We start from the raw sequence: 57671 nt of genomic DNA on the forward strand, positions 1-57671 counted from the left end.
TCCCCAGGTTGGACTCGAACCAACGACCTACGGATTAACAGTCCGCCGCTCTAACCGGCTGAGCTACTGAGGAACTGTGTCTGCAACGGGGCGCCATACTAATGCGCCTATTTAAGGCTGTCAACAGTTAAACCAGCACAAATCTTTGATTCTGATTCACTTGCCGATTGTTTAGCCAAAGTGTCGAAAAAGTAACAAATGCCGCTGTTTTTTTGCTGTTTTTGTAGTGATCCAATAGCAGCAAAGATCTGATCTGGCGCCAGCCTATAGCTGGTAAGGGCTGGCGCAGGTTACTCACAGAATCTGTGGATATCTTTGTGGATGACTGGTGTCACTCCTGTGTGAAGCCAGCAATAATGCGGCTTAGCGCCAGATCAATATCTAAATTAAAAAATATATATCTTTTAAAAAACAATAACTTATTAAAAATGCTTTTTTATGGCGCGGCAAAGTGCTGCTTTTTCTGCTGCAGATGTCGGCAATATGGCAATTGTGAACTGTTTTTGTGCGATAGCCGGCTAAATTCTGCCCTTTTGATGTTTTGTTCCGGGATCTATGCCAGCTTTTATGCTGGATCCGCGCTCTGTTGAAGGCAGGGCTGCTGCTAAAGTTCAGGTGGTGGTGTTCTGCACCTGATCAAGCGTTTTATGGCTTTATCAACACAACAGATAAAAGTTGTGGCTGTTGATGGAGCTCGCTGCAACTTTTCACTACAATAGCGCACCCTTGCCTCAAGACTCCGCCTATGAGCAACACAGCTTTAAAAAAAACCGATATGACTCAGGGTGATATCCGAAGCACTTTAACCAACATGACGGTGCCTATGCTGTTTGGCATGATCACCTTAATGTCTTTTAATCTGGTCGACACTTTTTTTATCAGTATGCTGGGCACCAAAGAGCTGGCGGCAGTTAGTTTTACCTTTCCGGTGACTTTTACTGTGATTAGCCTGGCAATAGGTTTAAGTATCGGCACCTCGGCCCTGATAGCCAAAGCCCATGGCAGTGGCGATAGTTCTGCTGCGAAGGCCGATGGTCTGGCGGCGCTGTGGTTGTCTGCTTATCTGGTCGCGGCTTTATCTTTGGTCGGTTATCTCTGTATGGATCCGTTGTTTCGTCTTTTGGGGGCTAAAGACGATACCCTGCCTTTTATTCATGATTATATGAGCTGGTGGTTTGCCGGCGCGGTGTTGTTAATCACACCGATGATCGGCAATGCCGTGTTGCGTGCCGCCGGTGATACCAAAACGCCGAGTTTAATGATGGCCTGCTCTGGTCTGGTGAATGCGGTGCTGGATCCGATACTGATTTTTGGTTTTGGGCCAGTTCCTGCAATGGGCGTTGAAGGTGCGGCCATTGCCAGTTTGATTTCCTGGCTGGTGAGTTTCAGCCTGATTTTGTATCTGATCATTTACCGTCGCGGCCTGATTAACAGTGGCCATCAGCCGCTTGCTGAGTTTCTGGCGATTAGTAAACGTATTTTACATATAGGATTACCGGCAGCGGGCGCCAATATGCTGACACCGCTGGCGATGGCGATATTAACTGCTGTGATGGCAAGTTACGGCGCCCATGCAGTGGCCGCTTATGGTGTCGGCGCCCGGCTTGAAAGTATCGCCTGCTTAGTGGTGCTGGCGCTGTCGATGACTTTGCCACCTTTTGTCAGTCAGAATCTGGGAGCCGGAAAACTGGAAAGAGTGAAAACCGGTTATCAGCTTTGTATCCGTTTTGTGCTGGGCTGGCAGTTTGCGGTTTATTTGTTATTGGCTGCCGGCGCCTGGTGGATAGCGCTGTGGTTTTCTGATGATCCACAAGTGATTTCGCTGATCCGCAGTTTTATCTGGATCTTGCCTTTGGGTTACGGTTTACAAGGCATAGTGATTTTAACCAACTCCTCTTTTAATGCGCTGCATTTGCCGATGCGGGCGCTTGGCCTCAGTGTGGTGCGGCTTTTTGTGTTTTATGTGCCTATGGCCTGGCTTGGTGGCAAACTTTTTGGTGTGCTGGGCGTCTATAGTGGCGCTTTGCTGGCAAACTTTATCATTGCTGCCATTGCTTATTATTGGTTTCACAGCACCCTGGCCAATTTACAAAGGGCAAAAACGCTGTAGCAGTGCGAAGAATCCAAGGCCGTCCGGCCTTTGTGATTCAAGATATCAGGCTGGTTGCTTTTGCGTTTTTTACAGGGAAAGCTTATGTCACGCGATTTTAAACTTCATTCACCTTATCAGCCATCCGGCGATCAGCCCACCGCTATTGCGGCACTGGTAGATGGTTTAGAGGCGGGTCTGGCCCATCAGACTTTGCTTGGTGTTACCGGATCCGGCAAAACTTTTACCATGGCCAATGTGATTGCCAGGGTAAACCGGCCGACGCTCATTATGGCGCACAACAAAACGCTGGCAGCGCAACTTTATGGGGAAATGAAAGAGTTTTTCCCCGATAACGCCGTCGAATATTTTGTGTCTTATTACGACTATTACCAGCCGGAAGCTTATGTACCGGCCAGTGATACCTTTATCGAAAAAGATGCCTCCATTAACGAGCACATTGAGCAGATGCGACTGTCGGCCACCAAAGCGCTGATGGAGCGCCGTGACGTGGTGATTATCGCTTCAGTGTCCGCCATTTATGGTTTGGGTGACCCGGAATCTTATATGAAGATGCTGTTGCATCTGAAAGTGGGCGACATTGTTGATCAGCGTTTTATTCTGCGAAGGCTGGCGGAGCTGCAGTATCAGCGCAATGACATGGCGTTTGAACGTGCCACTTACCGGGTGCGTGGTGATGTGATTGATATTTTTCCGGCCGAGTCGGATGAGCTGGCGGTGCGGCTGGAACTGTTTGATGAAGAAATTGAACGTATCAGCCTGTTTGACCCATTAACAGGCGCAGTGGAAAAAGTCGTAGCGCGTTACACTATTTATCCAAAAACCCACTATGTGACGCCCAGGGAGAAGATCCTCGAAGCTGTCGACCGCATTAAAGTTGAACTGGCGGCACGGCGCGCTCAGCTGCTGGCGGAAAATAAGCTGATTGAAGAGCAGCGTATTGGCCAGCGCACCTTGTTTGATTTGGAAATGATGGTGGAGCTGGGGTACTGCTCGGGCATTGAAAACTATTCACGCTATTTATCCGGCCGCGCCGAAGGTGAACCCCCACCAACTTTGCTGGATTATTTCCCGGCCGATGGCTTGATGTTTATTGACGAATCCCATGTCACTATTTCACAAATCGGCGCCATGTATAAAGGGGATCGTTCCCGTAAAGAAAATCTGGTGAATTATGGTTTTCGCCTGCCGTCGGCACTGGATAACAGGCCGCTGAAATTTGATGAATTTGAAGCCATAGCACCACAACGTATTTATGTGTCGGCCACACCTGCAGCTTATGAGCTGGAAAAATCAGCCGGTGAAGTGGTGGAGCAGGTGGTGCGGCCAACAGGTCTGATTGACCCTGTGATTGAGATCCGTCCTGTGGCCACTCAGGTGGATGATTTATTATCTGAAGCTTATCGCTGCGCCAAACTGGGTGAGCGTATTCTGGTCACCACTTTAACCAAAAAAATGGCGGAAGATTTAACCGATTACCTGCACGAGCATAATGTCAAAGTACGTTACCTGCATTCGGATATCGACACTGTGGAGCGGGTGGAAATTATCCGCGATTTACGCCTTGGCGTTTTTGATGTGTTGGTAGGCATTAACCTGCTCCGGGAAGGTCTGGATATTCCGGAAGTGTCCCTGGTGGCTATTCTGGATGCCGATAAAGAAGGTTTTTTACGTTCTGAGCGTTCGCTTATTCAGACCATAGGCCGGGCGGCAAGGAATGTAAAAGGCAAAGCCATTTTGTATGCTGACCGCATGACGGGTTCGATGCAAAAAGCCATTGATGAAACCGAGCGGCGCCGTGCCAAACAAATGGCTTATAACGAGCAGCATGGCATTACGCCAACACAAATTTCGAAAAAAATCGGCGATGTGATGGACTTGGGCCAGGATGCAAAAAATAACCAGCCACAACAAAAAGTGGCGGAGCATCTGCAACTGGTGAAAGGCAAAACACCTTATCAGGTGCAGGCTGAGATTAAAAAATTGGAAGCGCAGATGCTGCAACATGCGAAAAATCTGGAGTTTGAACAGGCTGCAGTGCTACGTGATCAAGTTCATGCCTTAAAAGCAGGATTGCTGGAGATTTAGTAAGCTTTATTTTAGCTGAATCTGATGTTCAGCTTGTTTTTAACATAGATAAATGCAAGATATAAATTGTAAGTGGATGAATTTTAATTGTAATAAATTATATTTTGCATTTATCGGCATTATTTATTAAAAATTTTCTCTATTCAGTTTTAATTAATTTTTCTTTTGGTAAGCTTGCCCCCGTTATCTACAGCCGGAGGGCATTTTATGAAATCTTATCTTTTCCCTGTTCTTGTTCCTGCTTTGTTATCTTTGGCGTCTGCAACTGCTGTAGCCGGTTCTTATCAGTCACAAACTGATGTGAACTACGGCTGGGCCGATATCGAAGGTGCAGACTTATCTTCATGGAACCTGAAACAACGTTTTTATTTAGCACCGGTACAAACTGAAGGCGCAGTGCCTTTGGCTGAGGCGGCTTTTATGCAGCGTCAGGCCAGCCTGCACGGTACTTTCAGCCGCGACAGCGTTGAATATGGTGCTTTTGAAGCCAACAACAACAGCTGGTCTGTCGGTGGCGAGTATATGGACAGCCGTCACGACTTTTATGCATCTTTTGACTGGCGTTTTATTAACAACAGCAAAGAATATGAAGCCACCACCAAACTGGGCTTTTTTGTGCAAAACGACTGGTTAGTGACCGGTGATATTTACCATGTGAAAGATGTTGATGGCAGCACTTATCTGGAATACGGCGCCAGCACAAAAAAATTACTGGATTTAGATACCGGCGACTTTATCGCGATTACCGCCGGTATGCGTAATTTCCACCACTCAACCTGGACCGGCTACAACGTGGCTGCCGACTACTACTTTGGCAAAAACCTGTCGGTTGGCTTAGGTTATGAGTGGGATTCCAAAGGCATTTTCCAAACCGAAGCAGATGCTTATGAAGTCCGCAGTCAGTGGTTTGCCCTGCCAAACTTGGCGCTGAATGCGTCATTAAAACGTGTTGACTATCTGGATGATGAAGACGAAACCCTGTATCAGGTTGGCGCCAGCTACCGTTTCTGAGTCAGTGTGAAAAGCTTAGGTACCACAGCTCTGAGGGGAGTGGTGGTATCTGGCTGAGCTGAATGCAGACACTGCATCAAGCTAAGTGACCAATGTAGTTCCTTGCTGATTGCCCTGCTTTTGCAGGGCTTTTTTATGTAGAAGACAATGCAGCTGCAATTGCCGGTGATGTCCAGGGCAAGCGGACTGCAGAGCGCTTGATATACCGCTTAGCTGTGAACCTGCTGTTGTGATGTCCATTGTTGCCATAAAAAGTCGGCCACAGGGCCGAGCAACTGATCACGGTGTTTCACCAGATGCACTTCCCCCCGGATTGGCCCTGGCATCTCTTTGGTATAAAGCGGTAGCAGGCTGCCGTTTTCCAGCTCGGTCAGTACCTGATGCCGCGCCAGCATGCCCCAGCCTAAATCAGCCAGCAGTGCCTGTTTCATACTCTGACTGTTATTAATTTTCAGCCGCTGACTACTTTGCAGCGGCAGCAATTTACCACTGTCAAAATCAAGGGCGTTAGAGTCTGCCACCAGCTGCGGCAGCACATGCAGCTGCTGAATGCTCTGCAATGGTTCCTGCAGTCTGGCCAATAACCCCGGGCTTGCCACACATAACAGATCAAATTCGCCAATAGCCACAGGTTCAAACTGCCCCAGACTGATAAAAACCGGAAACCAGGGGCTGATAGCCAAATCGGTTTGCTGATGTTTCAGTTTTTCCAATGCCTGCAGCCGGTAATCAAAACTAATCGACAGTTCAGTCTGAGGAAATAGTTGCTGCGCCTGCAAAATAGCGGGCATTAAGGCCGAAGGTTCCACCGCTTCGTCAAAGGAAATGCGCAAACTGGCTTCAGCACCCCGGCTTAAATGTTTGGCCAGAGATTTGAGCTGTGCATGCTGATGCAGCAGCTGCTGTGCCTGCTGGTAAAAACGCTGGCCGGCTTCGGTGAGCCTTAAGCGATAGTGATTACGGTCGACTATAGTAAAGCCGCATTGCTGCTCGAGTTTTTTTAGCGCCATGCTAAGTGCAGGCTGGGTTTTGTGCAGTTGCAGTGCCGCCTGTTGCAGGCTGTCACTCTGGCTGATGGCTTGCAAAATCTGTAGGCTGGTCAGGTTCATAAGTTAATCTTATAAAGATGTGCAATAAATATAAATTTAATCTGGATGTGTTGGCTTGTATAGTGCCAGACCGAATTTGGCTGATGTTTTGATGGAGCAACCTTGCATGGGCAAAAACTTAAAGATCACCGCCTTTTTATTGGCATTGCCGTTATTGGGCTGCCAGAAAGCTGAGCAGCAACAAAGTTCAGAAGTGATCCGGCCGGTAAAATTACATCAGGTCAGTGATCTGCAGGCGCAGGCAATCCGGCAGTTTCCTGCTTTGGTGGAGCCCACCGAAAATGCCCGTCTGACCTTCAGAGTCAGCGGTAAACTAACCGAGCTTAAAGTACGGCCGGGCCAGCAGGTGAAAAAAGGTGAGTTGCTGGCAAGACTCGATGCCACTGATTTTAAATTAAAAGTTGAACAGGCGCAGGCGCGTTATCAATTATCCAAAGCGCAGTTTGACCGGGCCAATTCGTTGATTAGCCAGAAACTGGTGTCACAGGCTATGTTTGATGAAGCTAAAGCCCAGCTACAGGTGGCCGATGCTGACCTCAAAACCAGCCAGACCAATTTAAGTTACACCGAAATGTTGGCGCCTTTTAGCGGCACAGTGTCACGATCCTTAGTGGAAAACCATGAAAACGTGCAGGCACAACAGCCGGTGCTGGAGCTGCAACTGCGCGATATGGTGGATGTGGTCATTCAGGTACCGGAAGACGTGATAGCCCTGGTGAAAAAAGACGTTTCTTATCAGCCGGTGGTGGTGTTTGACTCTTACCCGGCCCATCAATACCGCGCCAGCATTAAAGAGTGGGATACCAGAGCCGACCCTGCCACCAACAGCTTTAAAGTGGTGTTCAGCATGCCAACGCCAAAAGAATTTAATGTGCTGTCTGGCATGACAGCCAATGTCATTGCTGATTTAAGCCAGTTAACCCATCAGCCGGATGCGGCGCTGTTGGTGCCGGCCACTGCGGTATTTGCCGCCAATGATGTGGCGCTTAAAGACAATCAGCGTTTTGTCTGGGTTTATCGGCCAGAAAGTCAGCAGGTAGAGCGCCGTGCTGTCACCACAGGTGAACTCACGGCCGAAGGTATTCAAATCCGCTCAGGCCTCTCTGTGGGTGAGCAAGTGGTGACTGCCGGTACCCAGCAGTTGCAGCAAGGACAAAAAGTGCGGCCATGGCAGCGTGAGCGGGGGCTGTAACAGATGGATGCTGCACATTATTTTATAAAAAATACCACCTCTTCCTGGCTGGTGGCGCTGATTTTATTAATTGGCGGCAGCTTAAGTTATCTCGGGCTTGGCCAGCTGGAGGACCCACAATTTACGCTGAAACAAGCCATGGTGATCACAAGTTACCCTGGCGCTTCGCCGCAGCAGGTGGAAGAAGAAGTCAGTTATCCGCTGGAAAATGCCATTCAGCAGTTGCCTTATGTTGACCATGTCACTTCGATTTCCACTGCCGGCACTTCACAAATTATGGTGGAGATGAAGGGCATTTACCGCAGCAAAGAGCTGAAGCAGATCTGGGATGAATTACGCCGTAAAGTGCATGATTTAACCCCACAATTGCCACCAGGCGTCAAACCGCCGATGGTCAATGATGACTTTGGTGACGTGTACGGCATGTTGTATGCCATCAGCGGCGATGGTTACAGCGATGATGAGCTGCGTGATTATGTGGACATTCTGCGCCGTGAGCTGGTGCTGGTGGACGGGGTTGGCAAAGTTTCAGTCGGTGGTGTACAGCAGGAGCAGGTGATTGTTGAAATTTCCCGCTCGCGGCTGGCGTCTTTAGGCATTCCACCGGCACAAATTGCCAGTTTATTGCAAACGCAGAATGTGGTGTCCAATGCCGGTTCGCTCAGAGTCGGGCCTGACAGTGTGCGGATTTACCCCAGTGGTGAGTTTCAGTCCGTCAAAGAGCTGGAGCAGCTGATTATCAGTAATCCGGCGGCCAAAGAGCTGATTTATCTGGGTGATGTGGCCAAAGTGTATCGCGCCAGTCAGGAAGTGCCGTCACACATAGTACGATTTGGCGGCAAACCGGCGTTAACGCTGGGCGTGTCATTCAGCAGTGGTGTCAATGTGGTGGATGTAGGACAGGCCGTAACGGCCCGTCTGGCTGAACTTGAGTACACCCGGCCTGTTGGCATGGACGTCAGCACTGTGTACAACCAGCCCTCAGAAGTGCAGGTGTCGGTCGATGGTTTTATCCTGAATCTGGTAGAAGCCGTGGTGATAGTGATCCTGGTGCTGCTGGTGTTTATGGGGCTCAAAAGTGGCTTTTTAATCGGCCTTATTTTGCTGCTGACTGTGCTGGGTACCTTTATTTTTATGCAGCAAATGCAGATTGAGCTGCAGCGTGTATCGCTGGGTGCGCTGATTATTGCGCTGGGTATGCTGGTCGATAACGCCATTGTGATTGTTGAAGGTATTCTGATTGGCATGCAAAAACGGCTGCCGCTGAGATCGGCCGCATCACAGATAGTGCGGCAAACCCAGTGGCCTTTGTTGGGCGCTACTGTGATTGCCGTGACTGCTTTTGCACCTATCGGGCTTTCCAGTGACGCCACGGGCGAATTTGCCGGCAGCTTGTTCTGGGTGTTATTAATCAGTCTGTTATTAAGCTGGGTCACTGCTATTACCCTGACGCCGTTTTTTGCCAGTTTATTGTTTAAACAGCCGCAAAGTGTCGACAGTCATACGCAGGAAGACGCTTTATACCGTGGCCTGATTTTCGACCTTTACCGGCGGTTATTAAGCCTGGTGCTGCGTTACAGAGTGGCCAGTTACGGCGTCATGTTATTGTTGTTGGTGTTGGCGATACTGGGCTTTGCCAAAGTAAAACAGGTGTTTTTCCCGGCCTCCAATACACCGATGTTTATGGTGGATTTATGGCAACCTGCCGGTACTGATATCCGCCAGTCGCTGGAAGATAACCAGCTGGTATCGGCCTTTTTACAGCAACAGCCGGAAGTGACAGCTGTGACTGCAACCATAGGCCGGGGCGCTGATCGTTTTATGCTGACCTACCAGCCGGAAAAAATTTACCCATCTTACAGCCAGCTGATAGTGCGGGTACAGGATAAAAGCCAGTTAGAGCCTGTGATGCTGAAGCTGCGTGACTTTATTTTGCAGCAGCACCCGAGGTTACAGCAAAAATTAAAACGGCTGGAAGTGGGGCCTTCAACAGCGGCCAAACTTGAAGCGAGATTCAGCGGGCCGGACCCGGATGTGCTGCGTGCGCTTGGTGAAGAAGCCAAAGCTGTGATGCAAAAAGACGCTGGCGCCACCAATATCCGTGATGACTGGCGTGAGCGGGTGAAGGTCATTCGGCCTGTGTTTAACGAAGCTGTGGCGCGCCGTGCCGGTATTACCAAGCAGGATATCGATGATGTGCTACTGACCCACGTCAGCGGCAAAACTGTGGGTATTTACCGCGACGGTACCCATTTATTGCCTATTATCAGCCGGCCACCGCTCAATGAACGCAGCAGTGTCGACAGCTTAAAAGATTTACAGATCTACAGCCCGAAAATTGGCCGTTATATTCCTATCAGTCAGGTAGTCAGCAGTTTTGAGTTGGTGTGGGAAGACCCACAAATTATGCGCCGGGATCGCAAACGCACCCTGACGCTGATGGCTGATCACGATATTTTAAGCAACGACACTGCAGCCAACTTATTAAAAAGGGTGAAACCACAGATTGAAGCCATTCCGTTGCCGACCGGCTACAGCTTAAGTTGGGGCGGCGAGCTGGAAGCCCAGACCAAAGCGCAAAAGGCCTTGTTTGGCTCTTTACCGCTGGGGTATCTGGTGATGTTTGTGATCACTGTGCTGCTGTTTAATTCCAGCCGCGATGCCCTGGTGATCTGGGCTTGTGTGCCGCTGGCCATTATTGGTGTAACCCTTGGTTTGTTGCTGATTGGTGTACCTTTTGGTTTTATGGCGCTGCTGGGCTTTTTAAGTTTATCCGGCATGCTGGTGAAAAACGGCATAGTGCTGGTGGATCAGATCCGGCTTGAGCTCAGTGAAGGCAGGGCAGCATTTGACGCAGTGTTCCATTCCGCTGTAAGCAGGGTGCGACCTGTGGCCATGGCGGCTATTACCACCATACTGGGTATGATCCCGTTGGTGGGCGATGACTTTTTTGCCAGTATGGCGGTGGTGATTATGTTTGGTTTGGGTTTTGCCACCATCTTAACTTTGTTGTTCTTACCGCTGTTGTATTGCTCTGTGTACCGCATCAAAACGCCGGCCTGAGTGCATACGATGGCGTGAGTGCAAACGTCGGCGTGAGTGCATACGATGGCGTGAGTGCAGCAAGATTGAGTCATTTGACCCGCTGATGCGCTGACATGAACAAGAGCCTGATCTCAGGCTCTTTTTTTACCTGATGTTTCAAAGACTGCGGGCTCATGTTGCCGGATAAAGCAGCAGACACTTTGCTAAATCAGTCTGTTTCCCAAAGGCGGCTATACATTTTTGTCGCCTTGCCTTAGGCTGAACATCCTGTCGTTCGATCGGTGAGCCTGATGAAGTTGTTGTCTTTGCCTTTTTGGCTGATCCCATTAGCAGTACTCTGGCTGCAGAGTGCTGCGGCTTCTGAGCAACCACTTACATTGGTGGTTGATAGTTATCCACCTTATATTGACGAGCTTGCAGAGCCACAAGGCGTGCTGACACATTTGGTGCAGCAGGCTTTTCAAAGCAGTGGTGTTGCCACCAAAGTACAATTTATGCCTTGGCAGAATGTACCAATAGCAGCGCAGCAGCCCAATACCGCTTCTTTTTTATGGTTTAAAACCAATCAACTGGAACAGGACTGGTTATTTTCCGATGCCCTGGTAGACATTAAACAACAACTGATAGGGCGGGTGGAGCAGGATTTTAGCCCTGAACGCTGGGATGAACTGCGCCCCTATCGTCTGGGGGTAACTGCCAACTATTTTTATGGGGCTGAATTTGATGCCATCAGAGGTGAAATAACGCTGGAAACTGCGGTGTCTGATTACATCAGTCTGCAGAATTTGTTGTCAGGCAAAGTGGATTTTGTGCTGATGGATCCGGTGGTGGCGCATCAACTGTTACAGCAGATGCCAACACCAACAGCAAAAGTTAGGTATCTGTCGAAACCAGCCTTGACAGTGCAGCGCGCTTATCTGGTATGTTCACGCAACTATTTGCCTTGCAGTGACATTATCCGCAAATTTAACCAGGGCCTTGCCAGACAGCGTAAGGCCGGTCTTGATCAAAAACTACTTGGTGCCGGAGTGACCTTTTCCCGATGAAAACTTTGTATTTAGCTGTGTTGGCGGCACTGGCATTGCCTGTGTTTGCTGACAACCATTTGCCACCTGTTGCCGCCTGGCAAGGAGCTTCAGAAAGTCTGATCCAGCCGGCTCATCCCTGGGTGACTCCGGCTGAACTGACGGGCCTGACCGACAGCCCGGATTATCAAAGCACCATGACTTATCTGAAAAAACTGGTGGAAAGCGCGCCTTCACTGCGCCTCGAAGTTCTGGGTCAAAGCCCGCAGGGGCGCGATATAGTGCTGGTCAAAGCCAGCCAGCAACCGGATTTAATTGGCCGCTCCGGCCGGCCTACCTTATTGGTGCAGGCCGGTATTCACAGCGGTGAAATTGACGGCAAAGACGCTGGCCTGATGTTGCTGCGGGACATAGTCCATGGTGACAAAGCGGCACTTTTAAACAACGTTGACTTGTTGTTTATTCCGATTTTGTCGGTGGATGCCCATGAAAGGCGTGGCAGTTTTAACCGGATGAATCAGCGTGGGCCTGCCATTCAGGGCTGGCGCAGTACAGCACAGAATCTGAATATCAACCGCGATTATGCCAAAATTGACAGCCCTGAAGTGCGGGCTGTACTCAAGGCCATTAATCAGTATCAGCCTGATTTATATCTGGATATTCATGTCACCGACGGTGAGGATTATCAATACGACATCACTTATGGTTTTAATGAACCTTTTGCCAGTTTAAGCCCGAACGGAGCCAGTTGGCTATCGCAGGTGTACCGCCCGGCTATTGATAAAGCGTTAAGCCGCCAGGGCCATATTCCCGGGCCTCTGGTGTTTGGTCTGGACCCGCAGGATTTCAGCAAGGGCCTATCCGGCTCGACTTCAACACCAAGGTTCTCCAATGGTTATGGTGATGTACGGCATTTGCCGACAGTGTTGGTGGAAAACCATAGTTTAAAACCCTATAAACAGCGGGTGCTGGGCACCTATGTGATGCTGGAACAAACGCTGAAGTTATTGCAGGAACAAGGCAAAGTTTTACAACTGGCGAAAAAAGCCGATGAAAATGCGCGGCCACAACAACAGGTGCTGGCATTTAAAGCAGCTGAGCAGCCTGATCTTATCCAGTTTAAAGGCATTCGTTATGAGCTGGTGCAAAGTGACATTCTCAAAGGCCCTTATGTAAAATGGACAGGAGAGCCTAAAGAATACAAAGACTTACCTGTATATTGGGAAAAAGTGCCGGCGCAGGAAGTGGAAGTGCCCAAAGCTTATTGGATCCCGCCGCAATATCAGGATGTGATAGAGCGCCTGGCGCTGCATGGCGTGAAAATGAGTAAAATCAGCAGTGCCAAAACGCTGGAGTTGCAGCAGCTGGTCGCTTCTGAACCCAGGTTTGCCGAAAAACCTTTTGAAGGCCGTTTTGGCGTCAGCGCCAGTTTCGACACACGCTGGCAGAATGTCAGTTTGCCGGCAGGTTCTGTGCGCGTCAGCACCGATCAGCCGTTAGGTGCACTGGCGGTGGCATTATTACAACCCCAGGCGCCAGACTCTTTTTTCAGCTGGGGTTTTTTCCACGGTATGTTTGAACGCACCGAATATTTTGAAACTTATGCTTTAATTCCGTGGATTGAACAGCAGTTAAAAACCGACACCAAGCTCAAACAAGCTTTTGCTGAGGCGGAAAAACAGGATGACAAACTGAAAAAAGATGGCCGGGCCAGACTGAACTGGTTTTATCAGCGTTCACCTTTTTATGATCAGAGTTACCTGAAATACCCGGTGCTGTTGGAGCGTTAAGCCAAAGCCGTATTTGTGGAATAGCCCGTAAAAAAGCCGCTTTTTAAAGCGGCTTTTTCTTTGTGTTTTTGCAGCGAAATAGAAATCCGGGCAGGCTTCTTTGCTGGCTTAAGGGGGCGGTGGCGAGTCGCGGCTCACCAGTTCCACCCGCTGGCCATTATTCAGCCCTTGCTGACCACGGACCACCAGCTGATCACCGGGCTTAATATCTGACTGAATAATATAATAATTGTCGGTACTACCCAGCACATCTACATCCAGCCTTTCAACAGTGCCGTTTTCTTTGACCCGCCAGCTGTGGTAAGTAATGCCTTCGAGTTCAATAGCATCAGACGGCACCTTGGCAATATTATTGGCCTTCACTGCCATGGTGATTTCCTGACGATAACCCACCAGTATGTCTCTTTTATCTTTGGCCGGATGGTCAAAATATAAAATCAGGTTATCTGAGGTGGCGTCCAGCTGCTGACTGACTTCCCGCAATTTTAAAGGTTTGCCATTAAAGTCGAATCTGTGGCCTTTCAGTGCCACCACATTCTGATAAGCCATCACTGGCAATTTACATTCCAGCTGTTTGTTCTGTGTCGACATCAGCTGCAAAATGGGCTGGCCTTCCGCCAGCTGAGCGCCGGGTTCTGAATTGACCGCAACCACCTGAGCGTCAAAAGGCGCATAGTGTTTAAGTCTTTTATGCCTTGCTTCGGCCAGTTTCAGCTCCAGCTCCAGCCGCTGCATTTTCAGGCTGGCGCTGTCCAGTTGTAATTTAAACTTGTTCATTTCCGCCGAAGATGCCAGGCCTTTTTTGCCCAGCATAGCGGCGCGGTTAAATTCGTCGGCGGCAAAAGCCTTTGCCACCCGCGCCGATTCAATGTCGGTGCGGATAAGCTCTATTTGTTGATTGAGATAAATATCGTCCTGGCGCGCCACCAGCTGGCCCTTTTTCACCGAAGTGCCCACCGGCAACAATTCCAGCAATTCAGCACTGGCGTGGCTGGCAATACGGTGGGTGACAGGGGCAGCCACCACACAAGGCAAAGTATGGGTCACGTCGCTGTTATGGTGTAAAGCCGGTTCAATCGATACTTTTTTGACCGTAGCCAACACCGCAAAACTCGGGCTGAGCCCAGAGGCCAACAAGGCGCATACAACAGCAGCTTTGGGCATTTTTAACAACATCCGGCAACTCCATAACGTCAGCAGCGCCCGGGCGCTGCTGCAAAAGTGGCCATTTTAACCGCTAATCAGGCTTTCGTCAGGCGGTTTTATCGCCTGACAAGGGGGTTCTGCCCTTTAAGCTGAAATGATTCAGCCCTGGGTTGCCGCTTTCATCGCTGCGACAAAACCGGCAAGCTCAGCCAGCAGAACTGCGGGCTCGCCCTGATGCTGCTCGATGATTTGCACTATGGCAGAGCCTGAGATAGCACCGGCGGCGCCAGCGGCCAGGGCGGCTTTCACATGCTCCGGTTTGGAAATACCAAATCCAAGCAAAGTGGGGGCTGCGTTAACGTCTTTGAGCTGTTGCACCAACTGTGCCGCCGGCATAGCTGCAGCCGTTTCAGTACCTGTAACACCAGCGCGGCTTAACAAATAGGTGTAACCACGGCCATAGCTTGCCAGTTCATTCAAACCGTCTCTGTCGATGTTCGGCGGTGCGATAAAAATCTGGGCTATATCATGTTGCTGCGCTGCCTTTCTGAACATCTGACTTTCATGCAGCGGCACGTCGGCAATCAATATTGAATCCACACCTGCTGTTTTGGCTTGCTGGTAAAAATGCTCTATACCACGGGCCATCACCAGGTTGCTGTACAGCAATAAACCAATAGGAATATCGGCATCATAAGCGCGGATTTTGGCAATGAGATCAAAACATTGTGCTGGCGTCACCCCGGCCGCCAAAGCACGGATATTGGCGTTTTGAATGGTCGGGCCATCTGCAATAGGGTCGGAAAACGGAATGCCCAGCTCTAAAGCGTCAGCGCCGTTGTCAATCAGCGTTTTGATAATGGCAAAAGACAATTCCAGCGAAGGGTCGCCGATAGTGACAAAAGGCACAAAAGCACCCTGACGGGCTTCTTTTAAACGTTTGAACATCAAATCATAACGTAACATATTCAATCCTTTCTTTATTTGCTCTGATGCAGGCGCTGTTATTTGCTCTGATGCTGACGCTTTTATTTGCTCTGATGCTGGCGCACAGCGGCCTGCTCATCCAGTTGTCTTTGGGCAATATCTGCCGCCTGATGCTCAGCCAGCACTGCCATCACATGGCCTAAATCTTTATCCCCCCGGCCGGATAAATTCACTAACAGCACAGTAGGCTCTGTGGCAGCTTCGGCCATTTTTAAGGCATGGGCCAAAGCGTGTGAGCTTTCCAGTGCCGGAATAATACCTTCTGTTTTAGCCAGCAACTGAAAGGCCGCCAAAGCTTCATCATCATTAATGGCAACATACTGGGCACGGCCAATAGAGGCTAAATAGGTATGTTGTGGGCCAACAGCCGGGTAATCTAAACCCGCTGAAATGGAATAAGACTCTTCAATCTGGCCGTCTGGAGTTTGCATAATCGCGGTATAGGCGCCGTGCAAAATACCAAAACTACCGGTTGAAAGTGCAGCACCATGCTGATGGGTGTTGATGCCCATGCCACCCGGCTCTACACCAATCAGTTTGACTTCTTCGTGCGGAATAAAATCGGCAAACATGCCGATAGCGTTGGAGCCACCACCAACACAAGCTAGCACTGCATCCGGCAATTTGCCTTCAGCTCGCAGAATTTGTTGTTTGGCTTCTTCGCCAATCATCTTCTGAAATTCGCGCACTATGGTCGGGAATGGATGCGGGCCGGCCGCGGTGCCGAGCAGATAATGGCTGGTGGCATAACTGGCCGACCAGTCGCGCATGGCTTCGTTTACTGCATCTTTTAATGTGCCTGAGCCAGCGGTAACCGGAATCACAGTGGCGCCCATCAGTTTCATCCGGAACACATTGGGTGCCTGACGTTCAATATCTTTGGCGCCCATATAAATTTTGCAGTTAAGGCCTAACAAGGCGCAGGCTAAAGCAGTGGCCACACCATGCTGACCTGCGCCGGTTTCGGCGATGATGTCTTTTTTGCCCATGCGTTTTGCCAAAAGCGCCTGACCCAGCACCTGATTGGTTTTATGCGCGCCGCCATGTAATAAATCTTCGCGTTTTAAATAAATTTTCACCAGCGGATTGGGACTGATATTGCGGCATAAAGTCAGCGGTGTCGGCCGGCCGGCGTAATGGGTTAGCAAATGCTGGAATTCAGCTAAAAATGCCGGATCCTTTTGCGCATCAACAAAAGCCTGCTCCAGCTGACGCAGCGCCGGTACCAATAATTGCGGTACAAACATACCGCCGTATTCACCAAAATAAGGGTTTAATAAAGGCTTAGTCATAACTGAATTCTCTGATCTGTTGAAAAGCAATGGCAATTTTGGCCGGATCTTTGACGCCAGGGGCGCTCTCCAGGCCTGAGTTCATATCAAGGCCGGCAACCGGCAAGGGCAGGGCTTCTGCCACATTGTCCGGGCTTAAACCACCGGCCAGCAGCAGTTTGTTGTCAAAATCCTGTGCGAACTGCTGTTGCAGCAGCGCCCAGTCAAAACGAACCCCGGTGCCACCTGGTAATCCCTGCTGGTAACTGTCCAGCACTATTTTGTCGGCAAGCTGGCTAAACACCGGCAGTTTGTCTTTTACTCTATAGGCTTTCCAGATGGCGGTGTGCGCCGGTAATAAAGTGCGAAGCGCGCGCAGGTAATCGTCATCTTCATCACCATGCAGTTGCACCGCGCTTAACTGCAGCTCTTTGGCAATCAGCGCCACTTGTTCGATGCTTTCAGTGACAAAAACACCAACAAAATTCAGTGGCGCCGCCGCAACTATAGCGGCCGCCTGTGCCAGAGTTACAGCACGGGGCGAGGCCGGATAAAAAATCAGTCCGCCATAATAAGCACCGGCCTGATATGCAGTTTTTGCCTGTTGTGCATTGGTTAAACCACAGACTTTGTGCGTGCCAAGCACCAAAGCACGCACCGCGTTTTCCAGGTCCGGCTCAGCCATTAAGGCGCTGCCGACCAAAAAGGCTTTGGCCACTTTACGCAGCTTTCGCACCTGAGGATTAAAATAAATACCGGATTCAGATACGACAGGGGTACCGGGCGGGATCAGCCTGGCAAGGCGGAAACTGGTGTCTAAGTTGGTGGTTAAAGTGCGTAAGTCGCGGTTATTAATGCCAATGAGCTCAGCTTTGAGTGCCACAGCACGCAAGGTTTCTTCTTCATTACTGACTTCCGTCAGCACCGTCATGCCAAGCTCGTGCGCAACTTTGGCCAGGCTCTGGTATTCCTCGTCTGATAACACCGACAACATCAGCAGCACTGCATCGGCACCATAAAACCGGCCTAAATAAATCTGATACGGGTCGATAATAAAATCTTTGTGCAAAAGCGGCTGGCTGACTTTTTGCCGCATGCTGGCAAAATAGCTGTAACTGCCCTGAAAAAACTTTTCGTCGGTCAGTACCGAAATACAATCCGCGTATTTGCCATACACAGCGGCAATTTCGTCTAAATCAAAATTGGCACGAATTAAACCTTTGGAAGGTGAGGCTTTTTTACATTCCAGAATAAAACGGGCTCCTGGCTGTAACAGCGCCTGTAAAAAGCTGCGGGATGTTGGTTTTACCTCGCTCATAAAAGTCGCAAGCGGCTGACTGATTTTGCGCTCACTGACTTCTAACCTTTTGTGGGCAATAATATTTTTTAACACGTTAGCCATAACTGGCCTCCTGTAACAACGCTAGGGGTCGCATGGCTGCGTCTGTTTGTAAAAGTGCTAAAACTTGCTGGCAATTGGCGGCTAAATCTTCGCCCCGGCCACAAATTTTCAGCATTGCGGCCACATTGGCGGCAATAGCGGCCTGATGCGCCTCTGGTGCTGAACCCTGTAAAATGGCCAGGCTGGCCGCAGCGTTATGGCTTGGGTCACCGCCTTTGAGTGCACTGAGTGGTTGTGGCGCCAGGCCAAAATCTGCTGCTGTTAAGCTAAATTCAAAAAGCTCGCCATCACGCACTTCACACACCTGAGTCACACCATGCAAAGCAATTTCATCACAACCGGCGCCATGCACCACCCAGGCGCGTTTAACGCCCAGCTGTTTAAGCGCTTGTGCCATCACTTTGCACAGTTTGGCGTCGTACACGCCAAGCAGCTGAAAATCCGGTGCGGCAGGGTTTAGTAAAGGCCCCAGCAGGTTAAATAAAGTGCGGGTTTTAAGGGCTGTGCGTACCGGCATGGCATGGCGGATGCCCGGGTGATACAAGGGTGCAAATAAAAAGCTGACACCGGCTTTATCCAAAGCAGTGGCTGCTTGCTGCGGGCTCATCTGAATATTCACGCCAAGTTTTTCAAATAAATCGGCCGAACCACTTTGCGATGACACACTGCGGTTGCCGTGTTTGCTGACGACAAGGCCCATAGCAGCAGCGACAATAGCGGCTGTGGTAGAGATATTAATAGTGTTGCTACCATCACCGCCTGTGCCGCAGCAGTCAATACTCTGGGTGTTAGTCAGCGGCAAGGCGGTTGCAGCGGCTCGAAAGGCCAGAGCTGCACCAGCAATTTCGTCGGCCGTTTCGCCTTTGAGTTTAAGCGCTACCAGCACTGCCGATAACAGTACAGGCTCCACTAAACCAGCGGCTACTGCAGCAAAAAAGGCTTCACTTTGGGCTTGTGTCAGCGCTTCGCCAGCCAGCAGCTGGTGCAAAAAGGGCTGGGCGTTAAAGTTGTTTTCCACTGCTGTAGCCTGAGTCTGGGCTGGCGCTTGAGTGATCGCTGTCATTCGCCACCTCCCAGATAAGCCAGGCTTTGCGCCAATAAAGGTTTACCCATAGTCGTTAAAATCGACTCCGGATGAAACTGAAACCCCAGTACCTTGTGCTCTGCATGGAAAATGGCCATCGGAATATGCTGATAGCGTGCAATCACCTGCAGGCTGTCTGGGACCTGAGTGGCCATTAATGAGTGATAACGTGCCACCGCAAAAGGCCTTGGCAGGTTATCAAACACCGGGTGTTCGTTAAGCTCAATCAGGGAGGTTTTACCATGTACAGTTTCACCGGCACGCCCAACGGTGCCACCATAATGCTCCACCAGCGCCTGATGACCCAGGCAAATGCCAAGCATCGGGAACACACCGGCGCAAAGCTGAATCAGCTCTGGCATAGAACCGGCTTCGGACGGCGCGCCTGGGCCAGGGGACAATAACAACAGTACTTTGTTGGTTTTGGCGTCTTGCTGCATTTTGGCAAAAATAAACTCAGCCGGTACCGTATTACGGTACAGCTTTAATTCACAATGAAGCTGCGCCAGTTCATCCACCAGGTTGTAGGTAAAAGAGTCTTTGTTATCCAGCAGATAGACGATGGTTTTGCTGGCCATTGTTGCTGTACTCATTGTGCACCTCCGGCAGCCAGAATTGCGGTCACGACCGCCTGGGCTTTACTGCGGGTTTCGTCGGCTTCGGCTTTGGCGATGGAGTCGTAAACCACACCGGCGCCGGCCTGAATATAAGCGGTGCCCGCTTCAACGTAGGCACTGCGAATCACAATACAGCTGTCAAAATCGCCGTTACCGGATAAATAACCTACAGCACCGCCATAACTGCCACGGCGTTTGCCTTCTACTTGCCGGATAAGCTCCGCCGCCCGCACTTTGGGCGCTCCCACTAAAGTACCCATATTCATACAGGCCTGATAAGCGTGCAGTGCATCCAGCTGTGGTTTTAAAGTGCCTACTACTCTGGACACCAAATGCATCACATAAGAATAACGGTCGACTTTCAATAGCTCTTTGACATAACGGCTGCCTGGTACACTGATCCGCGCCACGTCGTTACGGGCTAAATCCACCAGCATTAAATGTTCAGCTTTTTCTTTATCGTCTTGCCTGAGCTCCAGCTCAATGCGGCTGTCTAAATCGCGGTCAATCTGGCCTTGTGCATTAAAACCACGGCGTCTGGTGCCGGCGATAGGGTAAATTTCCACCTGACGGCTTTGGGCATCAAATTTCAGCGCAGACTCTGGCGAGGCACCAAAGAGGATAAATTCGCGGTCACGCAGGAAAAACATATAAGGGCTGGGATTTTGTTGTTTCAGTTTGGCGTAAGCGGCAAGCGGATTAGCACAAGGCAAGCTAAAACAGCGGCTTGGCACCACCTGAAACACATCACCTGCAACGATGTTTTCTTTCAGGTTTTCTACCTGAGCAATAAAAGCGGCATCGTCGATATCCACTTTGACCGCCGAAGTTTGTTGTAACTGGTGCTGCAACAGGTCCGGGGTTTTGTTTTGTGCTGCGGCAGTGTTTTGCTCTGTCAGCATCTGGCTCAGTTGCTCCAGCCTGTTACCCACCACAAAACAATTGGCCATGGCGCCTTCACCACAAAAAATATTGCCAATTAAGCGGCTTTGTTGTGCCTGATGGTCCAGCACTAACAAGGTTTCAGCCACATAAAATAAATAATCCGGGCAGCGGTTATCACCTGTTGGCACTTCGGGCAGCTGCTCCACAGTGGCCACCATGTCATAACCAATGACACCGCCTAAAAAGATGGCAAAAGGCTCATTGCTGTGGCTAAACAGTTCGTGCTGCAAAACCCGCAAAACATCAAAAGGGTTAGCAGCGATGAGTTTGCTGTCTTCATCCAGCAACGGGTCAGGGCGGTTAAACTGGCAAATCAGCGCAGAAGCATCGTCGGCCAGACGTAAGCTGGCTTTGCCTTGTAACTTGTGGTGTAAAAAGGGCAGCAGCAGTTTGCCGTTGTCGGTAATGGCCTCAACTGTCACTTGCCCGCCGTTACATTCAATACGCAGCGCGGCATCCAGTAACATCAGGCTTTTAAGATTGTCTTTGCTGTCAATTTCGGCAGATTCAAGCAGCAATGAATATCGGCTTTGCCCTGCTAAATGCTGGTAACAGGCCAGCGGGTCGGCCTGATAAGGCACTGTCTGGCTAATGCTGGCCACCTGGCCGGCTTGTTGGGTGATATGGCTGAAAATCATGGTCTTTCCTTACAAAACCCGCTGTGGCGGGCTGATCCGCGGCTGGTACCGCAAGGATCAATGGCTGTTAATTACAATAGTCCAAAGCAGGGCCTGTGCCCCCAACTGAAAATTGCCACCATCGCCAGGAAATTAACGCTACTAAGCTCATGTTTTTAATCCTAATTTATTTCGTTTATCGTTTTAACATCAAAAAAAAAGCCCGTTTGCTGAAAACGGGCTCTTGGGGTTTATTCAGGGTAAACAACACCAACACACGCCCGTTAAGGAGTATGCCACCACCAGTTGGTTAAGGTTGTTTGTAACATCATACTGAAGTACACCCTGTAAAAGTCTGCCCCTATCAAACCGCATAAGCTTAGGTTTCGTCAAGCTGGATTTGGCATAAAAACAAAATAAAACGTATAAAAGTCTGGACGGCTCTGCTTTGCGGCTTATCCGGCAACAACTGCGGGGGGCACTTGATGTTGCCAACAAACTGATGATGCTTGCTGAGGTACTATTTATGACGCTGTTCAGGCTGCTTTTGTGGCACAATGGCGGCCGTTTTAATCGAGACTCAATATGAAAATAGATTTACACAGCCACACTTTTTGCTCCGACGGCATTTTAAGCCCACAAGATTTAGTGGAGCGCGCTGTTGCGCAAAAAATAAATGTGCTGGCCATTACCGATCATGACACTGTGGCTGGCCTGGCGACAGCTGCTGCACATATTGCTTCGCAGCAACTGCCGCTGCAGCTGATTGATGGTGTGGAAATCTCCACCTCATGGTACGAATTTGAAATTCATATTGTCGGTTTGCACATCAACCCAAATGACAGCGAATTGTTGCTTAGGTTACAAAGCCAGCAACAACTCCGGCTGGAGCGCGCCACTGAAATGGCCAGGCGTTTAACCAAATTTCAGGTGCCGGATTGTCTACCAGCCGTGCTGGAGCTCGCCAATGGCGCAGCATTGACCCGCACCCATTTTGCCCGCCATCTGGTGAATATTGGCAAAGCCAGTTCAATGAATAATGTGTTTAAAAAATATCTGGCGCGTGGCAAAGCTGGTTATGTGCCGAATAACTGGGTGGATTTAGCCACAGCAGTAAAGTGGATCCACGACGCCGGTGGCGTGGCAGTGCTGGCGCATCCTTTAAAATACAATCTCAATGGCAAGTGGCTGACAAAACTGATGCGCGAATTTGCTTTGGCTGGCGGTGATGCTGCTGAAGTGGCGTCGCCGCAGCAAACGCCGGTGCAAAAACGCGAAATTTGGCGGCTTTGCCAGTTGTTTGAACTCAAAGCTTCAGTCGGCTCAGATTTCCATCAGCCAACGCAGTGGAATGAACTGGGTCGGGGTTTATATATGACCGACGATATTATTCCCATCTGGCAAGACTGGCAGTTGAAAACCTTGGGTCATGCCCTGGCCGATGCTGAGCTTGCAACTGACATCAATATCGATGAAACCGCTGAAGAATTTTTGCCTTTGCCGCAATAACAGCTGGCTTGAATATTAGCTAAATCCTTGCTATTGCTAATAAAACCGAAAAAAGTCCAGCGTGACGAACATTTAAAACAGCAACATTCACAACTTTTGGATGGTGCTGACAGGGAGTTTTATGAGTCAGTTTTTTTATGTGCATCCGGAAACACCCCAACAACGTTTAATTAAACAAGCAGTGCATATTATTAAACAGGGTGGGGTTGTGGTGTACCCAACCGACAGCGGTTATGCACTGGGTTGTCATATTGGTGATAAAGCGGCGATGGAGCGTATTTTACAAATCCGCCAGATCAGTGGTGACCATCATTTAACCCTGATGTGCCGCGATTTATCCGAATTGTCTATTTATGCCAAAGTGGAAAACACAGCCTTCCGGCTGATTAAAAACAACACCCCTGGCGCTTATACTTTTATTTTGCGCGGCACCAAAGAAGTGCCAAAACGTTTATTAAACGAAAAGAAAAAAACCGTCGGTTTGCGCATTCCTGATCACAAAATAGCGCTGGCATTGCTGGAAGAATTGGGTGAGCCGTTAATGTCGAGCAGTTTAATTCTGCCGGGCCAGGAATTTACCGAGTCTGATCCTGAGGATTTACGCGATCAGCTCGAGCGGCAGGTTGATTTAATTATGCACGGTGGTGTATTGCCTGGTAATCCAACCACAGTGGTGGATTTATCCGACGATGTAGCTGTGATAGTGCGTGAGGGCGCAGGCCCTGTTGCGCCTTTTTTATAATCTGCTGAGCACAACAAGTGGCTGATGTAACAGAACCACAACCAGAGCCAGCCGAATCAGCCGCTTTGCCACCGGCTGAATTAACGCCTTTAACCATTCAGCCACCGCTGCCTTTGGCATTTGTGCGTGGCGAAGCTGTGCTGGAGCGTCCGGAAGATTTATATATTCCGCCTGATGCACTGGAGGTGCTGCTGGAGGCTTTTGAAGGCCCGCTGGATTTTCTGTTGTATCTCATTCGCAAGAACAAGTTTGATATTGTTGATTTGCCGGTTAATGAAATTACGCAGCAATATATTGAATATATTGAACTAATGCAGGGCATGAATTTTGAGCTGGCGGCTGAATATCTGGTGATGGCGGCTATGCTGGCGGAAATAAAATCACGTTTGTTATTGCCGGTGCATGCCCATCAGAACGCAGAGGAAGCTGACCCCAGGGCAGAGCTGATTCGCCGTCTGCAGGAATACGAGCAGTTTAAACAGGCCGCTACAGATTTAGATGCACTACCGCGGGAAGAGCGCGACTTTTTTAAAGTGCAGGCTGAACTTGCCGATAATTTCGCCCCTTTAGTGATTTTGCCCGAAGTGTCGCTGGCCGACTTAGTGTCGGCTTTGGCCGATGTGGCGAAAAGAGTAAAAGATTTTCAGCATCATCATATTGCCAAAGAAAAATTATCCACCCGCGAGCGCATGAGTCAGATTTTACAGCTGCTCAAAGAAAAACAAGGTTATTTGCTGTTTGAGCAGTGTTTTCAATTAGAAGAAGGCAGAGCCGGGGTGGTGGTGAGTTTTTTAGCCATTTTAGAGCTCACCAAAGAAAAACTGGTGCAACTGACACAGGTGCAAGCCTATGGTCAGATCCATCTGAAATTGGCATAATGGCGGCGTTTTCCCGCCCGATCACTCCCACAGGATGTTCTATTGGCCAGCAAAATTAATGACAGTCAATTATTGCAATTACTGGAAGCAACTTTGTTTGCCAGCGAAAGGCCATTAACCACGGAAGATTTAACTGCCACTGTGCTGGCCGATTTTCAGCTGTCAAAAAAACGGCTGGCGGATGCATTAAAGCAGTTGCAACAGGATTATCAGGGCCGTGGTATTGAACTGGTGGAAACGGCAACAGGCTATCGTTTTCAGACCAAAAGTGAATGGAGCGACTATCTTGCCAGACTCTGGCCTGAACGGTCACCCCGTTATTCCCGTGCTGTACTGGAAACTCTGGCGCTGATTGCCTATCGTCAACCTATCACCCGAGGTGAAATTGAAGCAGTGCGTGGTGTGACTGTGAGTAGTCAGATCATCCGTACCTTGCTCGACCGCGGTTGGGTGAAAGTGGTGGGGCATAAAGACGTGCCGGGACGACCCGGTTTATATGCCACCACAGCGGAATTTTTAAACTACTTTGGCTTAAAGTCGCTTGCTGCATTGCCGGCTTTAACTGAATTTTCTGCACAGGCAGCTATGACGCTCGACAGCGCTGCTTTATTAAACACAGTCGCGATGACTGAGGAGACATCATGAGTGAAAAGTTACAAAAAGTGCTGGCCCGTTCCGGTGTAGGTTCACGCCGCGAAATGGAAAGCTGGATAAGCGCAGGCCGTGTCACTATCGATGGCAAGGTGGCGCAGCTCGGTGACAGGGTGATCCCAACGCAAATAGTGCGGGTAGATGGTCATCCGGTCAAACTGGCCGCTGAAGCCGAACAAATCTGCCGTGTTATTGCCTACCATAAACCTGAAGGTGAAATTTGTTCGCGCACTGACCCTGAAGGACGGCCAACGGTATTTGACCGTCTGCCAAAAATCCGCGGTTCCCGCTGGGTTGCGATAGGCCGTCTCGATATCAATACCTCAGGTTTGTTGTTGTTTACCACGGACGGCGAACTGGCCAACCGCTTAATGCACCCGAAATTTGAAGTTGAGCGTGAATACGCGGTGCGGGTGTTTGGTGAAGTAACAGATGCGATGATCCAAAAACTGCGCACCGGTGTTGAGCTCGAAGACGGTAAAGCCGCTTTTAAAAAGATTAAAGCCAGTGGTGGCGAAGGCATTAACAAGTGGTTTAACGTGACCCTGACCGAAGGCCGCAACCGTGAAGTGCGCCGGATGTGGGAATCACAGGGCGCTGTGGTCAACCGGTTAATTCGGGTGCGTTATGGCGATTTGTTATTACCAAAACATCTTCCGGCCGGTGGTTACACTGAATATGCGCTGGAAGAGGTGAACTACCTGCGTAAGCTGGTGCATATGGATTATGAAACTGAGTCTTTGGCCAAACCTGAAGACAAAGACGAGCGCCGCCGTCGTATGGCATCTATTAAAAGGGCAGTGCGTAAACATCAGATTGCACTGAAAAACCCGGAAAAAGCGCCAAAAGCAGAGAAAAAGCCACAGGCAGACAAACCGGCCCGTCCGGCCAAACCTGCGTTTAAAGGCAAAAAGCGAACCCGGGTGTAACGGGCTGCTTTGCTTCAGCATAAAAAAACGCCTGCAACTGCAGGCGTTTTTTTATGGTGGATGTGTACATTAATAATAAATATCAGTGGTTTGATGAATTTGAGGTTCGTCCTGCAGCTCTTCAAAACTCACTGCAAAATGTTTGTTGTTGTCGTGTAAATCAGATAAATACACAGCTCTGTCCTGCGCGTCTATCCAGCTGACCACACCCACACCTTTTTTGCTTTGACACAACATGCCGAGTTTCAGATCCTGTACGTTCATCAGCGCACCTCATTCAGTTGATATTCAATTAAGACTTATCAGGTTAGACGAAGAAAAACGCTTTGCAGATCTCCGACCAGTGGAAATGGTGGCTAAGTCGCCAATCTGACAGTAAATTTATTTTTCGAACAGCAGGTGGGTGTAATTAAAATCGGGATTAAAAGTGAGGCTGTGACAACAGCGACGCACAGCTGATGTCAGTACATCAGGTTTTGAGATCAATACGTTCGTGAATGTTTTCCCAATGCTCCGGAAATTTCCCCTGCAGTACATAAGAAAAAGCAATCAGCTCCGCAATCAATAAATACAGCTCCTTTGGAATTTGGTCGCCCAGCTCCATTTGTTTGAGCAGCTTGGTCAGCTCTTCATCTTCATGCACTAAAATGCCGTGTTCTTTGGCGAGCTGAATAATTTCATCGGCTAAATCACCATGGCCTTTGGCAATAATGGTTGGCGCTTTGCCCGGCGTTTTACCGTCGTAGTGCAGCGCAATGGCCGCTTTGTCCTGATTGGTTTTGCTCATGGCTACACCTTGTTTTCGCTACACTTTTCTCTTTCTACACCTTTACGGCCAATAAACTATTGCTGCGCTGATACAGCTGCGGCGGAATTTTCCCCAGTTGACACTGAGCTTCACTGACACTGAGCCCCTGTAGTTTCAGCCGGTCTTTAAACAGCGGCAAAAACTGCTGGGCTGTATTTACGACTTTTTCCTGCTCAGCATAAAACTGCAGGCTAACGTCCTGACCCGTTAACCTTACCTGCACCAACAAGGGGCCAAGTTCGGCCAGATCAAATTTCATCGTCAGTTGCCATTGCCTGGTTTTACCGCCGCCGTTTTTTCCATCAGCTTCGCGCTCACTGATGGCAAGTTCGGCAAAACGGCTGTCACCCGCCTGTTGTAGCGGCAGCTGAATAAAAAGTTGCTGGTGCTGCTGCGGTTGTTGCTGCTGCTCTACCGATGCCAGTTGTGATCCCTGCAGTGTGCTGGCATGGCTCGATAGCTGCCTGAGCAAATTACTGCTTTGTGTGTTATCAAGCTGGCCTATCAGCTGCTGCAGCTTGGCCGCCACCGGGGTTTTGGGCTCTGTGGTGCTCGCGCCTGCCAGCCTTCCCAATAACAGTTGCAGTGCAACGGCCAGGGTGCCGGCACTGCTGCTGGCCAGATTGGCAGGCGTTGGCTGTAGCGGGTTAAATTGCAGCGCTGCTGTTAACTGTGTCAGCAACTGGCTGCTTTGTACCGGCTTGGCTGCATCCAGGCTTTGTGCTTTAAGCTCGGTAAATACAGCGCTGAGCGCCGCCGGCAACTCCGGCAACACCCGCAGTGGATCGGCTTTGGCACTGGACAGTGGCAGCCATTGCCGCCACAGCTGGTTTATATCGACCGGTGTTTTCTGCGGGCTATCGGCAGGTGCAGCCTGCCAAATCAGTGGCCGGTTCAGCTGTTGTGGGCCAAGCTCCAGCACTGCGCCTTTTTGTGGTGTTGGGTTCACCTGTAATTGCCATTGTTGCGGCGCGGCTTTTTGGCTGGACGGGCTTAACTGCCAGTCGGCGCCTTGTTGCAACTGAGTGGGGATTTGTCTGGCCGTGGTCTGTTGTGCTGCGCTTAACTGATTGTTTAGCCATTGTTGTAATGCTTTGTTGTCTGAAGCTGCTTTGTTGTCGGATGCAAGCAGCGCAGGTTGCAGTGCTTTGGCAAGTAACGGCATTAGTTCACGGCTCTGCGCCTTGCTCAGGGTGACTGTTTTATCGCTAAAAGCTGCGGCTGGCAAAGTGTTGGTTGCTGGTGCATTTTCAAATTTTGTTGCTGTTCTGCCTTCATATACACCCTGTATTGTGCCGGTGCCAGTACCGGTCTGGGTTTTGGTCTGAGTTGTGCTGCTGTTTTGTTCGGCAGTTTTTGCCGCTTCCGCAGCTGAGTTTTTCAGCGGGGCAGCTAAAGCGGCGTCGGGTTTTAGTTTGATCTGTAGCTGCGCAGTGCTGGCGTCTAGCACCAGCAAGGCTTTGGTTTGAAATTGCTGTGGCCATTGATTGCTTTGTGGCAAAAAACTCAAGGGCAATTGCAGCTGGCGCTGATTTGGCAGTTGTAACAACAATTTTTCGCCGCTGCGGCTTAACTGCACTTCCAATTGCAATTGATTGCTGTGCTCTGGTGCGCCTAGTAGTTTGACCAGCGCAGCGCTACTGAAGCTGACGGCCGCCGGCGGATTGGCGCTGGTCTGTACCTGCAGCTGCAGCTGGCCCGATGGCAGCTGCTTAAGCGCCAGCTCAAGATTGATGGTGCCTGATGGCTGGCCTGGCTGCCGTGGATGAGCGCTTGTCTGAGTCTGAGCTGTAATAGCAGTGTTTGCTAAAGTTGTGGCGCTTGTTTGTTGTAAGCCTGATTGCAACAAGCGGGTTTGCTCCGGACTTAACTTAATCTGCACCGGGCCTTGTGCTGTGCTCATTTGTAATTGACTGCTGCCATCACGGCCAATATTCAGCAACCCCTGATACAGAGTGTCCGGGCTTAACTTCAGCGGTGCCAGCGCAGCAGTGCTTGTGGTTGATGGCTGGCTGCTGCCGATGTGCAACAGAGAATCAAGATTGATCTGGTTCATAATTTTGGCTGTTTAAGCGGCTATCAAGGTTATAGCGCATGCGTATTCTAACGCCAATATGTTAAGATGCGCGCTGTTTTTTTTGATGGCTGTTTCTCTGGTGTCGACAAACTTATTAACTGCTTTCGCCCTCTGTTGTGTCCGGCAAGACCGGGTGCTGTTTGATGCTGTTGACCTTGAGCTCGCAGCCGGCGAGTTATTGCATATCAGCGGTAAAAACGGCGCCGGTAAAAGCAGTTTGTTGCGAATTCTGGCGGGTTTAGCCACGCCTGATGAAGGGCAGGTGTTGTGGTGTGGCAAGCCGTTATCTGACCCTTCGTCAAACAGCACGTCACAAAGCGACTTTGCCAGTTCCTTGTGTTATATCGGCCATTTAAGTGGAGTGCAGCCCCAGCTCACCGCTCTGGAAAACCTGGAATTCTGGCAGGCGGCATTTGCGCTGAAAAACACCGATTATTATGCAGTGCTGGCAACCCTTGGTTTGGCTGGCCTTGAAGATATTCCCTGCCAGATGATGTCGGCAGGCCAGCAGCGTCGTGTGTCTTTAGCGCGTTTGTGGTTAACCCAGGCCAAACTCTGGATTTTAGACGAGCCTTTTACCGCGCTGGACCAAGGTGCCATCAAACTTTTGCAACAACGGTTTAAACAACATCTTGAGCAAGGCGGCGCTATTATTCTGACCACTCACCAGGCCATGGAACAACAATTCCCACAAAGCCGCACTCTGGAGCTGGTTTACCGATGGTAATGTTTAAAGCAGCTTTTGTGCGTGAATGGCGCTTACTCGCAAGACAAAAGGCCGACTGGCTGAATCCATTGATGTTTTTTGTCATAGTCCTCACCTTATTTCCGCTGGGTGTGGGCGCTAAACCTAATTTGCTGGCCGAAATTGCGCCCGGTATTGTCTGGATAGCAGCACTTTTGAGTGTGCTTTTGGGCGCTGAACGCTTGTTTAAAGAAGATTTTCGCCAGGGCACGCTGGAGCAGCTGGTGGCGGCAAGAGACCCGTTATTTCCTTATGTGCTGGCCAAAATCAGCAGCAGCTGGTGCAGCACCGCCTTACCGCTGTTATTGATATCACCGCTGATTGCCTTATTGCTTGGCCTGAGTACTGCAGCCTGGCAGGCGATAGTGCTGAGTTTGCTGCTGGGCACACCGTTATTAAATTTGCTGGCGGCACTTGGCGCAGCCCTTACTTTATCTGCCGATAAAGGCGGAATTCTGCTGGCCTTACTGATTTTACCTTTGTATATTCCGCTGCTGATTTTTGCCAGTGCCGCTGTGGACAATGCCACGCTGGGACTGGACTATTCGGCACAATTGGCCGTATTAGCGGCCATGTTGTGTCTGGCGGCAGCGCTGGTGCCGCTTGCGGTATTAAAAGCTTTAAGATTAAACGTGGGGTGATATGTTTAAGTGGCTTGATCCATATGCCAAACCTGAAACTTTATACCGCATTTGCGGCTTGTGGTTTCCATGGTTAATGACGCTGGCCGTGTTGACCTTGCTGCTGAGCACTGTCTGGGGCCTTGGTTTTACCCCGGCTGATTACCAGCAAGGTGACAGTTACCGCATTATTCATATTCATGTGCCAGCGGCGATTTGGTCGATGGGCGCATACAGCAGCATGGCTATTGCCGCTTTTATTGCACTGGTGTGGCAAATTAAAGTGGCACAGTGGGCTGTTGGCGCCATTGCGCCTATTGGCGCTGTGTATACGCTGATAGCACTCTTGACCGGCATGGCCTGGGGCAAACCTATGTGGGGCACCTGGTGGGTGTGGGATGCCAGACTCACTTCTGAACTGATTTTATTGTTTTTGTATTTAGGTGTGATTGCACTGTCCGGCGCTTTTGCCGATCGTCAGCTTGGCGCCAAAGCCTCAGCTTTATTGGCGGTGGTTGGGGTGGTGAATCTGCCGATTATTCACTTTTCTGTAGAATGGTGGAACACCCTGCATCAGGGCGCCACTATCACTAAATTTGCCAAACCTTCGATTGACCCTTCGATGCTGTGGCCTTTGTTGCTGGGGATTTTGGGTTTTGCCTTATTGCTGGCGGCGCTGACCTGTTTGCGCCTTCGCACCGCTATTTTGCTCAATGAACAGCACAGACCCTGGGTTCGCGCTTTGGCGCAGCAGTCTGTGCACAAAGGTAGCGTGCCGCAAACTAACGCAGGGCGGGGTGTCTGATGCCGGAATTTTATTTTGAGTCGTTAAGTGCCTTTTGGCAGATGGGCGGTTATGCGCTTTTTGTCTGGTTGTCTTTTGGCAGTACCTATGGGTTACTGGCCGCGCTCTGGTGGTTCAGCCAGCGCAGTCAGAGCCGGATTTTGCAGGACTTAGCCAAAAAACAACAGCGTGAACACAGAGTGCGTGCGCAGCAACAACTTGAGGAAGAAAACAATGAACCCAAGACGTAAACAGCGGCTGATGGCCGTCAGCGCCATTTTGTTGTTATTAAGTGGTGCTGTAGGCGCCATGTTGTATGCGCTGAATGAAAACGTTGATTTGTTTTATACCCCAAGTCAGTTGCTGAATGGTTTAGGCGAAGACAAAGTCAAACCTGTACCAGGCCAGCGTTTGCGTATTGGTGGTATGGTTGTGCCAGGTTCAGTGAAACGGGACGACAGCAGTTTAAAAGTCAGTTTTGCTTTAGCCGACACAGGCCCCACAGTGACAGTGCATTATGACGGTATACTGCCGGATTTATTCCGTGAAGGGCAGGGCATAGTGGCGCAAGGCACTTTAATCGACGCCACCAATATTCAGGCAACAGAAGTGCTGGCTAAACATGATGAAGAATATATGCCGCCGGAAGTGGCAGAGGCGGTGAAGGGCATCAAACATGTGGCGCCTAAATATACCTATCCGGCCGCTGCAGATGCTTCAGCCACCTCTGGTGCAGCCACAACTGAAACAAAACAAGCAGATAAACCAGCCACGGCAACAGAGGGCGGTAGCCAATAATGATTCCTGAAATTGGTCAGCTGTCGCTGATATTTGCTTTTGCTTTATCTTGTTTACTGGCGCTGGTGCCTATGTATGGCAGTTACAGCGGCAGTGTGCGGGCGTTATTGCTGGCCAAACCCCTGGCGATTGGCCTGTTTTTATTCAGCGGCACCGCCATGGCCTGCCTGATGTACGCTTTTTATCACAGCGACTTTACCGTGATTAACGTGGCCAGCAATTCGTCCAGCATGCTGCCCTGGTATTTTCAGCTGACCGCAAGTTTCGGCTCCCATGAAGGCTCGATGCTGCTTTGGGTGACCATTCTGGCGCTCTGGACTGCTTTGGTGGCGCTCTTTTCCAACTCTTTGCCGCTGTTGATGCAAGGCCGCATTTTGGGCGTGATGGGCTTTATCTGTGTTGGTTTTATTGCCTTTTCGCTGTTTATGTCCAACCCCTTCGAGCGCAGCCTGCCGTTTTTTCCGGTGGAAGGCCGTGATTTAAACCCGCTGCTGCAAGACTTTGGCATGATAGTGCACCCGCCGCTGTTGTATGTGGGTTATGTCGGTTTTGCTGTTTCTTTTGCTTTTGCCATTGCTGCTTTAATTGGCGGTAAGTTTGACAGTACCTGGGCACGCTGGGCGCGGCCATGGACCTTAGCTGCCTGGTTGTTTTTAACTCTGGGCATTATGCTCGGCAGCTGGTGGGCTTATAACGAACTGGGCTGGGGCGGCTGGTGGTTCTGGGATCCGGTTGAAAACGCGTCTTTTATGCCTTGGCTGGTTGGCACCGCATTGTTGCATTCGCTGGCGGTCACTGAAAAACGCGGCACCTTTAAATCCTGGACTGTGCTGCTGGCCATAGCGGCATTTTCGTTAAGTTTAATGGGCGCCTTTTTAGTGCGATCCGGCGTACTGGTGTCGGTGCACTCCTTTGCTTCTGATCCAAGCCGCGGTTTGTATTTACTGGCGTTTTTACTGCTGGTCGTGGGTGGATCGTTATTTTTGTATGCGCTGCGGATGAACGCTGTGCGCTCGCAGGCCCGTTATCAGCTGTTTAGCCGTGAAGTGTTGCTGTGGGGCAATAATGTATTTTTACTGACCGCCACTCTGGTGGTGTTTTTAGGCACTTTATACCCACTGTTTCACAAAGAATTAGGCTTAGGCTCTATTTCTATCGGCGAGCCGTTTTTTAATCAGCTGTTTTATTATCTGGTGATCCCTTTTAGTTTACTGCTGGGGCTTGGCCCCTGGGTACGCTGGAAACAGCAGCAGCTGCCGCCTTTATTAAAACCCTTAACCCTGGTTGCGCTGTTGGCGCTGACTTTAGCCATTGGTTATCTGGCGGCGACACAGTCGCTGGCGGCCAATCTGGCGTTATTGGGTTGTTTGCTCGGCGCCTGGGTTGGCATGTCGGCTATTGGCGAGGTGTATCAGCGTGCACAGCAGCTGGGTGGTTTCAGTCTTGGTTTCACTCGCTTGCAGGCCAGTCACTGGGGCATGACGCTGGCGCATATTGGTTTTGCCGTGCTGGTTGTCGGTGTGGCCATGACCAAAACCCTGAGTGTGGAAAAAGACGTGCGGATGAAAATTGGCGACACAGTGGAGCTGAACGGTTATCACTTTACGCTGACGGACGTGTATGCGCTAAATGGCCCGAACTATGGTGGTCAGGCGGCTGAGCTGGAAGTGTTCAGCAACGGTGAAAAAGTCACGCATCTGCACGCGGAAAAACGTTTTTATCCACTGCAAAAAACCGTGATGACCGAAGCCGCAGTACATGCCCGCTTAAGCCGCGATTTATACGTAGCTTTGGGTGAAGAGCTGAGCGGCCCGTCCTGGGCGATGCGGGTGTATGTCAAACCTTTTGTGCGCTGGATTTGGCTTGGTGGTGTATTGATGGCATTAGGTGCTTTGCTGGCACTGTTAGATAAACGTTATCGTCGTGCCCCTGCCCATGTTGATGTAAAAGTGCGTGAAACCACAGCTGCATTTAACGGAGCTGAGCATGCGTAAGTCATTATTTTTCATTCCTTTTGTGCTTTTTATTGCGCTGGCGGCTTTTTTATTCAGCGGTTTGTTTTCCGATCCGCGCCAGCATGGCTCGGCGCTTGTGAGTAAACCATTGCCGGCGTTTTTATTGCCGGATCTGATGGCTCCACAGCGGATGCTGAGTGCCGATGACCTCAAAGGCAAAGTCTATCTACTCAATGTGTGGGGTCTGTGGTGTCCAACCTGTAATGCCGAGCTTGGTTTTTTAACCGAACTGCGTCAGCAGGGCATTGAGATTGTGGGTTTGTATTATGTGCAGCCGCAAGACAGCGCTTTTGGTGAGACTTTTGATTTAGCAGCATTACAAAAGGATGTAGCAAAAAAACTGGCCGAGCAGGGCAATCCTTATCAGCTGAATATTCTGGATGAAAAACGCAGCCTGATTTTTGATTTGGGTGTCACAGGTGCGCCTGAAACCTTTTTAATTGACGCCCAGGGGCAAATCCGCGCCCACCATGTTGGCGATATTAACCCGCAAAACTGGCCAGCCTTAGCAGCGCAATATCAGGCGGTACTGCAGGAAGCCCAGGCTGCAGCAGCTTTGACACAACAAAGCATAGGAGCCACTAATGCGCCCTAAAATGCAGTTGTTTTCCAGAGCTTTTGCCCGCTTATTGCTGGCGCTTTGTTTATGTCCGGCTTTTGCCACTACTGCCGCAGAAGAACTGCTGCCGTTTAAAGATGCACAGCAACAAGCGCTGTACCGTGAGCTGACGGCTGAGCTGCGCTGCCCAAAGTGTCAGAACCAGAATATTGCCGATTCTAACGCTGTGGTGGCGGTGGATATGCGCGAAAAAACCTACCAGCTGGTGCAGCAAGGGCAAAACAAAGAGCAAGTCATTGATTATATGAAACAAAGATATGGTGACTTTGTTCATTACCAGCCGCCTGTGCAGTGGAGCACAATTTGGTTGTGGCTGGCTCCTTTGTTGTTATTGGCCGGTTTATTCTGGGTGATGCTGCAAAAACAACAAAAAGTGCAGCAACTGCAACAAACGGACGCTGTTGACCCTGAGCTTGAACAAAAACTGCAGGCGATGATTGAACAGGCCATGGCAGAAAAATCATCAAAGGAGCCGGATTAATGTTGATGCAATTAAGTGTAGCGGCGCTGTTGATGCTGGCTGTGGTGGTGCTGTTATTGTGGTGGCCGCGTAAAGCCGGCAGCGCCGAACAAACCCAGACCGAACTTTTTGCCGAGCGTCTGCATGCCCTGACCCAGGCCAGAGACAATGGCGAATTGGCGCCGGAAGATTTTTTAAGTGCAGCCAATGAGTTAAAAAGCCAGTTTATCGGACAGCGTCAGGCGGCCCTTGCAGGTAACAACACGCCCTGGCTGGCACCGCTGTCGCTGGTATTGGTGCTGCTGGTGGTCGGCATTGCCTATGGCCTCAGTGGTCATTACCGTGAACTCAGCGACTGGGAGCTGGCGCAGCAAAATTTGCCATCGTATGGTGAGCGGGCGCTGCTGAATAAAGGCGAGCCGTTAAGTGAAAAAGAAATCAGTTTATTTGCCTTAGCACTTCGCACCAAATTGGCCAATGAGGGGGATGACGCTGTGGCCTGGTATGTGCTTGGCCGCATCTGGTTTTCGCAAGGGCTGGTAGAGGATGCCATTGAAGCTTTTGAAAAAGCGCTGAAACTGACGCCGGAGCGCGCCAATGTGCTGCTTAGCTATGCTCAGGCGCTGCTGGTGACCGACAACGCCGACAATCTGCAAAAAGCAGCACAAAGCCTGGGGCTGGTGCTGAGTAAAGATCCAATGAATAAGGATGCCTTGTCGATGCTGGCGCTGATAGCACAGGAGCGGGGTGATTTGGTTGAGGCAAAGGCGGCCTGGGAAATGTTGTTGTCACAACTGGATAAAAATGACCCACGTTACAGCATGATTGAGCAGCAACTGGCCAAAGTTTCACAAGGTGCTGCCGGTGTTGCTGTTGCCGATACTAAAACAGAAGCTTCCAGCGGGGAAAGTGCTACTGCAGATCCGGCTGCACCTAAACGCCGTATTATGCTGACTTTACAGGTAAGCGAAGCCTTAGCTGCAAAATTTAAAGACGCCAGCTTATTTGTAGTGGCCAAAGCTGCAGAGGGCCCGCCGATGCCACTGGCGGTGCAAAAACTGGCAGTGTTTAGCGGCAGCCGTCAGATTGAACTGAACTCCAATATGGTGATGCAGCCAGGTTGGGGCCTGGATAATGTGGCGCAAGTGTTGGTATCGGCCCGTATCAGTCAGTCCGGTGCTGTGGCTAAAACCGCGGGCGATCCGGAAATAGTTTCAGAACTTATTGAATTAAAAGATGGTCAGCAGGAGCTGACACTTTCACTGGAGTAAATGGATGAATCCACTTTTTAAAATAACACTGGCCGCTTTATTGCTAACGCTGTCGGCTTGTAGCACTAAACCACAAACCGCAACAGCAGATGTGGCTGTGAACAATGCAGAAGCCGTAGCCACAGTACAGCCAGAGCCGATGACAGACGAGCGCGACCCTTTTGAGTCAGTCAACCGCAAAATGTGGACTTTTAACTACGACTATCTGGATGCTTATCTGCTTAAACCTGCCACCAAAGGTTATATGGCGGTGGTGCCCAAACCGGCCCGTACCGGTTTGTCGAATATGGTCAATAACTTAAATGAACCTGCCAACTTCTTAAACGGTTTGTTGCAAGGCAAACCCAGGAGTTCTGCTGTCAGCGCCGGCCGCTTTTTACTCAACAGCACTGTGGGTTTAGTGGGGTTATTTGATGTGGCGAGCAGCGCCGGCCTTGAAGTAAAAGAAGAAGATTTTGGCCAGACACTTGGGGTTTGGGGTGTGGGCCATGGCCCGTTTTTAATGATCCCGGCGCGCGGCCCTTCTACAGTTCGTAACCTGACCGGCGATTTAGTGGATAACCTGTATTTTCCAATGTCGGTATTAAACAGCCCACAAACCATCGCCAAATTTACTATTGGCGCTTTGTCGGCGCGCGAAGCGCTGATGCAGCAGGAGAAGCTGCTGAACGATTCGCTGGACCCTTACGCTTTTGTCAAAGATGCGTATTTCCAGCGGCAGGAATATCAGTTGTATGACGGCAATCCGCCGGCAGCTGAAGTGGACGAAGAGGCGCTGGAAGAATTTCTGGAGTGATCGGATCTGTGGTTAAAATAGCCTGAAACCGGTGTTTTAACCGGCAAAAAGGGGCAGGCAACGGCACTGCCCCTTTTCATTTTTGGCCTGGTACGGTATAAACGTCAGTCAACTAAAAACCAAACACCCTCAACCCGTAATTATCATTCACATAATTATTAGAAACAGGAAATCACCATGCTGAAAACCCTCAACAGCGCTTACACGCTGCGCTCAGCTATGCGCCTGCGACAAAACTTCGGAGTGTGCGTATGAGCCAAACCCAGACCATAACCCATCAGCCAGAGTTTGAAACTTTATGGGGACATCCAAAACCATTATGGATGTTGTTTATGGCGGAATTCTGGGAGCGTTTTGCGTTCTACGGTATTCGCTGGGCATTAACTTTATATATTGTGGCGCAGTTTTATGCCGGCAATGCCTCAGGTGAAGGTGATGCCAGCCGTTATTACGGTGCTTATCTGGCCTTAGTGTACGCCACCGCTATTTTTGGTGGTTATGTTGCCGACCGTATTATTGGTTACCAGCGTTCGATTTTGCTCGGCGCTGTGGTGATGTCCATAGGTCTTTTTATGATCATGGTGCCAAGTCTGGACGTGTTCTTATTGGGTCTGGCGGTTATTGTGGTTGGTAATGGCTTGTTTAAGCCGAATATTTCGTCTTTAGTGGGTCAGCTGTACAAACAGGGTGATGACCGTCGTGACCGTGGTTTTACCATTTTTTATATGGGTATTAACTTAGGCGGTATGTTGTCTCCGTTATTAACTGGCTGGCTTGCCAGTGAAATTTTTGGCACCCCACAACACCAGAACTATAAAGCAGTGTTTGGTGCCGCCGGTGTCGGTATGATTTTAAGTACCATCTGGTTTTATATCGGTCGCAAACAACTCAAAGGCATTGGCATGATGCCGGAAGATAAACCGGCAGGCAAAATGCTGGCTTATGTGATTGCCGGTGTGGTGGTCGCAGTGCCTGTGGTGTATTTCCTGATGGCAGGTATGGGCGCGCAGACGCTGGCCTGGGTGTTAGGTGTGCTCTTTGTGATTGTGGCCGGTATGCTGCTGCTTGAAGGCAAACAAAATGGTCGTATTCAGATGCACCGTGTTTGTGCGCTGCTGTTATTGTTTGGTTTTAACGTGACATTCTGGATGTTCTTTGAACAGGCAGGCAGCTCTTTTAACTTCCTGGCGCAAAATCTGGTGAACCGTGACATTTTTGCTGACGGCAGTTTTATCTTTCCAACAGGCTGGTTCCAGTCAGTGAACTCACTGGCCATTATCCTGTTTGCTCCTGTGATCAGCGCGATCTGGTATTTCACCAGCAAACGTAAAATGGAACCAACAATTCCGTTTAAGTTTGGTTTAGGTTTACTTGGCAACGCGCTGGGTTTCCTGGTGCTGATGTTTGCATTAACCCAGCTGGTTGACGGAAACGGTTTGATCCCACTGTGGCCGCTGGTACTTTGTTATGTGCTGCAGTCTATTGGTGAACTTTGTTTATCACCTATTGGTTTGTCGATGGTAACCAAGCTGGCGCCGGTACGTTATGTTGGCCTTGCCATGGGGGCCTGGTTCTTGTCGGTGGCGACCGGTAACAACCTGTCTGGTATTCTGGCCGGTGAAATTTCCGGTGAAACCGGTATGACCATTGAATCGGCGCTTGCTGGTTTTAGCTTCAGTTTTTACCTGCTGTTAGGTGCTGGTATTGTGTTGCTGGTGATTTCACCGCTGATCAATAAACTGATGCATGGCGTGAAATAAAGCGTGAAATAAAGCGTGATACAACAGCCTGTGATGCAGGCTGTTGTAGATAAAAAAACCACCTCAGCTGAGGTGGTTTTTTTTATTGTTATCAATGATTGGCGGACGGGTCTTTTACAGTTCAGACCCGGCTGGTTCGGCAGTTAAGATTTAGCCGCCAGATTGGCTCTGATTTTTGCGAGCGAAGGGCGTACCAGATAAAAAGTCAAAGGGCGGGTGATCAGTGGGTATAACAGCACCAGTGTCAGCACATAAAGCGCAGCAGTGGCGAGATCCGGTGCCCTGGCAATCAATAAAAATAACGGAATTAACACCGCCAGTTTTAACAGATTCAGCAGCAGCTTTTGTGGGGTTGGCAGGCTATCCGCGGCACTTCGCAGCACCTGCATACGTTCACGAAAATTAAGACCTGCAAGCTCAGGCAGGCTGCGGCTATTCCAGTACAACATGGACGCTCCTTTCACACTCAATAGCTGGTTTGGGTGTATTACGCGGCAACTGCCGATGCAGTTCTCGGCCAGCTACCAAATCAGCGTTGTGCTGATGTGACACCCGCAATGGCACTCTTAACAAAAAGCCCGAATACTGCAGGCAGCACTCGGGCTTGCGACTGCTGTGATTGGCTTATTTCAGCTGCTGCTGCAGCGTTGCCAGCACTTCGTCTAAATTCAACAACAGTTTTTCACCGGTACGGCGGTTTTTGTATTCCACCTTGCGCTCGTCGAGGTTGCGCTCGCCAATCACAATATGATGTGGCACACCCAAAAGCTCCATATCGGCAAACATGACACCAGGGCGCTCTTTACGGTCATCAAACAACACTTCAATACCAGCCGCCATCAGCTCTTTATAAAGCTGTTCAGTGGCTTCCTGAATGCGCACAGATTTATGCATATTCATTGGTACCAGTGCCACCTGGAATGGTGCTATAGCTGCAGGCCAGGTAATGCCGTATTCGTCGTGGTTTTGCTCAATGGCAGCGGCCACGATGCGCGACACACCCACACCATAACAACCCATGGTCATGATCTGGTGTTTGCCTTCTTCATTCAGTACACCGGCTTTCATCGCCGCGGCATATTTATCACCCAGCTGGAAAATATGGCCCACTTCAATACCACGTTTGATCACAAGTTTACCTTTGCCACATGGGCTTGGGTCACCTTCAACCACATTGCGTAAATCCGCCACTTCATAAGTTGGGATATCACGGTCAAAATTGACGCCGGTCAGGTGGAAACCGGTTTTATTGGCTCCACAAACAAAATCAGCCAGCACTGCAGCGCTGCGGTCCACTACCACCGGAATAGACAGGCCAACAGGGCCAATAGAACCCGCATTAGCGCCTGTGGCTGCCAGAATTTCCGCTTCGGTGGCAAAGGTCAGTGGAGAGGCAACCAATGGATGTTTGTCGGCTTTAATTTCATTGAGTTCATGGTCACCACGCAGCACCAGCGCCACTAATGTTTGCGGGGCTTTTTCATCAGCTTTGGCAGCATGCACCAGCAGGGTTTTGACAATCTGACAGGCATCCACTTTTAATAAAGCTGACACTTCAGCAATGGTACCTGCATTAGGTGTTGCCACTTCGGTTTTAGCAGCTGTTGCTGCAGGGCGGGCAGTGGTTGGTGCCAAAGCTTCGGCTTTTTCAATATTGGCGGCGTAATCACTTTCATCCGAAAACACAATAGCGTCTTCGCCTGAAGCGGCCAGTACGTGGAATTCGTGCGAAACAGCACCACCAATGGCGCCGGTGTCGGCAAGCACAGGGCGGAAATCCAGCCCTAAGCGGGTAAAAATATTACTATAAGCCTGGTACATGGTCTGGTAGGTTTTTTCCAGACATTCCTGACTTAAGTGAAACGAATAAGCATCTTTCATTAAAAATTCGCGCGCGCGCATCACGCCAAAACGTGGGCGGCGCTCGTCGCGGAATTTGGTCTGGATTTGGTACATATTGATCGGCAGCTGTTTGTAGCTGCTGATTTCTTTACGCACTAAATCGGTGATCACTTCTTCGTGGGTTGGGCCAAGCACAAAATCACGCTGGTGGCGGTCTTTAAAACGCAGAAGCTCAGCGTCCATTTGCTCCCAGCGGCCAGATTCCTGCCACAATTCAGCAGGTTGTACCATTGGCATCAGCACTTCCAGCGCACCTGCTTTATTCATTTCTTCGCGCACTATGGCTTCTACTTTACGCAACACACGCAGGCCTGTTGGCAACCAGGTGTACATGCCGGAAGCTTCACGGCGGATCATGCCAGCACGTAACATCAGCTGATGGCTGACAATTTCGGCATCGGATGGCGTTTCTTTTAAGGTTGATAATAAATACTGACTGCTGCGCATAACTGTTCCACTGAAAATGAGCCCTTTGACCTTATTCTAACAAGGCCTTTACTCGGGCAGAAGTTTAATCTGATGTTTTATCGCGGTATTACTCAGTTGCTGTCCCGCTAACATACCGCCAATGCTGAAAATTTCACCGTCTATCAGTACCAGGCTGCGTAAATCCATCACTGCGGTTTCACTGGGTGCCGCTTTGAGCCATCTTTGCTGCTTAAATGAATACAAATAAATGGCGCTGCTGGGTTCTATCGCTTTGCCATCATCGGTCAGGCCGTTCAAATGATAAGGCGTTTCACTGCCGCCAATAAAAGCCGCCATGGTTTCGCCATTGACCTCGACCGCAATAGCGCCCTGGCGGGTACGGGCTTTGCCACCGTGGTGCGCTATCTGGCGCCAGCTGATTTGGCTGGCATTTTTATCGGAAATTTTTCCAAGATAACAAGCGGCCTCTGGCACAAACTGAGTTGAGCCATCAGCGGCTGAAGTTGTTTTTACGCCATCACAAAACAAGATGTCATTACCAACCAAAACGCCGGCATGACCAAAAACGGCAGTACCCGTTAAAGGGGTGGCCTGACTCCATTTTTGTGTAAAGTTGTCAAAAAGCTGCACCAGATTGACTGCGCCGCTGTGATGAAAACCAGCCAGTAAATAGATGTATCTGTCTTTATGAGCAAAAGCGACACTTTCATCCACAGCTACCGGCATATCGGGCAACTTGCTGTAACTTTGGGTCACAGGACTAAAACGGTAACCGTCGGCCAGAGTGCCACTTTTGCCGTCACTGCTTTGGCCATAACCGCCCAGAATAAAAAAATGTTTATTGAGCTCAACGCCGGTGGCGGCAATACGGCCATTGACTCTGTTAGTGCCTGGCAAAGCCGCAATATTTTGCCAGTTCGATTGACCAAGGCTCAGTTGCCACACTTTATTGTGCATTGCAGCTGGCGTTTTAGCTGAACCCAAACCTGCAAAACTGGCCAGATAAGGCTGACCACGCACCGAGGCTTGCAGCACCAGCTGATTGCTGACAGGCTCAGGCAGCGTTGGAATCTCTGCAGCAGCAAGTGGAAAACTCGCTGCTACTGTCATGGCTAACAGACAGAAGAAGCCTGTGATTGCGCTTTTTTTAACTGCGGTGGGTTTTGATTTCACTAACATAATTGTGGTTGCCATCTACAGTCCATTTGATATTAAAGTTATATAAAGTCATGCCATAACTTTGTTGTTCCCCGCGCTGCTTCTTATAAGGCGGGCGAGGGTCCTGTTTCAGTACTTTTTCAATAAAAATCTGTAAATCCGGTAACTCTGTTTGTGCCTGGCAAAAAGCAACAGCCTGTTCACTGAAAGACACTGTCATATCAGTATGAGGTGCGGCATCGGCAAAACCGCCATTGGCTTTTGGCAGTGCATCGGCATAAGGCAGATAAGGTTTAATATCCAGTACCGGCGTGCCATCGAGTAAATCAATGCCACTTAAATTCAGCACCAGCTTCTCGCCTCTGCGCTCAACACCCTCGAGTTTTACGACAGATAAGCCAATTGGGTTTGGTCTGAAAGTGGCGCGGGTGGCAAATACACCTTTTTTATCGTTGCCACCTAAGCGTGGCGGGCGCACCAAAGGCGACCAACCTTTATCTGCCGTTTCGTGAAATACAAACACCAGCCAGAGGTGACTAAAACTTTCAATGCCACGCACTATAGCGTCATCGGCATAAGGCGGTGACAACACCAGAGCGCCTTTGGCTTCCGGGATCAAACCCGGCTGACGCGGAATCGCAAATTTTTGTTTATAGGGAGATTCAATTACACCAACAGCGTTTAATTCAAAAGGCTTCATTCGGGTCTCAGGCTTGTTTATTCGTCTTTGCACAGCGGCAACATTGGGCATTATGGCGAGCTAAGATGCAAACAACAAGCAAAGTGCATCATAACAGCCAGGCTTTGATTTGCTTGCTATCAGATGGATGGCCGTCTAAAGTGAAACTTCGCGCTTTTTCCTTGCCATAATCTTCTGATAACAAATGTTGTATTGAGTCAATGATGGAACAAAAAACTTTATTAATTGAATGCCCGGATTCAAAGGGGCTGATCGCACAAATTACCAATATCTGCTACAAGCACCAGCTAAATATTATCCGCAATACCGAATATGTGGATCCGGTTTCCGGTCAGTTTTATATGCGGACCCGGCTTGAAGGCATATTTAACGACCACACCTTCATGCTGGATTTAGACCGGGCATTACCTCAAGGCAGTGAAAGGCAGCTGGTCAGTGATCGCAATAAAAAAGTGGTGATCCTGGTGACCAAAGAAGCACACTGTATCGGTGATATTCTGATAAAAGTGTATGACGGTTCACTGAAGCTGGATATTGCCGCTATTGTTGGTAACCATCCGGAACTTGGTGCTTTGGCCGACAAGTTTGGTGTGCCTTATCATTTTGTCAGCCATCAGGATAAAAGCCGGGCCGAACACGAAAAACTGTTGCAGCAGCAGATTGACCTGTATCAGCCGGATTATCTGGTGCTGGCCAAATTTATGCGTATTTTAAGCCCTGAGTTTGTCGCGCTTTATCCAAACCGCATTATTAATATCCATCACAGTTTCCTGCCGGCTTTTATTGGCGCTAATCCTTATCATCAGGCGTTTAAACGTGGTGTGAAAATTATTGGCGCCACTGCCCATTTTGTCACTGATGATTTGGATGAAGGGCCTATTATTAAGCAGATGGTAACCAATGTAGACCACAATTACAGCGCCGAAGATATGGCCAGAGCAGGGCGTGATGTTGAAAAGAATGTGCTGAGTAAAGCGCTGGAGCTGGTGATTGAAGACCGGGTTTTTGTGCACGGTAATAAAACCGTGGTGTTATAACCAAAGGGAACAGACGAATGACGGACAAAATGCTGCATAAACGTACTGTGGAATTTCGTTTTCTGGCCGAGCCGACCCATGTCAATTTTGGTGGCAAAGTGCATGGCGGTATGGTGATGAAATGGATTGATCAGGCCGCTTATGCCTGTGCCGCACGCTGGAGTGGTTTGTATTGTGTCACAGTATCTGTGGGCACCATCCGCTTTCGCCGTCCTATTCTGGTAGGGCATCTGGTTGAGCTTGAAGCAAAAGTGGTGCACACCGGCCATTCCAGTATGCATATTTTTATTCAGGTGCGCTCAGGCGACACCCAAACTGAACAGCTGCCGGAAACCAATCATTGTATTATCACTTTTGTGGCGCTCGACGAGCAGGGCAATACTGCTGCTGTGCCCGCCTGGCAGGCGCAAACCGCAGAAGATCGCTTTTTAGAACAATACGCGATTCAGATGAAACAATTTTCGCAGCAGGTTGAACAGCAAATGTTGGATTTTTATCAGCAAAACAATCAGGGAGCACAAGTATGAAACTTATTTCAGCATTATTGATGTTGATATCCGTAACGGTATTTGTGCTGCCGGCAGCAGCGCAAAACGACACACTCGCACCTGAACTGGAAGTATTCCGGCCTTTTTTAAATAAAGTCTGGCGGGGGGAGTTGCAGGCACAGCAACAAGGAAAAACCAGTATTGATTATTCATTATGGCAGCGTGCGCTGAACGGTCAGGCTATTAAAGTGGTGCATTCGGTGAATAATGGCGAATACGGCGGTGAATCGATTATTTTCTGGGATAAAAGTAAAAAAAGCCTGGCCTATTATTATTTCACGACAGCAGGTTTTTATACCCATGGCACCATGCAATATGATGCTACAAGCGGTAAACTAACCGCAGAAGAAAAAGTAGAAAACAATGCCAATGGCATCACCATGGTGCGTTCTACCAGTGTATTAAAAGAACAGCAATTGTTGACAAGTTCCGAATATCTGCAAAAAGGGCAGTGGGTGAAAGGGCATGCGGCGACCTACACCGAAAGCAAAGATGGCAAAGTGGTTTTTCAATAACAATGGCAGTCTTTGTGTTTTGACCCGCAAAGACTGCAGCTTAATGTCTCGTCTTTACTTTTCGCTGGGCATATCGTCAGTTAAATCAAGCGTATAAATATTGTCGATAGTGGCTGTGCTGGAGTGACTTACCCTTAGGTCTTTTACCCGGCCATTACGCAGACTGTACACCCAGCCATGGACCGTCAGCGACTGTCCTCTGTCCCAGGCTTCCTGCACAAAACTGGTGTGACAGACGTTTTGCACCTGCTCAATCACGTTCAGTTCACACAGCCGGTTCAGTCTGTCCTGTTCATCGCTGATACTTTCAATTTCGTCACGGTGAATGGCATACACGTCTTTGATATTACGCAACCAGTTGTCGACAAACCCCACTTTTTGCTTGTTCATGGCGGCGTTAATACCACCGCAGCCATAATGGCCGCAGACAATAATATGTTTTACTTTGAGCACATCAATGGCGTATTGCAGTACAGACAAACAGTTGATATCAGAATGCAAAACCAGATTGGCTACATTACGATGGACAAAAAGTTCCCCGGGCAACAAACCAACAATGTCATTGGCCGGAACTCTGCTGTCTGAGCAGCCTATCCATAAATATTCGGGCGCCTGTTGTTCTGATAATTTTTTAAAAAAGCCCGGTGCTTCCAGCTCAATTCTGTCTGCCCATGCTTTGTTGTTCTGAAACAAATGTTTAATAGAACTCATACCGACTCCGGAAATTTGCTGCCGCTAAGATACCCTAAATTTGTGACAAACTCAGCACCGACCAGCTGAAAGCACAGAGCTGGTTAGCACCAGAGCATTAGCCATTTTATAAATGCTTATATAATTAACAGGGAAAATTGTTTCTTTCATTTTGTTTTGCCGCTATTATATTTTCACTATTATTAGGATCCCGATAAAGGAGCGAACGATGTCATTATTACTTGATAAACGTGAATTAAAAAAAGCAGCAAAAGAATTGACTGTTTTAAAATTACAGGAAGTGATTGACGTACTGACTTCAGTGCTGGATGAACGCCAGAAAGAATCTGAAGTATTGGCTAAAGTTCGCGAATTTGCTAAAGCTCAGGGTTTTACCCTGGAGCAACTGGGTTACAAATTAAATGCTGATGGTGTTGCAGTAGCGGTAGAAGCGGAAGAGCCGGCAGAAGGCGATCTGAAACGTCCAATCAAACCAAAATTCAAAACCATTAATAAAGAAAGTCAGTTTTTTTATGTTGAAAACGGCACTTTACAATTATTAAAAACCCATACAATGAAAAAGGGATTACAAGAGCGCGGCATTAATGTTGTGCCTTTTTCTAAAGTAGAGAAAAAATATATTAAACAAGTTGATGCTCTGTTAGAAGAAGCCAGCAAACAAGCGCTGACCAACTTTAACAGTAAAGTTGATGTGTGGAACGAGTGGGCTGCGCAGCACAATGAAGAAATTCTGGCCAAACGTTAAGTTGGCAACCAATAAAAAAACCGGCTGATGCCGGTTTTTTTATTGGTTAAATTCAAGCTCTGTTATTTAGGCTGGGCATCCAGCGACTGACCATTGACCCCAATACTGGCGTCTGACATCAGATATACATAAAGTGGCATGATGTCGGCCGGGGTTTTTAAGCTCAGCTGATTTTCACCCGGATAAGCCGCTGTGCGCATTTTGGTGCGGGTCGCGCCTGGGTTAATACAGTTGGTTCTGATGTTGCTGCCTTCATATTCATCGGCAATCAGTTGCATCAAACCTTCGGTGCCAAACTTTGAAACGCTGTAAGCGCCCCAATAAGCCCGGCCTTTGCGGCCAACGCCGGACGAGGTAAAAACTAAAGAGGCCTGAGGTGCCAGCGCCATCACAGGTAACAGTGCCTGTGTCATCAGCATGGCGGAGGTCAGATTGACCTGCAGAATTTTCTGCCAGGTATCTAAATCTATATGCTCAAAGGGAGTCAGCACGCCCAGCATGCCGGCGTTGTGTAATACACCATCGAGTTTGCCAAATTCGGCTTTAATGGTGCTGGCCATATCTTGATAATGTTTTTTGCTGGCGCCGTTTAAGTCCAGTGGTACTATGGCCGGCTCCGGACAACCCGCGGCTACAATGCTGTCGTACACAGCCTCAAGCTTTGCGGTTGTTTTTCCCAGTAGAATCACAGTGGCACCGTAGCGGGCGAAGGTAATGGCTGCTTCTTTACCTATGCCGTCACCGGCTCCTGTTACCAGTATTGTCTTGTTGGCCAGCGCTTGTGGAGCTGGCTGAAAATCTTGCATATAAATCAACCTGTAACCTGTTGAAAAATCGGCGCAGCATACTAGTTCTGCTGCGATTTTGCACCTTTCTTCACAGATATTTAGTTTAACCCTAGCGAAATTTTTTTGGTTAGGTTAACTTTAACTGGTCGTAGCTGTTGCTAGTTTACGAGACAGGAATTCAAAAACTAGAGCTTAAAGAAAGCTTTAGCAAAATAATAAAAAATCAGGACAGGGGAGAATATATGAAGAAGCTGTTAATAAGCCTGGCGGTGACCAGCGCGCTCGGGCTGACCGGATGCGGCGATTCACTCAGTGAGTTAAAACAAGAAGCGGTCGATAACGGTACTGTCGTTGTGCCGGTGAGCCGTGTGGTGTTTGACCCTTCAGCCGGTAAAGTATCTGTACCGAACGATTTGTTGTTCCAGGGCACGACAGATGGCACTCTGGTCATGCCGGGTGAAGCCGTCGCTGCGCCCAATTATGCCGACCCACAAACAGCCTTAGGTGCGCTGGATGGCTGGTCAACCCAAAACCCATTTAGTGTAGAACTTGCTTTTGCCGGTGGTGTTTCGTTAGATGCAAGCAGCGCGGCTCGTCCGGATGCGGTGCGTTTGATTGAAGTGCTGATGGGGGACCCGGCTTCAAGCGACCCGAATTGCCGCACAGTGCCTCGTGGTGTGGCCTGTAAAGCTGTGTCTCAGCTGACTTATGGTCAGGATTTTGTGACCAAAGCTGTAGGCAATAATGTTGCTGTTGTTCCGTTAAAACCATTAAAAGCGGCGACGACTTATTTGTTGGTGCTCACCAACAATCTGAAAGACAGTGCCGGTAATGCGGTTGCTCCTTCCACCACTTATGAGCTGGTGAAACAGGACTTAGCAACGTTGCCACTTGGCACAGATTCACAACGTGCATTACAGGGCCTGATTAACAGTTTCGAAAATGCCGCTGCCAGCATGTCAATTGCCAAAGACAGCATTATTTACACCGCAGCTATTACCACCCAATCAACCAGCAATGTACTGGGTACTGTCAAACAACTGATGTTACCAAGTGCATTAAATAACAATACCGCGCCTGTGCTGCAGGTTGCTGACACCGGTTTGCTGGTGTCTCAGGTGGTGAATCCGGATAAAACAATCCCGACTGACCCAAGTAACCAATATTTTATGTTTAATGCGGCCAAGTTATACAGCGGCACCATTAACCTGCCTTATTATTTGGGTGTTTCTACCGCTGACGCGCCAAAAGCAGCTTTATCCACCCGTTGGGTTGGCCGTTGTGACAGCGGCGCTATGTTAGCTGGTTTATCGGCGGCGCAAAAAGCAGCATTGGAAGGGGCTATTACCAGTCCTGCACAAATGCAGAACAATGCGGTTTGTAAAGCTGTCAGTGGCGGCGCTTTAATGGATTTAGGTGTAGATAAACAACGTCACCTGACCAAATTTAACGTGGTGCCGAAAGTAAACTCAGTGCAACAGCTGAAAGTTCAGATGACAGTGCCAAACAGTGCGCTGATTGGCAAAGCCAAGCCGGAAAAAGGCTGGCCTGTAGTGATACTGCAACACGGTATTACCTCCTGTAAAGAAAACATGCTGGCTGTAACTGCCGCTTTATCAGCGCAAGGTTTTGCCACTGTAGCTATTGACCATCCATTACACGGTAGCCGTGGTTTTGACTTAAATGGCGATGGTAAAGATGAAATTAACGCATCAGGCAGCAGCTGTGGTAAGAGCGGTGATGCCACTGTTTATATGAACCTGGCCGACCTGCTGGTTACCCGTGACAACCTGCGTCAGAGTATTGCTGATATGCTGGGTCTGCGTCTGGGCCTGAACTTCACTTCACAGCCAGGTTTACTGGATGGTTCTGATGTCCAGTTTTTAGGTCACTCTTTAGGTGCGATTACCGGTACTTCAATGGTGGCACTGGCAAATGCGCCAACAGGCAATGCCGCTGCAGATTCTCTGTACAAGTTAAAAGCAGCTTCGCTGGCAATGCCAGGCGGTGCTGTGGCCAACTTCCTGCTGGAATCGCCTGCTTTTGGTAATACCATCAAAGCCAGCATTATGCTGAGTTCAGCAACATTGGCTCCGGGCTTTAAAGCTTTTGTTGATGAGCAAAAAGTTTGTGTTGATGCCGCCACTTATGCCGGTTGTTCAGCTGCTTATGTCACTGACTATCTGGCCTATTTAACTAAAAATGGCCAGGTGGCTGCTTTAACTGCGATTAATGCAACGCTGACTCAGTTTGCATTTGCTGCTCAGACGGTGACAGATGCAGGTGACCCAAACAACTACGCTGCGACTTTGGTTGCCGGTAAGACTCCGGTTCACATCATTGAAGTTGTTGGCGATGGTGGTAACTTTAAACCGGATCAGGTGATCCCGAACCAGGCGGTCAACATGCCACTGGGCGGCACTGAACCATTAGCACGACTGTTAGGTGCGCAGACTCTGCCAGCCAAAGCAGGTGTGTATCAAGTGACAGGCACAGCGATTAGCCGTTTCCTGCAAGGTGATCACAGTGCTATTTTGAGTCCGGCAACCAGCCGTGCTGCGACCACTGAAATGCAGACCCAAACAGCATCATTTATGGTGACTCGTGGTGCTGCGTTGCAGGTAACGAATGCGGCAGTGATTAAAGGTTAAGTAAATTTTAGCCTGACGAAAAACCCGGTTCGCCGGGTTTTTTTATTGCCTGCAGTTGGTAACAAAACGGGCAAAACACAGTGTTGTACCGCCTTATACTTTGTCCGCTGGTGACAAAGCTGTACTCTGCTATTTTTGCCGATACAATGCAGGCAAAGATTTTAAAGAAGGATGAGGTTGTGGATTTTCTGCTTGAATACAGTATGTTTTTTCTAAAAGCGCTGACCATAGTACTGGCAATTGGCGCCGTCCTTTTGATGGGCGTGATGGCTGCGGTAAAGCCTGGTAACCGCAAAGGTGAGCTGACTTTTGACAATTTATCTGAAGAACATCAGGCGCTGGTGGAAGATTTACATCAGGGCATGCTGGATAAGAAGGCCTTTAAAAAATGGCAAAAACAACAAAAGGCCGTGGATAGTTCCAGCCAAAGCCGGCTTTTTGTGGTGGATTTTCATGGCAGCATGGACGCACATGAAGTGGAAGCTTTGCGCGAAGAAGTAACAGCCGTACTGGCGATGGCGACCAAAGATGATGAAGTGCTGGTGCGCCTCGAAAGTGGCGGCGGTGTGGTGCATGGTTATGGTCTGGCCGCTTCGCAGCTTGACCGTTTGCGTCAGCAGGAGATCCCGTTAACCGTGGCTGTTGATAAAGTGGCGGCCAGTGGTGGTTATATGATGGCTTGTATCGCTAACAAAATTATTGCGGCACCTTTTGCAATTGTCGGTTCTATTGGTGTGGTCGCGCAGTTGCCGAATTTTCATAAATTATTAAAGAAAAACCATGTTGATGTGGAAATGTTTACCGCCGGCGAATACAAACGCACTGTCACTGTTTTTGGCGAGAACACCGACAAAGGCCGCGCCAAGTTTCAGCATGAGCTGGAAGAAACCCATCTGTTGTTTAAAGATTTTGTGCAAAAACACCGCCCTGTGCTGGATATTGCGCAGGTAGCAACGGGCGAGCACTGGTTTGGTTATCAGGCCTTTGAGTTAAAGCTGGTGGACGAACTGCTGACCAGTGATGACTATGTATTAAAACAAATGCAGCAACGTCAGGTGTTTTTAGTGAAATACCAGCTGAAAAAACGTTTGTCGGAGCGGATGGGGCTGGCTGCAGCTGCAACCATAAATAGCTTATGGCAGCAGGCCAATCGTTTGATGGTGTGGCGTTAAATGGAACCCCAATTCTGGCAGCAGCGCTGGGAGCTCAATGAGCTGGGCTTTCAGCTTGATGCGGCGCATCCTTTGTTATGCGCTCAGCTGGCTGCTATGCCGCAGCAGTCAAAGGTTTTTGTGCCGCTTTGTGGCAAAAGTCCGGATATGCATGCGTTAGCGAGCCGTTATCAGGTGATAGGGGCTGAACTTGCAGAAATTGCCTGCCGTGACTTTTTTGCCGAGGCTGGGCTGACTGCTAGCACCAGTTCATTTGGTTTGCATCAGCTTTGGCAAAGTGGCGTGTATCAGTTGTGGCAAGGTGATTTTTTTGCCCTGCCACTGGAAGCAGTGGCAGGCACAGAGCTGATTTATGACAGAGCGGCGTTAATTGCATTGCCACCGCAGATGCGGCTGCAATATGCCGCTAAGTTACAGCAGCTGTTTCAAAAGGCGAAAATGCTGTTAATCACGCTTGAATACCCGGAAGGTGAAAAACAAGGTCCTCCTTTTGCGGTGTTTGCGGATGAACTGCCGTTATTGTTTCCAAATGCCAGCATTCAGCTCGCCGGTATTCGCAATCTGACAGGGCAGGGCTTTGCCAGGCGTAAGTTTTCGACCAGTCAGCTGGTGGAAAAAAGTTGGTGGATTTGCTGGTAATGGGAGTTTTGTTGGTAAGCGCAACAGAATCCGTACTCACATAGTTTGAAATCGAGAAACATAATAAAAAAACCGGCTTAGCCGGTTTTTTTATTATGTAAAAGTGCGTTGGCCCGGGTTGTTATAACTTGTCGCTTTTACCTGCATCCGGATCATTAAACACATTCATATCCATACATTTTTCACTTTTGCCTACCAGACAGGAAACCATGGCATCGCCTGTAATATTGACTGCAGTGCGGGTCATATCCAGTAAACGGTCTACACCAATAATCAGGGCAATACCTTCCACAGGTAAACCAACCTGTTGTAATACCATGGCCAGCATCACTAAACCCACACCCGGAACACCGGCAGTACCAATTGATGCCAGAGTGGCAGTTAATACCACCAGTACATAATCAGCTGCGGTCAGGTCAATATTGTAAACCTGGGCAATAAACACAGTAGCGACACCCTGCATGATAGCGGTGCCGTCCATGTTAATAGTGGCGCCAAGCGGAATGGTAAAAGAAGCAACCTTGTTATCAATGCCAAGCTTGCCAGTGGTGGTAGCCATATTACTGGCGATAGTGGCGTTACTGCTGGAGGTACTAAATGCAAATAAAGCTGTTTCTTTCATTTTGCGAAAGAACATGATTGGGTTTAAGCCACCAATCAGTTTAATAAAAGCGCCATACACCACTAAACCGTGGAAGAACAACACAAAAAGTACAACCAGGAAATATTTGCCGAGATTGGCCATATCATTCAGTTCAAGGGTGGTGAACAGTTTAGCCATCAGGAAAAACACACCATAAGGTGATAAATGCATCACAATATTCACCAGATGCATCACTACAGTGTTTAAATCTTCAAACATCTGACGTACACGTTGACCTGCTTCACCGCTTAACGCGATGGCAATGCCAAATAACACTGCAAAAATAATAATTTGCAACATTTCACCTTTGGCCATGGCTTCCACCGGGTTACTCGGGAACATGTTAATAAAAACCTGCGCCACTGAAGGTGCTTCTGCCACCTGATAGCTTTGTGCCAACGGCATATTAACGCCAACACCAGGGCTAAAAAGTAATGCAAAAAAGATGGCGATGGCGATGGCGATGGCAGTTGTCAGAATATATAAGCCCATGGATTTTGAACCTATACGGCCAAGGGTGCTGATATCCTTTAACGAGCTGGTACCGCAGATCAAAGAAACCAGTACCAGTGGCACCACCAGCATTTTTAAACTGGCCACAAATATTTGACCACCAACGTGGAAAATACCGTCAACGAACAACGCTTTGATACCAATAGTAAAACCAGCAAGCGAAACTTCTTTTTCCGCCGCGCCGCCCAGGATCCACTGGAAGAAGGAACCCACCAAAACACCCAGCGCCATGGCAATTAAAATCCGGCTGGTCAGATTAAATTTTGTATTTGTAGTCATCAGGGGAGTTGAGTTATAACTGTTGAAAATGGCGGTTAGCCTAACAGTTTCTGCCATAAAAGAAAAATTTACTGAAAATCCGAGAATTAGCGCTGCCGGTTTTTAAATTAATCGGCTAAGATGCAGAATTAACAAAATCTAAATATAAGAAACAGCTAGGGAGAGTTTTCATGCGAAACATCCGGCAACTTCTCGTTGCGTTTTTGATGAGTGCAGTAGTCGCTTGTGGTGGTGGTGGAACCATCGGTGATGATGGTACTACGGTAGTTCCAACTTACAGTTTGGCCGTTGCATTATCCGGTGAGGAAGTCGCCAAAGGTACTGATTTAGTCGTCACTGCAGAGCTTAAATCAAGCAGCAGTGCAGCAGTATCTGGCAAGCTGATTCGGTTTTCGCTTGATGACAGCGCTCTGGCAAGTTTTGACAATGGTGCTGCTACCTCAGTCACAGACGCAAACGGCAAAGCTACCATTGGTTTAAAAGTAGGCACCAAAAGCGGCGCCGGTATTATTACCGCAACTTTTGACAGCGGTTCAGCATCCAGCTCTGCCACTGTAGGTACAGTCAGCTTCAGGTCAAAAGGGGATGGTGGTGTGGTTGATACCACCCCGGTACGTTCCGTATTGTTATCTGCAGACAAACTTGAACTGGGCACAGGCGGTACTGACCGGGTTGAGCTTTTTGCCATTGTTAAAGATGACAACAATATTCTGATGAAAAATGTGCCGGTGCAATTTTCAGCAGACGGTAATGCAGATTTAGAAATTGTCTCCAGCGTTACTGGTGCTGATGGTATTGCCAAAGCTTATTTATCTTCAAAAACAGACTTTTCCAAACGTAGCATTAATGTAACTGCAACAGCAGGTGCTAACCAGGTATCGTCAAAAGCAACGATTAATGTGGTAGGTACTTCGATTGATGTGCTTGCCCCTGCCGCTGTGGTGTTAGGTGGCTCTACTAAACTGACCATCGCTTTATTAGATGCAACAGGAAAAGGCATTAAGAATACCCAGCTTGAAATCAGCTCTAGTCTGGGGAACAGCTTTAGCAACACCACACCAGTGACAGATGCAGCAACAGGCCGTGTTGTAGTTGACTATCAGGCAACCAATGGTGGTAGTGATATCATTACCGTAAGTGCTTTAGGTGTGACCAACAGATTCAGTATTTTTGTTGACCCGGATGCATTTGCGTTTGAACCCGCCAGCAATAATGTGGTGGAAATCCCGTTAAATACAGCGTCTTTACAAGGCATTAAATGGACGCGGAACAATTCACCTTTAGTAGGCAACGATGTTTCTTTTACTACAACTCGTGGTGAAATTGCGGCCGTGCCTGACGACGTCACTCCAGCAGTATTTGAAGGTAAGGTTGCTGTGACCAATAAAACGGATGATGCAGGGAAGTCCCGGGTTGCTGTGCGCTCAGACTATGCGGGCCTGACAAATATCTCAGCGAGCTCAACAACTAATGGCAGCAAAATCTCCACGAATAAATTAGTGGAATTTATAGCAACTGAATCCAATAAAATTGAAGTGCAGGCTTTCCCTGCGCAAATTGGTCCTGGTGAAAAAGCAACAGTACAAGCCATAGTACGGGATGCCAAAAATAACCCGGTAAAAAATCAGGTGATTGCGTTTTCACTGGCCCAGTCCGCCGGTGGCCAGTTAAGCCCGGCGACCAGCACTACTAACTCACAAGGTGTTGCGACAACCGAATTTACTGCAGACAGTAATACGGCTGGCTCTGGCACACCACAAGATCCTTCAGGTTTACGGATTAACGCTGTAGTGGTGTCAAATACGGCAGTAAAAGGGGATACCGGTATTTCCGTGGGCCGCAGAACCTTATTTTTCCGTTTTGGTACTGGCGGTGAAGTTCAGACAATAGGTCCTAATCTCACTTCGGTTCCTTACGCCATCATAGTTACTGATGCATCTGGTAACCCAGTCCCTAATCAGGAGCTTAATGTTGCGGTGACTCCTCGGCAGTATCTGAAAGGAGAAAAGTTGAGGGTTCCGGAAGTTGGTTCTTTCATTCGGTGGGATGTTCAGATTTATGCGACTTGTCCTTCTGAAGATGCAAACAGAAATGGTATTCTGGATGATGGTGAAGACACCAACCTGGACAAGTTAATTACACCTGGTAACGTTGCGACTATAAACCGTACTGTTGTTGCAGATGTTAACGGTATAGCTCAAGTGAATCTGATTTATCCTCGAGAGTATGCTCCATACACTATCGTCGATATTCAAGTGACAGCTACTGCTCAGGGCACCGAGAACATCAGTAGCCGAAGCGTCGCATTAACCAGATTAAATACAGATTACAATAGGGAAGAAAACCCACCTAAACCGAGTCCTTTTGGTATAGGAAATCTTTGTACAAATACAATTTAAAATAAATAAGCCAGCTTTCTTTAAGCTGGCTTATTTCTGATATAAGAGTTCTTGCTTTTGTCAGTGAAATGGATTTAAAAAAGGCTACCTAAGGTAGCCTTTGTCTTTTGCACTTATCACTAATTAAACTTAACGCTGGAACTGATACACCGACCCCAGTTGCAGAATTTGTGTTAGTTCATCCAAAGCAGTGCGTGACTCATTCAGCAGCAACGGATCTGCTAAATCAGCTTCAGAAATTTGATCGCGGTAATGGGTATTGACCCATAGATTCAGGCGGTTAAACAAAGCATCGTTCAGCAGTACATTGGGGTTGACCGCTTGTTTTTCCGCTTCGCTCATGGCGACGCGTAAACGCAGGCAAGCAGGACCACCGCCGTTTCTCATACTTTGTTTTACATCGTAATAATGCACCTGACGGATAGGGGTGCCGCGGCCGGTCAGTTGCTCCAGATAAGCCGACACCTGCGGATGGTCACGACATTCAGTAGGGGCAATAATGGCCATTTCACCTGAAGGCAGCGTAATCACCTGAGTGTTAAATAAATAGGTTTGGATGGCCTGTTGCACTGTCACTTCATGATCCAGCACTTCAATCAGATAAAGTTCTGATTTGTCACCAAATTTACGTTTTACTTCATCCAGTTTCTGCGCGCTGTCAACAAAAGCTTGCTGATGGTAAAACAGCACGTTTTGGTTGCCGACTGCAATAACGTCGTTATGGAACACACCCTGGTCAATCACTTCCGGGCTTTGCTGGATATACACCACTTTGTCATCAGATAAACCGTGTAAGCGGGCTACCGCCTCACAGGCTTCAAAGGTATGACGGGCCGGGAAGTTACGTGGCGCTGGTTTGTTGTAGTCAAAGGCATAACGGCCAAATACAAACAACTCAACGCCGGTTTCACCGTATTCGCTGCATAAGCGGGTATGGTTAGCCGCGCCTTCGTCACCGAAATGGTCATTATCCGGCAAGTGTTGGTGGTGGTGAAAATGGCGTTCATCCGAGAACATCGCCTTTAAAATCCGGCCTGTAGTTTCAGGTTCTAACGAACGGTGAAATTTGTTGGTCAGATTGGCAGGTGTAAAATGAATTTTGCCATCAGCGGTGTCTTTACTGGGGGAGATAGTGGCGGCGTTGGCTGTCCACATGCTGGATGCTGAACAGACGGCACGAAACACTGCCGGTGCCTGTTTGGCGGCTTTAGCAATAACTTCTGCATCTGTGCCGCTAAAACCAAGCCGGCGTAAAGTGTAAACATCAGGCCGCTCTTGTGGCGCCAATACACCCTGCACCATGCCTAAATCGGCCAGAGCTTTCATTTTTTGTAAGCCCTGTAACGCTGCTTGTTTTGGGCTTGAGGTATTTTTTGCGTTGTTAAGCGACGCCACGTTGCCGACAGATAAACCGGCATAGTTATGCGTTGGCCCAACTAAGCCATCAAAGTTTGCTTCAAAGTACTTCATTTTTGCTTTATTCCTTCAGTTGGGAAGGGGCACTGTTTTTATTGTTTTTGCGGCCGTTATTGGATTGCTTCATTTTTTATTTTGCTGATTTAACCAGCAAAATAGCCCTGTAAAGACAGAGTCAACCGAATAATAATGAGTTTATTCACTTGTCACAACTTGAGTTTGCGGATATACGTTAAAAAGACATGTAGAATGCCCACCAAAGTTTAGGGATCTCGGAACAACGATGGCGAAATCACTGGTAATAGTCGAATCACCGGCAAAAGCTAAAACGATTAATAAATATTTAGGTAATGATTTTATTGTAAAAAGTAGTGTGGGCCATATCCGCGATTTGCCTACCAGCAGCAATAAAGACAAAGAAAAAAGCAAAACCGACAAGAAGCTGGAAAAAGCAGAAAAAGAATATCTGGCGCTGGTTGATCGTATGGGTATTGACCCTGAAAACGGCTGGAAAGCCCGTTATGA

General features: G+C 49.0%; 51 protein-coding genes and 1 tRNA gene (1 of these 52 running past the window's edge). 32 read left to right on the top strand and 20 right to left on the bottom strand.

Annotated features, from left to right (window positions below; all coding sequences use genetic code 11):
• Nucleotides 1-73 (bottom strand) — tRNA-Asn (locus N3Z11_RS08020).
• A 672-nt stretch (nt 74-745) separates the two neighbouring features.
• On the opposite strand from N3Z11_RS08020, the gene N3Z11_RS08025 reads away from it, so the two are divergent.
• From N3Z11_RS08025 to N3Z11_RS08035, 3 genes are all read left to right on the top strand, one after another.
• A complete protein-coding gene (locus N3Z11_RS08025) occupies nt 746-2110 on the top strand; it encodes an MATE family efflux transporter (RefSeq protein ID WP_260656646.1) in 1365 nt (454 codons plus the stop codon).
• Between the two features lie 84 nt (nt 2111-2194).
• Nucleotides 2195-4198, top strand: coding sequence for an excinuclease ABC subunit UvrB (uvrB, locus tag N3Z11_RS08030; RefSeq protein ID WP_260656647.1), 2004 nt, complete (start codon nt 2195-2197; stop codon nt 4196-4198).
• Between the two features lie 207 nt (nt 4199-4405).
• Nucleotides 4406-5209 (top strand): putative porin, encoded by an 804-nt coding sequence (locus N3Z11_RS08035; protein WP_260656648.1) that lies wholly within the window; start codon nt 4406-4408, stop codon nt 5207-5209.
• 209 nt (nt 5210-5418) lie between these two features.
• On the opposite strand, the gene N3Z11_RS08040 is transcribed toward N3Z11_RS08035, so the two are convergent.
• Nucleotides 5419-6318: a LysR family transcriptional regulator gene (locus N3Z11_RS08040; protein WP_260656649.1), complete on the bottom strand. Its 900-nt coding sequence runs from the start codon at nt 6316-6318 to the stop codon at nt 5419-5421.
• Nucleotides 6319-6424: 106 nt separating this feature from the next.
• Here N3Z11_RS08040 and N3Z11_RS08045 point away from each other — a divergent pair, with 106 nt between their 5' ends.
• The 4 genes from N3Z11_RS08045 to N3Z11_RS08060 all read left to right on the top strand — a co-directional run bounded on the left by N3Z11_RS08045 (nt 6425) and on the right by N3Z11_RS08060 (nt 13370).
• Complete coding sequence (locus N3Z11_RS08045; RefSeq protein WP_260656650.1) at nt 6425-7510, top strand: efflux RND transporter periplasmic adaptor subunit; 1086 nt, start codon at nt 6425-6427, stop codon at nt 7508-7510.
• A 3-nt stretch (nt 7511-7513) separates the two neighbouring features.
• On the top strand, nt 7514-10573 hold the full coding sequence (locus tag N3Z11_RS08050) for an efflux RND transporter permease subunit (protein WP_260656651.1): 3060 nt from the start codon (nt 7514-7516) through the stop codon (nt 10571-10573).
• Between the two features lie 272 nt (nt 10574-10845).
• Nucleotides 10846-11601 carry a substrate-binding periplasmic protein gene (locus N3Z11_RS08055; protein WP_260656652.1) on the top strand — a complete coding sequence of 252 codons (756 nt, stop codon included), beginning with the start codon at nt 10846-10848 and terminating at the stop codon, nt 11599-11601.
• Nucleotides 11598-13370 carry a M14 family metallopeptidase gene (locus N3Z11_RS08060; RefSeq protein ID WP_260656653.1) on the top strand — a complete coding sequence of 591 codons (1773 nt, stop codon included), beginning with the start codon at nt 11598-11600 and terminating at the stop codon, nt 13368-13370. The genes N3Z11_RS08055 and N3Z11_RS08060 overlap by 4 nt, the downstream gene beginning before the upstream one ends.
• 108 nt (nt 13371-13478) lie before the next feature.
• Here N3Z11_RS08060 and N3Z11_RS08065 read toward each other — a convergent pair whose 3' ends face one another.
• The 7 genes from N3Z11_RS08065 to N3Z11_RS08095 form a co-directional block, all read right to left on the bottom strand.
• Nucleotides 13479-14546: an efflux RND transporter periplasmic adaptor subunit gene (locus N3Z11_RS08065; RefSeq protein ID WP_260656654.1), complete on the bottom strand. Its 1068-nt coding sequence runs from the start codon at nt 14544-14546 to the stop codon at nt 13479-13481.
• A gap of 129 nt (nt 14547-14675) precedes the next feature.
• On the bottom strand, nt 14676-15482 hold the full coding sequence (gene trpA, locus N3Z11_RS08070; protein WP_260656655.1) for a tryptophan synthase subunit alpha: 807 nt from the start codon (nt 15480-15482) through the stop codon (nt 14676-14678).
• Between the two features lie 62 nt (nt 15483-15544).
• Nucleotides 15545-16795: a tryptophan synthase subunit beta gene (gene trpB, locus N3Z11_RS08075; RefSeq protein ID WP_260656656.1), complete on the bottom strand. Its 1251-nt coding sequence runs from the start codon at nt 16793-16795 to the stop codon at nt 15545-15547.
• Nucleotides 16788-18176, bottom strand: a complete 1389-nt coding sequence (gene trpCF, locus N3Z11_RS08080; protein WP_260656657.1) for a bifunctional indole-3-glycerol-phosphate synthase TrpC/phosphoribosylanthranilate isomerase TrpF — start codon at nt 18174-18176, stop codon at nt 16788-16790. Before trpCF ends, trpB begins: the two co-directional genes overlap by 8 nt.
• Entirely contained in the window at nt 18169-19239 is a 1071-nt protein-coding gene (gene trpD, locus N3Z11_RS08085; RefSeq protein ID WP_260656658.1) for an anthranilate phosphoribosyltransferase, read from the bottom strand. Before trpD ends, trpCF begins: the two co-directional genes overlap by 8 nt.
• Nucleotides 19236-19853, bottom strand: coding sequence for an aminodeoxychorismate/anthranilate synthase component II (locus N3Z11_RS08090; protein WP_260656659.1), 618 nt, complete (start codon nt 19851-19853; stop codon nt 19236-19238). The genes trpD and N3Z11_RS08090 overlap by 4 nt, the downstream gene beginning before the upstream one ends.
• Nucleotides 19850-21460, bottom strand: a complete 1611-nt coding sequence (locus tag N3Z11_RS08095; RefSeq protein ID WP_260656660.1) for an anthranilate synthase component 1 — start codon at nt 21458-21460, stop codon at nt 19850-19852. Before N3Z11_RS08095 ends, N3Z11_RS08090 begins: the two co-directional genes overlap by 4 nt.
• A 564-nt stretch (nt 21461-22024) precedes the next feature.
• On the opposite strand from N3Z11_RS08095, the gene rnm reads away from it, so the two are divergent.
• The 5 genes from rnm to rluB all read left to right on the top strand — a co-directional run bounded on the left by rnm (nt 22025) and on the right by rluB (nt 26148).
• A complete protein-coding gene (rnm, locus tag N3Z11_RS08100) occupies nt 22025-22948 on the top strand; it encodes an RNase RNM (protein WP_260656661.1) in 924 nt (307 codons plus the stop codon).
• A gap of 121 nt (nt 22949-23069) precedes the next feature.
• Nucleotides 23070-23690: an L-threonylcarbamoyladenylate synthase gene (locus N3Z11_RS08105; RefSeq protein ID WP_260656662.1), complete on the top strand. Its 621-nt coding sequence runs from the start codon at nt 23070-23072 to the stop codon at nt 23688-23690.
• Between the two features lie 65 nt (nt 23691-23755).
• Entirely contained in the window at nt 23756-24568 is an 813-nt protein-coding gene (locus tag N3Z11_RS08110) for a ScpA family protein (protein WP_260656859.1), read from the top strand.
• A gap of 42 nt (nt 24569-24610) precedes the next feature.
• Nucleotides 24611-25213, top strand: coding sequence for an SMC-Scp complex subunit ScpB (gene scpB / locus N3Z11_RS08115; protein WP_260656663.1), 603 nt, complete (start codon nt 24611-24613; stop codon nt 25211-25213).
• On the top strand, nt 25210-26148 hold the full coding sequence (gene rluB / locus N3Z11_RS08120) for a 23S rRNA pseudouridine(2605) synthase RluB (RefSeq protein ID WP_260656664.1): 939 nt from the start codon (nt 25210-25212) through the stop codon (nt 26146-26148). The genes scpB and rluB overlap by 4 nt, the downstream gene beginning before the upstream one ends.
• Nucleotides 26149-26217: 69 nt before the next feature.
• Here the strand turns inward: rluB and N3Z11_RS08125 are convergent, their stop codons facing one another.
• The 3 genes from N3Z11_RS08125 to N3Z11_RS08135 form a co-directional block, all read right to left on the bottom strand.
• Complete coding sequence (locus N3Z11_RS08125) at nt 26218-26412, bottom strand: hypothetical protein (protein WP_260656665.1); 195 nt, start codon at nt 26410-26412, stop codon at nt 26218-26220.
• A 205-nt stretch (nt 26413-26617) separates the two neighbouring features.
• On the bottom strand, nt 26618-26935 hold the full coding sequence (locus tag N3Z11_RS08130; RefSeq protein WP_260656666.1) for an EscU/YscU/HrcU family type III secretion system export apparatus switch protein: 318 nt from the start codon (nt 26933-26935) through the stop codon (nt 26618-26620).
• A 34-nt stretch (nt 26936-26969) separates the two neighbouring features.
• Complete coding sequence (locus N3Z11_RS08135) at nt 26970-29012, bottom strand: flagellar hook-length control protein FliK (RefSeq protein WP_260656667.1); 2043 nt, start codon at nt 29010-29012, stop codon at nt 26970-26972.
• A 100-nt stretch (nt 29013-29112) separates the two neighbouring features.
• On the opposite strand from N3Z11_RS08135, the gene ccmA reads away from it, so the two are divergent.
• From ccmA to N3Z11_RS08190, 11 genes are all read left to right on the top strand, one after another.
• The gene (gene ccmA, locus N3Z11_RS08140) at nt 29113-29760 is read left to right on the top strand and encodes a cytochrome c biogenesis heme-transporting ATPase CcmA (RefSeq protein WP_260656668.1); all 648 of its coding nucleotides are present in this window, start codon (nt 29113-29115) and stop codon (nt 29758-29760) included.
• Nucleotides 29754-30419: a heme exporter protein CcmB gene (gene ccmB / locus N3Z11_RS08145; RefSeq protein ID WP_260656669.1), complete on the top strand. Its 666-nt coding sequence runs from the start codon at nt 29754-29756 to the stop codon at nt 30417-30419. The genes ccmA and ccmB overlap by 7 nt, the downstream gene beginning before the upstream one ends.
• A gap of 1 nt (nt 30420) precedes the next feature.
• Complete coding sequence (locus tag N3Z11_RS08150) at nt 30421-31203, top strand: heme ABC transporter permease (protein WP_260656670.1); 783 nt, start codon at nt 30421-30423, stop codon at nt 31201-31203.
• Nucleotides 31203-31433 carry a heme exporter protein CcmD gene (gene ccmD, locus N3Z11_RS08155; protein WP_260656671.1) on the top strand — a complete coding sequence of 77 codons (231 nt, stop codon included), beginning with the start codon at nt 31203-31205 and terminating at the stop codon, nt 31431-31433. Before N3Z11_RS08150 ends, ccmD begins: the two co-directional genes overlap by 1 nt.
• Entirely contained in the window at nt 31417-31980 is a 564-nt protein-coding gene (ccmE, locus tag N3Z11_RS08160; RefSeq protein ID WP_260656672.1) for a cytochrome c maturation protein CcmE, read from the top strand. Before ccmD ends, ccmE begins: the two co-directional genes overlap by 17 nt.
• Nucleotides 31980-33974: a heme lyase CcmF/NrfE family subunit gene (locus N3Z11_RS08165; protein WP_260656673.1), complete on the top strand. Its 1995-nt coding sequence runs from the start codon at nt 31980-31982 to the stop codon at nt 33972-33974. Before ccmE ends, N3Z11_RS08165 begins: the two co-directional genes overlap by 1 nt.
• Nucleotides 33967-34590, top strand: coding sequence for a redoxin family protein (locus tag N3Z11_RS08170; RefSeq protein WP_260656674.1), 624 nt, complete (start codon nt 33967-33969; stop codon nt 34588-34590). Before N3Z11_RS08165 ends, N3Z11_RS08170 begins: the two co-directional genes overlap by 8 nt.
• Entirely contained in the window at nt 34580-35095 is a 516-nt protein-coding gene (locus N3Z11_RS08175; RefSeq protein ID WP_260656675.1) for a cytochrome c-type biogenesis protein, read from the top strand. Before N3Z11_RS08170 ends, N3Z11_RS08175 begins: the two co-directional genes overlap by 11 nt.
• Nucleotides 35095-36345, top strand: a complete 1251-nt coding sequence (ccmI, locus tag N3Z11_RS08180) for a c-type cytochrome biogenesis protein CcmI (protein ID WP_260656676.1) — start codon at nt 35095-35097, stop codon at nt 36343-36345. Before N3Z11_RS08175 ends, ccmI begins: the two co-directional genes overlap by 1 nt.
• Nucleotides 36346-36349: 4 nt before the next feature.
• Nucleotides 36350-37141: a VacJ family lipoprotein gene (locus N3Z11_RS08185; protein WP_260656677.1), complete on the top strand. Its 792-nt coding sequence runs from the start codon at nt 36350-36352 to the stop codon at nt 37139-37141.
• 251 nt (nt 37142-37392) lie between these two features.
• Entirely contained in the window at nt 37393-38901 is a 1509-nt protein-coding gene (locus tag N3Z11_RS08190; RefSeq protein WP_260656678.1) for a peptide MFS transporter, read from the top strand.
• Nucleotides 38902-39044: 143 nt separating this feature from the next.
• Here the strand turns inward: N3Z11_RS08190 and N3Z11_RS08195 are convergent, their stop codons facing one another.
• The 4 genes from N3Z11_RS08195 to tsaA all read right to left on the bottom strand — a co-directional run bounded on the left by N3Z11_RS08195 (nt 39045) and on the right by tsaA (nt 43090).
• The gene (locus N3Z11_RS08195; protein WP_260656679.1) at nt 39045-39350 is read right to left on the bottom strand and encodes a DUF6170 family protein; all 306 of its coding nucleotides are present in this window, start codon (nt 39348-39350) and stop codon (nt 39045-39047) included.
• A 175-nt stretch (nt 39351-39525) separates the two neighbouring features.
• Nucleotides 39526-41250 carry a proline--tRNA ligase gene (locus N3Z11_RS08200; protein ID WP_260656680.1) on the bottom strand — a complete coding sequence of 575 codons (1725 nt, stop codon included), beginning with the start codon at nt 41248-41250 and terminating at the stop codon, nt 39526-39528.
• Between the two features lie 48 nt (nt 41251-41298).
• Nucleotides 41299-42426, bottom strand: a complete 1128-nt coding sequence (locus tag N3Z11_RS08205) for a Kelch repeat-containing protein (protein WP_260656681.1) — start codon at nt 42424-42426, stop codon at nt 41299-41301.
• Nucleotides 42380-43090 carry a tRNA (N6-threonylcarbamoyladenosine(37)-N6)-methyltransferase TrmO gene (tsaA, locus tag N3Z11_RS08210; RefSeq protein ID WP_260656682.1) on the bottom strand — a complete coding sequence of 237 codons (711 nt, stop codon included), beginning with the start codon at nt 43088-43090 and terminating at the stop codon, nt 42380-42382. Before tsaA ends, N3Z11_RS08205 begins: the two co-directional genes overlap by 47 nt.
• Before the next feature lie 203 nt (nt 43091-43293).
• Between tsaA and purU the strand changes: the two genes are divergently transcribed.
• The 3 genes from purU to N3Z11_RS08225 are packed head-to-tail and all read left to right on the top strand — an operon-like array spanning nt 43294 to nt 45190.
• Complete coding sequence (purU, locus tag N3Z11_RS08215; protein WP_260656683.1) at nt 43294-44127, top strand: formyltetrahydrofolate deformylase; 834 nt, start codon at nt 43294-43296, stop codon at nt 44125-44127.
• A gap of 17 nt (nt 44128-44144) precedes the next feature.
• Nucleotides 44145-44654, top strand: a complete 510-nt coding sequence (locus tag N3Z11_RS08220; protein WP_260656684.1) for an acyl-CoA thioesterase — start codon at nt 44145-44147, stop codon at nt 44652-44654.
• Complete coding sequence (locus N3Z11_RS08225) at nt 44651-45190, top strand: hypothetical protein (RefSeq protein ID WP_260656685.1); 540 nt, start codon at nt 44651-44653, stop codon at nt 45188-45190. Before N3Z11_RS08220 ends, N3Z11_RS08225 begins: the two co-directional genes overlap by 4 nt.
• Before the next feature lie 54 nt (nt 45191-45244).
• On the opposite strand, the gene can is transcribed toward N3Z11_RS08225, so the two are convergent.
• Nucleotides 45245-45901, bottom strand: coding sequence for a carbonate dehydratase (can, locus tag N3Z11_RS08230; RefSeq protein WP_260656686.1), 657 nt, complete (start codon nt 45899-45901; stop codon nt 45245-45247).
• A 208-nt stretch (nt 45902-46109) separates the two neighbouring features.
• Here can and N3Z11_RS08235 point away from each other — a divergent pair, with 208 nt between their 5' ends.
• Entirely contained in the window at nt 46110-46646 is a 537-nt protein-coding gene (locus N3Z11_RS08235; protein WP_260656687.1) for an H-NS histone family protein, read from the top strand.
• 62 nt (nt 46647-46708) lie between these two features.
• On the opposite strand, the gene N3Z11_RS08240 is transcribed toward N3Z11_RS08235, so the two are convergent.
• Entirely contained in the window at nt 46709-47452 is a 744-nt protein-coding gene (locus N3Z11_RS08240; protein WP_260656688.1) for a YciK family oxidoreductase, read from the bottom strand.
• A gap of 224 nt (nt 47453-47676) precedes the next feature.
• On the opposite strand from N3Z11_RS08240, the gene N3Z11_RS08245 reads away from it, so the two are divergent.
• The 3 genes from N3Z11_RS08245 to N3Z11_RS08255 all read left to right on the top strand — a co-directional run bounded on the left by N3Z11_RS08245 (nt 47677) and on the right by N3Z11_RS08255 (nt 51896).
• Complete coding sequence (locus N3Z11_RS08245) at nt 47677-50085, top strand: VolA/Pla-1 family phospholipase (protein WP_260656689.1); 2409 nt, start codon at nt 47677-47679, stop codon at nt 50083-50085.
• Nucleotides 50086-50264: 179 nt separating this feature from the next.
• The gene (gene sohB / locus N3Z11_RS08250) at nt 50265-51257 is read left to right on the top strand and encodes a protease SohB (RefSeq protein WP_260656690.1); all 993 of its coding nucleotides are present in this window, start codon (nt 50265-50267) and stop codon (nt 51255-51257) included.
• Nucleotides 51258-51896: a thiopurine S-methyltransferase gene (locus N3Z11_RS08255; RefSeq protein WP_260656691.1), complete on the top strand. Its 639-nt coding sequence runs from the start codon at nt 51258-51260 to the stop codon at nt 51894-51896.
• Between the two features lie 121 nt (nt 51897-52017).
• On the opposite strand, the gene N3Z11_RS08260 is transcribed toward N3Z11_RS08255, so the two are convergent.
• A complete protein-coding gene (locus N3Z11_RS08260) occupies nt 52018-53331 on the bottom strand; it encodes a dicarboxylate/amino acid:cation symporter (RefSeq protein WP_260656692.1) in 1314 nt (437 codons plus the stop codon).
• A gap of 170 nt (nt 53332-53501) precedes the next feature.
• Between N3Z11_RS08260 and N3Z11_RS08265 the strand changes: the two genes are divergently transcribed.
• Entirely contained in the window at nt 53502-55730 is a 2229-nt protein-coding gene (locus N3Z11_RS08265; protein ID WP_260656693.1) for an Ig-like domain-containing protein, read from the top strand.
• Nucleotides 55731-55859: 129 nt separating this feature from the next.
• Here N3Z11_RS08265 and astB read toward each other — a convergent pair whose 3' ends face one another.
• The gene (gene astB, locus N3Z11_RS08270) at nt 55860-57200 is read right to left on the bottom strand and encodes an N-succinylarginine dihydrolase (protein ID WP_260656694.1); all 1341 of its coding nucleotides are present in this window, start codon (nt 57198-57200) and stop codon (nt 55860-55862) included.
• Nucleotides 57201-57429: 229 nt separating this feature from the next.
• On the opposite strand from astB, the gene topA reads away from it, so the two are divergent.
• Nucleotides 57430-57671, top strand: the beginning of a protein-coding gene (topA, locus tag N3Z11_RS08275; protein WP_260656695.1) for a type I DNA topoisomerase. It continues 2356 nt past the right edge of the window; only the first 242 of its 2598 coding nucleotides appear in the window; it begins with the start codon at nt 57430-57432; its stop codon lies beyond the right edge, outside the window.

Origin of the sequence: Rheinheimera sp. 4Y26 (assembly GCF_025245835.1) — a bacterium.
Lineage (GTDB): Bacteria > Pseudomonadota > Gammaproteobacteria > Enterobacterales > Alteromonadaceae > Pararheinheimera.

Coding starts and splice junctions, on each gene's coding strand:
- N3Z11_RS08025 (WP_260656646.1), top strand. CDS start 746: ATGAGCAACACAGCTTTAAAAAAAACCGATATGACTCAGGGTGATATC.
- uvrB (WP_260656647.1), top strand. CDS start 2,195: ATGTCACGCGATTTTAAACTTCATTCACCTTATCAGCCATCCGGCGAT.
- N3Z11_RS08035 (WP_260656648.1), top strand. CDS start 4,406: ATGAAATCTTATCTTTTCCCTGTTCTTGTTCCTGCTTTGTTATCTTTG.
- N3Z11_RS08040 (WP_260656649.1), bottom strand. CDS start 6,318: ATGAACCTGACCAGCCTACAGATTTTGCAAGCCATCAGCCAGAGTGAC.
- N3Z11_RS08045 (WP_260656650.1), top strand. CDS start 6,425: ATGGGCAAAAACTTAAAGATCACCGCCTTTTTATTGGCATTGCCGTTA.
- N3Z11_RS08050 (WP_260656651.1), top strand. CDS start 7,514: ATGGATGCTGCACATTATTTTATAAAAAATACCACCTCTTCCTGGCTG.
- N3Z11_RS08055 (WP_260656652.1), top strand. CDS start 10,846: ATGAAGTTGTTGTCTTTGCCTTTTTGGCTGATCCCATTAGCAGTACTC.
- N3Z11_RS08060 (WP_260656653.1), top strand. CDS start 11,598: ATGAAAACTTTGTATTTAGCTGTGTTGGCGGCACTGGCATTGCCTGTG.
- N3Z11_RS08065 (WP_260656654.1), bottom strand. CDS start 14,546: ATGTTGTTAAAAATGCCCAAAGCTGCTGTTGTATGCGCCTTGTTGGCC.
- trpA (WP_260656655.1), bottom strand. CDS start 15,482: ATGTTACGTTATGATTTGATGTTCAAACGTTTAAAAGAAGCCCGTCAG.
- trpB (WP_260656656.1), bottom strand. CDS start 16,795: ATGACTAAGCCTTTATTAAACCCTTATTTTGGTGAATACGGCGGTATG.
- trpCF (WP_260656657.1), bottom strand. CDS start 18,176: ATGGCTAACGTGTTAAAAAATATTATTGCCCACAAAAGGTTAGAAGTC.
- trpD (WP_260656658.1), bottom strand. CDS start 19,239: ATGACAGCGATCACTCAAGCGCCAGCCCAGACTCAGGCTACAGCAGTG.
- N3Z11_RS08090 (WP_260656659.1), bottom strand. CDS start 19,853: ATGAGTACAGCAACAATGGCCAGCAAAACCATCGTCTATCTGCTGGAT.
- N3Z11_RS08095 (WP_260656660.1), bottom strand. CDS start 21,460: ATGATTTTCAGCCATATCACCCAACAAGCCGGCCAGGTGGCCAGCATT.
- rnm (WP_260656661.1), top strand. CDS start 22,025: ATGAAAATAGATTTACACAGCCACACTTTTTGCTCCGACGGCATTTTA.
- N3Z11_RS08105 (WP_260656662.1), top strand. CDS start 23,070: ATGAGTCAGTTTTTTTATGTGCATCCGGAAACACCCCAACAACGTTTA.
- rluB (WP_260656664.1), top strand. CDS start 25,210: ATGAGTGAAAAGTTACAAAAAGTGCTGGCCCGTTCCGGTGTAGGTTCA.
- N3Z11_RS08125 (WP_260656665.1), bottom strand. CDS start 26,412: ATGAACGTACAGGATCTGAAACTCGGCATGTTGTGTCAAAGCAAAAAA.
- N3Z11_RS08130 (WP_260656666.1), bottom strand. CDS start 26,935: ATGAGCAAAACCAATCAGGACAAAGCGGCCATTGCGCTGCACTACGAC.
- N3Z11_RS08135 (WP_260656667.1), bottom strand. CDS start 29,012: ATGAACCAGATCAATCTTGATTCTCTGTTGCACATCGGCAGCAGCCAG.
- ccmB (WP_260656669.1), top strand. CDS start 29,754: ATGGTAATGTTTAAAGCAGCTTTTGTGCGTGAATGGCGCTTACTCGCA.
- N3Z11_RS08150 (WP_260656670.1), top strand. CDS start 30,421: ATGTTTAAGTGGCTTGATCCATATGCCAAACCTGAAACTTTATACCGC.
- ccmD (WP_260656671.1), top strand. CDS start 31,203: ATGCCGGAATTTTATTTTGAGTCGTTAAGTGCCTTTTGGCAGATGGGC.
- ccmE (WP_260656672.1), top strand. CDS start 31,417: ATGAACCCAAGACGTAAACAGCGGCTGATGGCCGTCAGCGCCATTTTG.
- N3Z11_RS08165 (WP_260656673.1), top strand. CDS start 31,980: ATGATTCCTGAAATTGGTCAGCTGTCGCTGATATTTGCTTTTGCTTTA.
- N3Z11_RS08170 (WP_260656674.1), top strand. CDS start 33,967: ATGCGTAAGTCATTATTTTTCATTCCTTTTGTGCTTTTTATTGCGCTG.
- N3Z11_RS08175 (WP_260656675.1), top strand. CDS start 34,580: ATGCGCCCTAAAATGCAGTTGTTTTCCAGAGCTTTTGCCCGCTTATTG.
- ccmI (WP_260656676.1), top strand. CDS start 35,095: ATGTTGATGCAATTAAGTGTAGCGGCGCTGTTGATGCTGGCTGTGGTG.
- N3Z11_RS08185 (WP_260656677.1), top strand. CDS start 36,350: ATGAATCCACTTTTTAAAATAACACTGGCCGCTTTATTGCTAACGCTG.
- N3Z11_RS08190 (WP_260656678.1), top strand. CDS start 37,393: ATGAGCCAAACCCAGACCATAACCCATCAGCCAGAGTTTGAAACTTTA.
- N3Z11_RS08195 (WP_260656679.1), bottom strand. CDS start 39,350: ATGTTGTACTGGAATAGCCGCAGCCTGCCTGAGCTTGCAGGTCTTAAT.
- N3Z11_RS08200 (WP_260656680.1), bottom strand. CDS start 41,250: ATGCGCAGCAGTCAGTATTTATTATCAACCTTAAAAGAAACGCCATCC.
- N3Z11_RS08205 (WP_260656681.1), bottom strand. CDS start 42,426: ATGGCAACCACAATTATGTTAGTGAAATCAAAACCCACCGCAGTTAAA.
- tsaA (WP_260656682.1), bottom strand. CDS start 43,090: ATGAAGCCTTTTGAATTAAACGCTGTTGGTGTAATTGAATCTCCCTAT.
- purU (WP_260656683.1), top strand. CDS start 43,294: ATGGAACAAAAAACTTTATTAATTGAATGCCCGGATTCAAAGGGGCTG.
- N3Z11_RS08220 (WP_260656684.1), top strand. CDS start 44,145: ATGACGGACAAAATGCTGCATAAACGTACTGTGGAATTTCGTTTTCTG.
- N3Z11_RS08225 (WP_260656685.1), top strand. CDS start 44,651: ATGAAACTTATTTCAGCATTATTGATGTTGATATCCGTAACGGTATTT.
- can (WP_260656686.1), bottom strand. CDS start 45,901: ATGAGTTCTATTAAACATTTGTTTCAGAACAACAAAGCATGGGCAGAC.
- N3Z11_RS08235 (WP_260656687.1), top strand. CDS start 46,110: ATGTCATTATTACTTGATAAACGTGAATTAAAAAAAGCAGCAAAAGAA.
- N3Z11_RS08240 (WP_260656688.1), bottom strand. CDS start 47,452: ATGCAAGATTTTCAGCCAGCTCCACAAGCGCTGGCCAACAAGACAATA.
- N3Z11_RS08245 (WP_260656689.1), top strand. CDS start 47,677: ATGAAGAAGCTGTTAATAAGCCTGGCGGTGACCAGCGCGCTCGGGCTG.
- N3Z11_RS08255 (WP_260656691.1), top strand. CDS start 51,258: ATGGAACCCCAATTCTGGCAGCAGCGCTGGGAGCTCAATGAGCTGGGC.
- N3Z11_RS08260 (WP_260656692.1), bottom strand. CDS start 53,331: ATGACTACAAATACAAAATTTAATCTGACCAGCCGGATTTTAATTGCC.
- N3Z11_RS08265 (WP_260656693.1), top strand. CDS start 53,502: ATGCGAAACATCCGGCAACTTCTCGTTGCGTTTTTGATGAGTGCAGTA.
- astB (WP_260656694.1), bottom strand. CDS start 57,200: ATGAAGTACTTTGAAGCAAACTTTGATGGCTTAGTTGGGCCAACGCAT.